This window comes from Actinotignum sanguinis, assembly GCF_030230305.1.
In the GTDB taxonomy this organism is placed as follows: domain Bacteria; phylum Actinomycetota; class Actinomycetes; order Actinomycetales; family Actinomycetaceae; genus Actinotignum; species Actinotignum sanguinis.
Map to the genome: position 1 here is coordinate 1 of NZ_JASPCQ010000009.1, position 57,671 is coordinate 57,671.

Sequence of the window (57,671 nt, forward strand, 5' to 3'; positions counted from 1 at the left end):
GAGCATCCGTCATAGTCATAGTTAATCCTCAATTTCTTAGTCAAATCAAGCATTTACACAAACCATTTGACACCCTCACTTCGACATATATATCAATAAACCTACGCTTATGTTTCTCACCCATTTTGTCCCGAAGCTTTACAAAATACTGTCTTGCAACCTGGATTTCTTCGTCCGACTTAGTCGACCTGTTCCAGAAAGGATTGAGAAGCCATGGATTATCAAAAAGACAGTCTTCAAAGGCCTTTTCAACCTCCATATCTTTATCTACCAGTCGTTGCAAGTGCTGTATTGCATTGAAGCGTTTCGCCGCAGCTTCCGCCATCTGAACAGTATCCCACCGTGCAACATTGCCCATATAGCGGGCTACAAGCTGGTACAAACTGTCAGTATCACCACTTTCCACCACTTTAATAACATTGTCTATCTCAAGCAGTTCCAAGCTTTCAACGAGTGTGGTCGCACTATTGATAAACGCAACCTTTTCTCGATCAGACATCCACTGATCACCATCATTTTTAAAATCATCAAATGAATCCACAATTCGCAAAAGCTTGGTATTAAACGTCTTTTGCAAAGGCGAAAGTTTACGCTCCCACTCTCTGTACTTCTCGTTATTTTTAATTCGATCAGGCAGTCGCTCGGGCGCAACCTTGTCTTTATAGGCGTCCCACTGGGCTATCGCTTTACCTTCCATAGCTTTAGCGAGTTTCATAATTAATTCTACTTCCTCATCGGACTCGTCTAGCCCTTGACGCGAGGAAGTTATGGGGTCTTCTGGACGGTCGTTGAGGTAATCCGCGTAGATCTCGCCTGTGACGTACTGTCCACCCATCTGTGCAGACTGATTCGACGCTAGGAGGTTTTCGTCGGCGATTTTGTTATTGATGTATACAAGAACACCCCCCCAGCCCAATCTCTTTGAGTCGTTTCGGTTTATCGACTATCCCAAACCACGCCTTGAGCTTCTTCTCGGAAACAAGATGGGAAATTTCTTCCACGGTGATGCCACTACCGGATGAAGGCACATAACTCGTTACTTCGTTGGCTTCGGGGAACCATTCCTTCATTTCTTCGTCCGTAAAGCCAACATAGTTCACTGCCCTTATGTGCTGATACAGATCCTCAAATGGAGAAAGGTCCAGCTTTTTCCCGTTCAAGTGAATTTTAATCTCGCTATCACGCAGTGAGAATCGGCGCTTTAACTGGGTTTCCATACCACCAATCGTTCCAGCCGTAATCTTGCGCCTAAGGTCCGAGATCTTGACGATAAGCCCGGTCTCATTACCGAAGTGGCTGACATCGACTGGAAGCTCATCAAGATAGGCTACAGGCGCAGCGTAAGAGGTTGCGTTTTCTTTCTTGACCATATCGGAATAGCACAAGGTAAAGGACAACCATTTTGGAGATTCCGAGTCTTTGGTGTAAACCGTGTAGGAGTCACCGAGGCTGAAAGAGGCGAGCTTGCCTATACCCTTCTTCCCCATTGCGGGACGCTGAGTTTTACCTTCGGGAGTTTCGGTGGGTTCTTTCGGGTTGCCTATCGTTGCATACTGACGGGATACGACGTCCCGGGACATGCCGACCCCGTCGTCGGCTACGATGATTGAGTCCCCACCACTCTCAAGCTGCAACCATACATTGTCCGCGTATGCATCGTAGGAATTTGCTACCAATTCTGCTAGCGCCGATGGGGAACTCTTATAAAGTTTCCTCCCTAAATGCGTAGCGGCCGTATTGGCAGTGTGGAATTCGATTGTGTCTGCAGCTTCCATAGCGTTATCTTACGGGAAGTAACGACTCAACGGTTGCGATATCGACGTTTCGTTCACGTTTATTATCGTGCCTTTCCCCAGTCGAGTCGCCACACAGATACTGTCACTCGCTGGCATGATTTGAGTGGGCGGTAATTGATGTTCCGATGATCTCGCCGAGACGAGGTGGCACCGCGTTTCCGATCTGGACTGCTATCGGCTGGACATGGTAGGCCGAGCCAACTTCGGGCGGAACGAACATGTATGTCTGCGGGAAAGTTTGAAGCATGGCTCCTTCACGCAAGCTTAATGCCCGGTCCTGGTCGGGGTGACCAAACCGTCCTGACCCGTATCCGATGAACTGGGTAGTGATTGTTGAGGAGAGCTTATCCCAGGACAAGCGTCCGTAGACCGAGGTGAAAGTACTACCCGAAGCTTTGCGGTAAGCGTTCGGGAGAAGTTCTGTTGGCCATTCTTTCCATGTCCCCCCGGGCCGTGAAGCACGTATCCGGCGCAGGTTTATCTCGCTTAAGCCTCGTGCTCGATGCAGATTGTCTCTCGGATCTGTTTCCCCTGCTCCTAGCTTCGGAAGACTCCCAATTCTCTGGCGCAGTGTGACATACGTGGTCTCATCATGAGTCGGGGGACGTAGCGAAATAGGCCCCAGCCGGGAGGCAAGTAAAAGGAGCCGGCGGCGGGACTGCGGGACGCCGTAATCTGCTGTGTTTACGATGCGCCAGTCGATGTGGTAGTTCAGTTCCTCGAGGAGACTGGTGAATGCAGCGAAGATTGATTCGTGTGCGAGGTTCGGGACATTCTCCATAGATACGACGTCGGGGAGAACGTCTTTCACCTGAACGCCGAAGTAGTGTAGCAGCTCCATTTTTGAGCTTTTTGATGGGGCGCTGGCCGGCTGGCGATTATATGAAGAAAATGGCTGGCACGGTGCGCAGCCCATGAGCACGCGAATGTCAGTGTCGTCTGGGTAGAGAGCGCTAATCTCTCCCTTCTGAATAGTTTTCACATCTTTGTGGAAGAATTGCGTTCCCGGGTTGTTAGTTTCGTATGCGAATCTACTCCGTTCTTCAATATCGTATCCTGCGAGCACGTCAATACCGGCGGCTCTCACTCCGTAAGTTAGGCCACCAACCCCGCAAAATAGATCCACGCTTCTAATTTTCATTGCATGCCAGTCTATAGGAGTAGTTGGACGGTAGTGGCCCCCGAGGGGCGTCACCTATCATCATAGTTCCTCGCGGAAACGGAATCATCAGTTACTCACTTTCCTACACGGCACCATCCACTGTCACTTTAATAGCGCATTCTCGGCAGTCTTCCTAGCGTATTGCCGGGAAGTAGATTGACGGGGTGGGTGCCGCTGGTGCGGGTGCGTTTTCGCGCCTCGCAGCTACTTCTTCTCCGGTTTCTTGGGTGAAAGAAACGAACGGCAAGGAAAGGTCGCTACCAGAGCGTGCGTAGTGCGTCGTCGCCGTGCATCCTTTGAACACGTTGGTGGGGTCTAGTAAGACTCTCATCATTGGGTCGGCGACGTCAGTGAACCAGGCCGCCAGCCCTCCGACAGGTTTTTCGAAGCGGTATATTTCCCAGGCTTCCCACATGGCTCGCATCCGCACGCGTGCTTCGGGGTGGTCCCACCAGAGAGGACACCACGTGCAGCCCGTGTTTATGGAGCGGCGGTAGTTCGGTGCGAGCCATTTCTCGAAAAACTCGAATTCATCGGCATACATGGGCTTGAATTTTCGCTCTTGTCCTGCCATCACGTTCCCTCTCTTTTTTGCGTGCTACTTGGCTTGAGCCTGCTGCCGGCGTCAGAGGCCATACCCGGTACTCGGAGTGCTGCCCTGCTCGGGTTTATCGCGCTTGAGGCCTCGCTCGTTACCGAGCTGACTGTCTGTGCGCGCGCTGCCGTTGTATTGGCTCCAGTCCACCGGACTGTATTCCACTCCTGGAAGCCGACCGCCGGCATCGGTGCGCGGTTCAGGCGCGGCGAGTGTTGCGAGGGCGGTCTTGGTTTCTTTCAAGGTGCGGCGGGCGAGGGTTAGTTCTCCGTGTGCGGCTTGGAGACGGTTAATACCCACGGCGATACGCTCCATTGAGTCCATGACCTGACTACTCACCCATGCGGCGCGGCTACGCGGCCGCCCCAGGCTACTGAGTGCCCGCAACCCGCTCGTGAAAACAGGCGAGTAACGCCGCGGTGTGGGTGCATGTTTGGTTTGGGCGCGCCGACCGAGGACTTGGGATGCACGAGCGAAGGCCCGGCCGTGTTCTGGCCCATAGGCGTTTGCCAGGCCGGCGAAGATCGCGGATGCACGCCCACATGTATCAGCAATTGCTGCGCAGTCACTGGTGTCTGCGTGCTTGATGTCGGCGATAGTCGCCGTGAGTGCTTTCCCGAATTCACTCCACACCCGCACCTCATCGCTGTCGCTCGCGCGGGAGGCGGGTTTCCAGATCGCTACCGCGCTCGATCGCGTAAGCATGTTGTCCCACCAGGATTCGCGCAACACCGACAAACTGACGTCGGCCGACATACGGTTCATGGAATACCACGTGGGCTTGTACCCGGGTTCGGGTTTAGTGGCCACCGAATACGAAACCGCCTCACTTGCTTCGTCGTCGAGGCGTACCGATACGAGCAGGCCCGACGCACGCAGATGCTGCGCGAAGTCGCTCTCATTAGCAACACTTGCGGCGATGTCTCGGATTTTTTCTTCAAGATTGCGTGCTTGCGCGGGCGTATGCGGTGCCGAGTCTTTGAGTGGGTTCCATACGTCGGCTGCCTTGCGACGCTCCACTGGATTGTCGTCCCACCGAGCACGTAGGCGGGTGAGGGTGAGGTCGCGGGCAACCCTGCCCGCACCAATCCAAATAGCACGCTTACCGGGTTCTTGTTTGGTGACGGTGTAGGCGACAACACCTTGACCCTTGGCATACCTGGGCCGGAATGAAATACCGTGGCGGTTCAGTTCTTCGAGGTATTCACTTTCGGTAGAAGCTGCCCCGGCGGCTAATCGCATTGCTGTTTCCAGATCGAGCCGTAGCTCTTTGTTGTCTTCGTTCTTGTAGCCCCGGGAAGCGTAGTTGTGTTTGCGTGATTCGAGAACCGCTAGCCCGTATTTTTCTTCCAAAGCCGTGCACAGTTTTTGGGAGCGCTTGTAGTCGAGCCACGTGTTTGCTTTGGTGCCGTCTTCGCGCACGAGCACGAGTGCGATGTGGATGTGGTCGCCACCGTTTTTCGTGTAGCCGTGGCGCACGGCTATCCACTGGCAGGGCGACTTCGAGGTTGTTGCTCGGTTGTCGAATTCCATCCCCTCAACAAAATCACGCGCAATGGCGCCCCATGTTTCGTCGCTCAAAGGTTCCTCATCGGGATGCAAAGACAAGCTGCAATGCCAGACATGCGCGGGTGTTTTTTCTTTAGAAACAGGGATAGCACGCTCAGCTTCGTAGTCCCAGCGGGTGACTTCCCCGAGAATCTCGGTGCCGTGCTCAAGGCGGTTTTGGTCGAGGAGTTTCGCGACGATGCGTTTCTCGTCTTGCTCGAGGACGCGCCCGCCATAAGCCCACGGCGCGGCGATGTCTTCACTGCCCACAATGATGTGTTGGTTTATGTGTTCGTTGGCGCGCCCGGGACCAAAAAGATACCGGACGAGTCCGCTAATGTCTCCGCCGCGCATGATGTTCGGGATCATAAAAGCTCCACCAGCTTAATGCGCAGCAGGTTGATTTGGTTGACTTGGGAGCGTAGCTGCGCAGCGACTTCACGTGCCTCCACCGGGAAGCTTTGTTCGCTGTTTGCCCAGTGTGCGATCTGGTTAATGTTGGTGGCTTCGCCTTGGATTTGCCGACGCAGTTTGCGTAGTTCGGCGAGCACTTCGCGTATCTCACCGGCGCTGACTTGCTCAACCTTCCGGCCCAATCCGAAGCGCACAAGGTAGTCCGACATGGAGACGCGCTCGCCAGCGGCTTTCATTTTCAGTTCTTCATATTGAGAGTGCTTGAGTTTGAGGTGGAAGGAGCGGCGCGGGTCGTCTTTCGGCGCGGTCGAGGCGTACGTGATCGGCGCGCGCACCGACTCCGTGTTGCTCGCCACCGCTCCACCTCCCTCGCTCACAATGAGGCCCGGCCCGCGCGCAAAGCGCGCGGAACTCTGCTTGGGCCTTGTGGCTAGTATAGCCCCTCAAGCTGATTCGTGCACACGAATCTTTAGCTTGCTCCACGACACGCGTGTCGTGGAGGTTACGCGCAGCGCTGAGCGGGTCGGCCGGGGCGGGTGGCCGCGTAGCGGCCGGGCGCTCCGATTTGCGCGCGCCTTGGGCGCGCGCCTGCGGGGCCGCTGGGGTGTGGTTGGGGTGTGGTTGGGTGGGTGGTGTATTGCGTGTGCAAGGGTGCCGGGTGGCGTGGGCAGTGCGAATTGTTGCCAAGTTTCTTGTCGGGGTCGTGTGCGTGCAAAGCCCCCTAGTTAGTAGCACCGCAAAAAAGAGCGGCGCAGTGATGTAAGGAGAATTTTCGTGGACGAAAACATGGACACTAACGCGACGACTGGCAGCGCTGGATGCGCGAGTAAAGAGGTGGAGGCGTTGCGCGCGGCCGAACAAGAACGCTTCACCAAACGACTCGAAGCCGGTGTGCACTTGCAAGAAATAGCGGCGCGCTTGCGCGCGCTTGAGGGTGAGTATCGGGGTGCGTGGACGGTGGCGCTTAAGGCTGGGTGGAGTGAGCGCGAACTGAAAAATTACGGACTAACTGCGCCGACTCAAGCGCGTAAAAAGCCGCGCACCAAACGTACACCTAGCCCGAGCGTAGATGCACACAACGTGGAGCAAACGAGCAACGAACAAGACGGCGCAATGTAGTTCGTGACGCATGCAAGGCGGGCGAGACCTGATCATGTGGAGGTCTCGCCCGCCGCGTGTTTCGGCATCGCAGTTTGTTACATGAGTGCGTCACTGTGCTCGCGTGGATCGCTCGCTCCACGTACGCCAGCTGTGCGTGCTGCGTTTACCGCTCGGCTCACCGCAGTGAAGATCGGCGCGGCCGCTTGGCGTTCGTAGTTCGCTGCACAATACGCTCTGTATTGTGCACGTACCTCGCTCGCGTCGTCGTTCCACGTCGGGTCAACTTGGTGGCAGTAACGTGCGTCTTCCCTACTGCCAAGGAAGAGCGCGCGCACCAGTTGCGCTGCCCCGCGTAGGTGTGCTTCGCGTGGTCGGTCTTCGCGGTAAGCCGCGCTTGTTTCGGATCCGGGATACGCAAACAAGGACGCGCGATAACGGCTGGGCAGGAGCGCATCAACCTCGGGATCAAGGAACACTATCGTTCCCGCGCTCTCATAGGTTGCGGTTTCAATACCCGGGGCAAGCACCTCCACGCGCTCGGGTGTTTCTCCTTTGTAGATAGGTGGAACATACCGCACGTTCACGCTCTCCTCGCTACTGACGTCATCGGTGTCTGCGGTATCAAGATCGCGCACATCAGGTACATCTGGCTCGTCGACGTCAGCGCGCCACCCGGGCGCATACTCGTCGAGATAGGCGGCGTCTTGGCGTGAGTCGAGGAGTAACGCGCGGGCGACTTGCCCGCTCCCTGCAAGGTTGCCAGTCTGCGCAATATCCAGGTCTGGGTAGGCATACAAGGCGGGTTCGCCAGGTTCGGGGAAGAGTCTTTGATACGGGACACCAACTTGCTGATTGCGGGCTTCGTCGAGGAATGTGACGACCTGCTCTCCATACTTGGCGATGAACACGCCGGGTGCGGCCTCGGTGAGAGCCGTGCGCTCGATGCCGTCGTAGAGAGTAGGGATGCTCGGACGCATAACATCCACGGATTGTTCTTCGCCTGTATGCGTAGCGACGTCAGCAGTGCCGGTTCCTACTGCCGGTGTAGTGCTCTCTCCAGATACCGCAGCGTCATCGCCGGTATCGCGTTCCTCGTTCTCGGCGCGTTCATCTACCGCACTGTGCTCGCCGCGCTCTGCGTCTTCTGGTGGCGTGAGTGGGGTGCGGTGGACGAGTGGCTGCGCCACCGTGCCCGGTGCGTGGGTGAGGGGGTCGGCCATGGCTTCCAGCTCAAGCAGGTCTGCTACAAACAGGTGTGTTTGCGCGTTGCTTGTTAGGCGTGTGAGGGCTTGGCCGTTTTGGTTGCCGGCAACAATTCCGAGCACCTCCCAGGTGTATTCGCGTGACTCGTAGCGTGCGACCGTGGGGAGCGCCTCCCAGTTGTCGATGGCATCTATCGGGGTTGGTTTAGGTGGGAGGGGAATACGCGGCCAGGTAGCTAGCCCCTCGAAGAATCCCTCGTGCTCCTCATATTTAATGCCTTCCCTGAACCGTGCTTCTTGCTCGCGGTGGGCTTTGGCATCTCCTTGGTCTTCGAGGGCGAGAGTGATTTCTTTCGACCGGGTACGCACGGCCGCATACTCTGCCTCGTGTGGGAATTCTTTGGTAGAGAGTTCTCGTGCGCTTTGGGCTTCTTCACGCAAGAACGCGAGGTTTTCTTTTTCTTCATCAAGACGCTGCGGCAAAGACGCCACAAGATTCTCGAGGCGTTGGATAAGACCCGATTGGCCGCGCTGCAAAATAGAGAGCGGAATACCGGCCCTTGGCCCATACCGCACATCTTTCAGGTCCACAGGTGTGAAGATGATAGAGACATCGGAGACGACGCCCATCCGGCTGTCGGCCTCAACGCGGGCGACATCAAGCTCGATCCCACCGAGTTCGATTCTCACGCCCTGAGGCACCGAGTAGGTGCCGCCGGTGCGGCGTACGTTCTCGATGATGTAGGGGGAGATGCGAGCGGATACGGCTCGGGAGAGGGCTTGGGCTGCCGCGGCCCGCTCCGTAAACACACCCCGCTCAATCCTGACCGAGAATTTATCGCCGCTCGTATCACGGATGTAGCTTTGGAGGTCCTCCAGGGTGGCGATGGTTTTCTCGCTCGCCCGAATGCGCAGGTCGAGGGTGCGGGTGTCGTCGATGGCCCGGTTACGAGTCCTCTGCCAAGACGAATGCAAGGCTCGATATTTTTGCAGGGTTGCGTCGACTTCGCATTTCTCGAGAAGCAAAGGGTTGCCGGTGGCGATGGCTTTCGCACGCCCGGCCTCCATTTCTTCCGGCGAGACATCCTCGACAGAGCGCGTGCCCGTCTTGTTGGTCATGATCTGTGCGATCGACCTAGCTTTACGTTCGTTTGTCTGCCACATATAAGCGGAGAAGGAACCCGTCACCACGTATCGGTAGTTGTAGACTTCTGGGTTTTCGTTGCCTTGCCTGACCATGCGGCCGTCTCTTTGGGTGATGTCGGTGGGCCGCCATGGCACGTCAAGATGGTGGGTTGCGATGCAGCGTTTTTGGACGTTTGTTCCGGTCCCCATTTTCTGGGTGGAGCCGATCAAAACCGCAACCCGGCCCTCGCGGCAGTCCCGGAACAGTTCTTCTTTTTCGGGATTGTTTTTCGCTTCGTGGATGAACCGGACTGAGCCTTCCGGCAGGCCCAGCTCATAGAGTTCTTGGCGCAGCGCGTCGTAAGTATTCCAGGTGTCTTTGGGTGTGTCGTAGTCGCAGAAGACCAGCTGGAGAGCACCCGGGATAGCGGATTCGGCGCCGTCGATGCCGCTGTAGCGGTTGTCTTTGTTTTCTTCCCAGATCCGGTAGATGTTACGTGCGGCGACTTCACTGACGGGGTGGTCGATGGGCGTGCGGCCGCGCAGCCTCAGGTCGAGCGCGCCAAGCCGCCCATCAGTACTCAAGGCGAGCATGTTGTCGTTGCCGCTACTGCCGGCGGCGATCCCCCACAAGCTCAAGAATTCGGGCAAATTGTGGAAGCGGGAGATGCGAGTACGCATGCGGAATCCCCCCGAGGGCGAAATCTCGGCTTTGCGTTCCGAGCGGGTGAAAGTGGCGGCGAAAGCATCGAACGGCTCAATACCGGCCTCTTTGAGCACGCTGGGCGCTAGGTATCGCATCATCGTATGGGCCTCCGCGAGGCTGTTAGAGATGGGGGTGGCGGTGGCGAGCGTGCAAATCCTCCCACCCGGATTCTTCGAGCGTAAATAGTGGAGTTTCATGTCCAAGTCGGCCGTATATTCATTGCCTTTGCCCGCGCCAACACCCTCCAGTTTCGTGATGATCTGGAGGTTTTTATAGCGGTGGGCCTCATCAGCGATAATGTAGTCGATGCCGGTTTCCTCAAACGAGATACCGGGGTCGGTGGGGTGATCAAGCGCCTTTTTCAAGGCACCTTCCAGCGATCTCATTTGGTTGGTCATATCTTGAATCGTGGAGGAAGAATCACTAGCCTTAATCGCGTCTTCCAGCTCCCCTATACGCGCCTCAATGTATTCTGCTTGGGTTTTATTTGAGCACCCCAGGGCCTTGAATTGCTCATGAGTCATCACGACCGCGTCCCAGTCGTTGGTGGCGACTTTCGCAACAAACTCACGCCGCCCCGCTTTCGTTAGATCATCCGGGGTAGCGGTCAGCACACGCGCCGCGGGATAGGTTTGCTGAAACTCCGAGGCAAACTGGAACAAGACGTTCGCCGGCACGGTAATCACAGGCTTATGGATGAGACCGAGGCGTTTGAGTTCCATCGCCCCCATAATCATGGTTTTTGTCTTGCCTGCCCCGACCTGATGGAACAGACCGACCGCTTCCTGGTAGATCATGCGTGCCACGCCCGAGCGCTGATGCGAATACGGGACGATGTCTTTCGCGAGGCCCGGAAGAGTGAGCTTCTCGCCAGCTCCTGTGTAGTCACGGGGAACGAATCCGTTAAACATTTCGTTGTAGCGGGCCTCGAGCCGTGCGGCGCGTTCGCCGTCTGCCCAGACCCATTCGGTGAACGCGGTGGCCATTTCTTCCATTTTCTGGGCGACGGCCGCGGTCTCTGCCCTGTCAATGTATTCTTCACCGTCAATGGTTTTTGACTTGACCGTGATAGGGCTGTGATTGAGGAGGGCCGCAAAAATTTCCGTGCCGCTACGGCGTTCCGTGTTCCATGTGCGGCGGGCTTTTGCGGAAGGCTGGTAGCCATCCTGGACAGCTTTCCAAGCACCGGTAATCGGGTTATAGCCAACTTGCCCGACGCGTTGTTGATGCCAGCCCATCACCACTTGAGAGTAAAAATCGTGATGGTCGCCTACGCTGATCCACGGCGCACCCGGGCTAATCTCAATATCGGAGAGCGAGAGCGGTTCAGGCATAACGGCTTTGAGAGCCGCGACATTCTCGCTCATGCGGGAATCTGTTTCGAGCGCGTCTTGGGCGGCCACCAACTTGGCGTGGATATTCCCCGACAGATAAGCACTGCGCTCGACAAACTCGTTGGTTTCTGGGTCGAAGAAGGTATGCTCGCGCAAGCCCGCCGCGACTTCCTCGCTAGTTTGGCCGGTGAGGTAGCTAATGTATTCGGTATCGACGCGGCCTTTCTCAACCATACAGATCGCCAGCGCATCCTCAATAGTGTCGGCACCTAGAGGTTTGAAGGTGATGCCGATTTGGCGCCGCTCAAGGATCCCAGCCGGCCGAGCCGTGCGGGTGTCTTTATCGAAAATCTCGATAGCCATCGTCAAGGCGGCATCGGGGTCGGAACGGAAGACACGCACCGCCGGGAGATCCACCCAGGAAAGTTTTTCCTCCCCGGTTTTCCTATCCGTATACCAACGCTCTTTCTGTGAGTTGAGTGGACCATACTTGGCCACATAATCCTCATAAGTGGCTTTGAGGCGGGTGCGGGCCGCGTTGAGCGTGGGCGGGTTTTCCTGGGTTTGGGACTCAAACTCCACCAACGCCCGCACTTGGTCACGCAAATCAAGCAACGCAGTGAGCTGTTCGGCCGCGTTTTTCGCAATCTTCACCGGCGTATTGCCATTCGCGGTGTAGCGCTCGAACCCGGCCTCGGTCTTGGTAATGCGTCCGAGTTTTTCCTGATCGACTGGACGCAGCGCTACTTCACCCTCATAGCTTTCTTGGCGTGGGGTGAAGATGAGACCGGCCTCCCTCGCTTGGGAGGTGATCGCGGCGAGGGTGGTGGCAAGCTGGCCCTCCAGCGTATCTAGATTGCTGGCCACGCTCAGAGCTGCGCCGTATTGGTTGGTGGTTTCTTCCCACTCCCCGAGCACGCGCCCCGGGTGGGTGTGGAAGTATTCATTCACCGGGAACTCGCCCTCGCCGGTCTTGAGTGGGTGGGTGTATTCCCAGTCAAACGGCCGCGGTTCGTCGTTTTTCTCGCGACGCCGGAAAATCAGGATGTCGGAGATGACATCGGTCCCGGCCATCGCCTCATGTGTGCCGGCCGGCAAACGAATAGCACCCACGAGGTCGGCTCTAGCGTAGAGTTCGCGCCGGATCCCCGGATTCTTCGCATCCATCGTGTAGCGCGAGGTAAGCACCGCGACAATGCCGCCAGGCCGCACCTGCGCTAGCGCTTTACTGATGAAGTAGTTGTGGATGGTGTGATTGCCCGGGTTATAGACCGGGTCATACGGGCGGTAATTACCAAACGGCACGTTCCCGATAGCCGCGTCAAAATAGCCGTCTTCGTCGAGGTCCGTATCTGTATAAGACTGCGCTCGTATGTCGGCGTTGGGGTAGAGCCTGGCGGCGATAGCGGCAGGGGTCGGGTCGATCTCAACACCCACCATCCGCACCGCTGCTGGTGCGGTGCCGATGAACATACCGACGCCACAGCCGGGTTCCACCACCCGCGCGCCTTCCGCCAACCCTAACGACTGGAGGGACTGCCAAAGGAGGCGGGCGATAGTGGGCTGGGTGTAGTGGGCATTCGCCGTGGACTGTAACGCCTGCTTATAAGCTGCCTCATCCACGAGAGACTGCAAAGTCTCGCGTTCGTGTTTGTAGGTGTCGGTGCGAGTGTCGAAAAGCGCGGAAAGGCCTCCCCACCCAGAAAACCGCGCCAACACCTCCTGCTCGGAGCTACTCGGGGTGCGGTCACCTAGCTGGGTGAGGAGGCGCAGTGCGGCGAGGTTCGCCTCGATACGGGCTTTCTCGCCACGAGGGCTGACTTGGGTGGTTAGCCCATAAGCCGGCCGGCTTCTTTCAGCTCGATCGCCCAGCGTGCGTTGTCCCCCCGTTTCGGGTCCAGGCTCGCTGGCGCTAGCCCGATCATCGCTTCCTCCACTTTCTCCCACGTAAGGACGTACGGGTCGATATCCAGCATCGAATCCTGGCTCTTGAAAGCTTCCTTGAAGTCGGCCACCGTCAGGCTCGGTGATTTGTCCCCGCCCGTCTCGGAGATGAATCGCATCACCCAATCCCAAGACATTTCTTCCACCCGGTTCTCGGCCTGCTCGATCATCTCGGCCCTCATCTCGGCTATCGCTTCCGGGTCCTCCAGCTGATCCCCGCGCAGCACCCAGTCCGACATGTCCCACCACTCGGTCATCCACTCCGAGGCGAGGATTGTCGGAAGCGGTTCGGGAAGGTCCTGATTCTTCCAAATCTCCAAGGATTCCTCGGCTTCGTACTCGTCCATGATCGCGGCTGCTTCGTATGCTGCTTCCATCCGCGCCGTCGCCGCTGCGGTCTGACGTGCCGCTACCTGATCGGTCCAGTTCTCGCTGGCTGGTGGGTAGGCCGCTAGGAGTGCTTGCTCGAGCGCGTTCTGTGTCTCCAGCGTCGCTTCGTTGATGTTCGCTTCCAGTTGTTGGCGGGTTTCCTTGCTCATCGTTGTTTTCTCCTTGAGGAGTAGTGGTTGTGTTGAGGTAGAAGGTGAGGTCGAAGAGGGCTTCTTGCCCGCTCGAGATTTTTGTGCGTCGCACCATTGCTAGTGTCTCCATCCTCCCGGGCATGGACCGGGAATTGTTTTTTGGGGTCACTAGTTAGTGCGTGTGCAAAGCACACCGGCTTTTTTCGTTTTAGGGGTTGCGGGCCGCGGCCGCGATGAGTGGCGTAAACATCAAGATGATCAATATCGGAAACAGGATGGTCCACATAATCCCCTTCAAAATCCCGAAGAAGATGCCGTGCACGTAAATCTGGTAGCCGAATACAAGGAAGAAGAACACGAAGTACCATCCCCAGCTCGACCCGTACTTGTCAGGCATGGAGAACGGGGCCATGATTGCAAACACTATTCCGGTAATAAGGAAAAAGGTGCGGTAGTGGCGACGAATCCACGAAAACACCCGGACAAGCCGGCTTTTCGGGCGGGCCGGCTCTGGCATGTAGACACCGGCGTCGTAGGTTGGGTACCCGTATGTCAGGTCTGGCGGTAGTGGCGGGTAGGTGTTGGTTGGTTGGCTCATTTTTCTTTTTCCCTTCTCCCCAAGGCTGGTTGTGATACTATACTACAATGGACTTGCGCGGTTGTCCCTAACCTGCTACTTGGCGGTCGCAATGTTGCTTACTCGCCAAGTTCCATCTTCTTTCGTGAGAGTGAAGTTGTAGAAAGCTGTCTCCGGTGTTCCCGTCCAGCCATTCTCGCTAGTCGGGGTAATGGTTACTTGACGGTCGGCATAAGCGACATCAGCGGCGGTGGCTGGTGGGGCTTGCCCCCACAGTGGCTCGACGGCAACGCTTGTGTATGCGTCGTTGGTTTTGAGGGTTTCCCAGGCTGCTCCCCCACGCACCTGCGCCTCCTCGCCAGGCTGGAGAGACTCGACAAGGTAGCGGCTTGCTCGCTTATAAGCATCAAGCGGGCTGGCATCCGTGCGCGAGTCTTGGCATGAAAGTAAGAGCGCGACGGTGTCGGCGACGCTTTCCACATCCGACTCATTGGTTCGCGGGGCGTTTGTGAGGCAGCGTGGCACCTCTAGTACCGGCGACGCCGGAACAGGCATGGTCGGCTTTGTTTCGGGTTCAGGGGCTTGGCAGCCAGCGGCCACTACAAGCACGAGCGCAGTTATTGCGCCGATGGTTCTGTTTTGTGTTGTCATTATGGGATCCTTAGTGCTTGCGGGAACATCTTGTCAGCGCTGTCTCCCCACCCGAGCGGGTAGGTGTTCACACCATATCCGGGGGCTGCGTCAATATATTCGCCATTACCGATGTAGAGCGCGACGTGGGTGATGTAGTCGACGTTCGGGTCGACGCTTGTTGACTGGAACGCGAGAATATCGCCGGGCTGGAGGTGTGCGGCGTCGGCTGGCACATAAGTGCCACCGAATTGAGTTGCGCTATAGAGTGCGTTTTCGCATTTACGCCGGGCCGGCGTCTCACCAGGAATAGACATGGGCAAATCAATACCGCGCCCGTTCTTAAACGCTGACCAGACAAGGCCGCAGCAGTCGAAACAGTCGGGTCCCATGCTCCCGCACGCCCCGCGACCCTCACCCCTATAGGGTTTGCCGCGTTGGGAGATAGCCCAAGCAACAACCGCATTATTCGAGCCACCCGCAGCGGTGGGTGCGTAGCGGGTCGCCGCTAGATTCTTGATTTTCTCCACATAGGCCATGGTTTCCGGGTAGGGCGGGATACCCCCAAAAGATTGGACGGCGCCGATTCCGGCGTTGTATGCGGCTAAGGCGAGGTCAACGGGATCACCTTTCACCTGCCCGCCTTCGACAAAGTTCTTCGTGCTGGCGAGGAGATCACACATGTAATGGCCTTGGCTCCAGATGGCATCTTGTGGGTTGTTGACATCAGCGACTCCGTCTCCGTCGCCGTCTTTACCAGCAGTGGCCCAGGTGGTTGGCATGAATTGTGCGATACCAAGCGCACCCGCGCTCGATACTGCGGTGGGGTTCCAGTTTGATTCAGCCTCAATCTGCGCCGCAAGCAAAGCCGGGGTGATGCCTTCGCAAATCCCGCCGGCCCGCGCAATGATGCCTGCGTATTCGGGTGGGATATTACTCGCAGCGCCAGTAAGGCTCGCGCTGCCTTTGTTGTCGCCGCCGAGGAGGATGATCATGAGCGGGGCAAGCAACGCGAGCAGTGCGGCTGCGCCTATATAGATAGTACTTTTCACGGAGAAGTCCCCTTTAGTAGACGGTGATTGTCCCGGAATTCACCAAGCCATCCGCGCTCACAGACCACGAATAGGTGCCCGGCTCCATAGTGATGCTGGCTTCGAAGAAGCCACTACCCGCAACTGTTTGGGATCCGAGTGATAGGGAGCGTCCGCCAACGCTTGCGTAGACGGAGACCGGGACCGCGCCGCTGGTGCTTACGCTTGCGCTGATCGTGACCGAACGGCCACTCGAGCTGGCGTTGGCGGAGAGGTCGGTGACGTAGGCCGGCTCCGGGACCGGTGCCGGTTCAGGTGCGGGTGCTGGCGCCTCTACTGGCTCGGGTGGCTGCCAGTCTGGTTGCGGTGCTGGCTGGTCGTCGGTGCCTTGAGGCGCGCTCCCGCCCTCGCCCACCGGGGGCGCTGGGGGTGCTGTATCTGCTGGCGTTGCTGGCAAGGCGGGCGAAGGTGTTGAGGACGGAGTGCTCCGCGTCGTCGGTGACACGGTAACGGTAGGTACTCCTGGGGTAGGAGTAGCCGTATCCTCACCTGCGCTTGCGAGGAGGAGGTGTGCGAGGTATCCAGCCGCTAAAGCCAAGACAAAGGCCAGGATTCCGGCGAAGGCTTTTAGGAGACCGCGGCGTCTATCTCCCTCCTTGTCATCACCAGAAGTAGGGTTTTCCTCCGCGGGTGCTGGCGGGATAGTGGGAGGGCGCTGAACCACCGGCAAACTGACGGTATCTACGGGCCGGCCGGCGCGTAACTGGGCACTGAGCCGTTTGTTTTCCGCCTCCAGCTCGCCAAGTTTGCGAGATTGTTCCGCGTTTTTTGCCTGTACTTTTTCAAGGGCAAGACTGGCGGCTGCTAGCTCGGTGTGTAGCTCTCGGACCTGACCTGCAACCGTGTTGCGTTCGCGCTTGAGCCGGTCTTTATCCGCCTCAAGCGTCTGCATATATTCGCCGCGTTCGCCTAGCACCTGACTGAGTCGAGCTTGCTCTTCGCGGGCTTGAGCAAGCTCAAGACGCATAGCCTCAGCCTGTTCACTCTCTTGCGTACCTTCCTCTATCTCACGCCGGAGTGCTTCGAATTCTTGGCGCTCGGCTGCGTGCGCGTCTCGCTCTGTGGCCAGGGATTGCTCGGCCTGTTGGAGGGCCGTGGTTTTCTCAACCAGCGCGGCCTGGGCTTGCTCAAGCTGACGGAGAGCCTCGGCGAGCTTCTCACGATCTTCAGCATTCTGAGCTTCCAGCGCGGTTATCTTTGCGGTTCTTTCTTCAAGCTGGGCAGTGAGCGCGGATACCTGGACACGTGCCTGCTCAAGCTGCCCAACAAGACCACTGTTGGCGGTCTTGAGTTTCTCGTTGTCTTCCCGCATCCGGACTAAATCTTGCTGGCAGGCAGTAAGGGCTTCACGGGTTGCCTCGGCATCACTGAGTGCTTGCTGCGATGATTCAGCTTGTTCTTCTAAATCACGCGCGTGCTTGCGTGCTTCGCTGAGTTCGTTGCGTGCTGCGCCTAGTTCGGTTTCTAGTGCCGAGCTAGATGCCTGGGCCTGCTGTAAAGCAAGCGTTTGTGCGGCTACTTGTTCTTCGGCTTGTGTTGCTGCACGCTGAGCACTTTCGAGGCTGGCTTGCAGGCGATCAAGTTGAGCAACTAAATACTCGCTCTCATGCTCGTCAATGGCGTGAGCGTTTCTGAGGTTTTCACACTCTGCCTCGAGACTTCGTTTTTCCAGGAGCAGGCTGGCGTATTCACGCTCAAGGAGACGCAAACGCCCATCTTCTAACGTGCCCACAGGGGCGGGCGGAGCGGCGTCAGTAGTTTCTGTTTTTACTGGGACTTCTGACGACGACGCGCCCTCCCCCGCGGCCGTATCCGCCGGCGGTTCCGGCGGTGCTGGCACGGCTGGCACGGCTGGCACGGCTGGCACGGCTGGCACGGCTGGCACGGCTGGCACGGCTGGCACGGCTGGCACGGACGATACTTCCGGACTCCACTCCTGGCCGTCAATCCGTATATGCCCACCCGGGGAGACAACGGCGACTGCACCGTTGTCGAGGTTGATTGTAATAGGGGCATAGAGTGCCATGCTCGCGGCGGCTTCCAACCGCGCGGTATCAGCCTTAGATAACTGCATCCTCATCCCCCTCCGTTTCAGGTTCGTTTTCGCCTGGCCTGTAGCTGCGCCAGGTTCCATCTTTTTCGTGCTGCTTCTGGCGGGCCATGAAGCTAGCAAGTAACTTCCATCCGGCATCGCGGTCCATGCCAGCATGGCTGGCGCTGCTGGCATTGCCAGCAGATACGGCAGATGTCTCATTGCCGGCATTGCTGGCGGGTGTCTCCTCGCTGGCGTTGCTGGCCTGGTTTTCTTCTGGCTGCATTACTTGCTCACCCCCACCGTGGGAGCTTCGGCCGGCCGTGCATCTGAGAGGCCAATTTCGGCAAGGGAAGGTACTTCGTCGAGGAATTCTCGGATGTAGATGCGGTGTTTTTCGCAAGCGAGGTCCATGCCCCTTGCGTGCTGGTAGGTTGCGTAAGATTCGCGTGAGTTCTGCCAGGCTTCCCACGCCCGCTCACTATCGTCGTGTTCGTAAGCAAACTCTTGCTCTTGTCGGGCTTCTTCGTATGCTTCGTAAGCATCGTGTGCTTCTCTGTCGTATTCCCGGCCCTTCCGGAAAAGTAAATCGAGCATTTGGGTGGCGAAGTGCTCACGCGCCGCCGCAATAATCGCTTGAGGTGTGGGTTCCATTTATTCCCCCTCCTCCACCGTGGCGGCGTTGCTTGGTTGGTCGTCTGGAATGGTCAGGTCGGCCAGGGAGGGGACTTTGGCGAGGATTTCGCGGATGTAGGTCTGGTGTTTCTCGCACGCAAGATCCATGCCTTGCAAATACATGTATTCCGCGTAAGCATCCCACGCCGCACTGTATTCATCGTGCTTGTAAGCCTCGCCTGCTTCGTCTCGGGCTTCCTCATACGCTTTATGGGCAGCGCCAGCCCCACGGTCATAGTCTTCGCCTTTACGGGAAAGACGAGAGAGCATTTCGCTTGCTAGGTGTTCGCGTGCGGCGGTAATAATGCGAGCGGTCCACGCCTCGAAAACGGTATCCGCGTCGCTGGTGAGCTTCCCAACTACTTCGTCCATGTCGTAGTCGGCCTCGGAGAGTCCTTGTTTTTCCAGGCTTTCTAGCCCGGCGTTGATCACAGCTTGACGGACCGTATAGCGGATGTCGTGGGTGGTTAGTTTCGAGGATGCATCAAGGTAGTACATGAGAGGTTCCTTTCGGTCTTGAGGTTTTAGATGTTGCCTTTGGGTGCCGCTCCCGCAACAACCGGCACGACATTCGTGTAAGTGTCCACGCGAGCGTTGAGAATCGCGGTTATCCACTCGGAGAGCGAGATGCGGTTTCCAGTGGCGCAATCGGCGAGCCACGCACCCCTGATCCGGTCGGCGTCTTCGCGGGGGAGTCGAATGGTGATTTTCGTGGCCTGCTGGCTGCCAGCGGTGCCAGCGGTGCCAGCGGTGCCAGCGGTGCCAGCGGTGCCAGCGGTGCCAGCGGTGCCAGCGAGGATGTTATCCTCTCCGCCCGCGACGATGGGGTTCGTAATGGGTGCTTTCTTGAGCGTCTGTAACGCGCTTGTATCAGGCTTTTTCATTACTGTTCTTCCGTTTCTGTTTTGTGCGTGTCTTTGACCTTGTCGAGGAGTTTGATCGCCCGTTCGAGTTGGGCGTAGGTTTCATTGAGCGTGAAGTACAGGTCAACGAGCTGCTGGTCGCTGCCGTGTTTGATGATGTCGTTGCCCGGCATTCTCCAAGGGTCGGAGTCCAGGCGCATTTCGAGCAGGGTTGCGTTTGATGCGGCTGCGTGCCAGAGCGTCACGACATCGTTTGCGATCATGTTCCGGAAGTTGATGTCGTGGGGGTTGGCAAGCAGGCGGAGCAAGGTTTTCTTCGTCATTTTCATCGCTGGCCTCCTTACAGAGCGGTGCTGCCATTGTTGGCAGTGCTGGCAGTGCCAGCAGATACGGCCACGCCAGCAGGTGCGGCAGCGCCAGCGGATACGGCGTTGCCGGCGAGTGTGGCTTGTAGGGTCCTGAATGCTTCTTCGATCAAGGCGTCGGCGTCGCCGATGGGGATGTGGTTGGTTGCGGTGTGGGGGAATGCCTCACGCGCTGGCATATACCGAGCGAGTAGATAGTCACCGTAGGTGGCTTCCAACTCCGTTAGCCACCGCCGGGTATCCAAGCGTCCTTGCTGATAGGAGTTCACGAGGATGCCCGCAAGCTCAAGAGCCGGGTTGTATAGAGATTTAATGGTGGCGATGGTCGTGATCATCTCGGCCACCCCATCGCAAGCGGTTTCACGTGCCGTGGTCACGATTAGCGCGGTGTCTGCGGCGACGAGCGCCCCGGTCGTCAACATCCCCAGCGATGGCGGGCAGTCCACCACGATAGCGTCATAGGCATCGCGTAGCGGTGTGAGGATGGTCTTGAGCCTATATTCCCGGCCCAAAGTCGTGTCGTTTTCCCGATCCCAGAGCGCCCGGTCGGCGGGGAGTAGATCAATACCCCAACCCGGCACTGGCAGGATTGCTTGACGTGCAGTTTCGGGTGGTGCTCCAGCAGCCACCGCGGCGAGCACGTCGTTGAGCGTGAGCGTCTCCGCGCCGACGTCCACGCCGAGCGTCGTCGTCGCGCTTCCTTGCGGGTCAGCATCCACTAGCAACACACGTTTGCCGGAGCTGTGGGTAATACGGTGTGCAAGGTTCGTGGCGATGGTCGTTTTACCGACACCGCCTTTTTGGTTGCAGATAGCGATGATCATGGGGTTCTTCTTTCTATAGTCCTGGGATGTGGGTTGGTGCTGGCATGGCCAGCGGGGCTGTGTTTGCTGGCACGGCTGGCATTGCCGTACCTGCTGGCAGTGCTGGCGCTGCCGCATTGGCTGGCATTGCCGTATCCGCTGGCAATGGGGCGCAGTATTTGTAGCGGTCTTGTCGCGCGCCGAGCATCGCAGCCCGGATTACGGCGGCATTGGATTGGATGTATCTCTGCGTTGTATCGACACTCTCGTGTCCGAGTAGTTCTTTCACTGCTAAGACGTCTTGCGATGCAGCGTATGTTTTGGTTGCGAAGCGGTGCCGGAGAGTGTGGAGAGTCCATCCATCGCGGAGTTCCCGGCGGGCAAGCTTGCCAACCCAGGATCCGGCGAGATGTCCTTCCTTTTGCCCGGGGAATAGCCATATGCCCGTGAGGTTGAACTGCTCCCGCATCTCGACGTAGATGTCATGCGGGATTGGCACTATTCGGATTTTTCCTCCTTTCCCGCATATTGAGAGGGAGTAGCCCAGTAGGTCTTTCATAAGATGTCCCTTTTGGATTTGGGCGATTTCGCTAGCTCGTAGCCCGACCTCGCCTGCTAATCGCAAAATGAGTCTTGTCCGTGGAGGTGCTCCATCAAGTGCGTCCTCATAGACTTCTTCGGGCGTTGGTCGTGCCGGAGGTGTTTTCCTGTGCACCATCGGCAGGACCGCCGCTGGGTCATCAACGTGATGGGCTGCGGCGTACCAAGAGAAGAAAGCTTTGATGGATTGGTAGTAGGAATGTCGCGTTTCCGTGGCAATTTTCTTTTTGCCCGCCCATTCGATAATCATGGCGGCGGTTACTTGGCCTGGAGGGCATTTCAAGGCCCGTGCGAGGGTTCGGACGAGGCCTATTCGGGTTTCTATAGTTGCTTGCCGGCTTCCGCTAGCAGAGAGTAGATGTTCCCATTTCTCCAGTTCAAGATCCCAACCTTCGGGAACTGGCCATTTTCCAAAGTTATTTGACATGCTTAACTAATAGCGATTTACACGCAGTTTTCACCTTTGAAACTGCTACGCTGTAAGCGTGTAAGTCACCTCCCCGCCACTGCGGAGGGAGCGAATTTTTCGGCACAGCTTGCGAATAGCGAGCTTCAACCCGGAGGTCAGAGGTTCAAATCCTCTCCCCGCCACGAAATAGAGTGCCTGACCAGGTGAAATACCGGTCAGGCACTCTTGCCATATCCGCGTCGGGCCTACGCCAGCCCCGGAATTCCCACTCAAACCATGTGAGAACCAATACCTGCTAGCCAACCCCGCTGCGCTACAGCACCAGCGAAGCAATCCAACCCGCGATGAGCAACGGGATATTGAAATGGATGAAGGTGGGGATGACCGAGTCGCGGATATGGTCATGTTGGCCATCGGCGTTGAGCCCCGCCGTCGGCCCTAAAGTAGAGTCCGAAGCGGGTGAACCGGCATCGCCCAGCGCGCCCGCCGTGCCAATAATCGATACGGTGGCCAGCGGGGAGAATCCTAGCGTGACGCACAGGGGCACGTATATCGCCGCGATAATCGGCAGCGTGGAGAAAGACGATCCGATCCCCATCGTCACCAGCAGCCCCACAAGCAGCATGGCGAGCGAGGCCATCGCCTTATTACTCCCGAACATCGCCGCGGTGGCGTTCACAAGTGGTTCAATCTGCCCGCTCTCACTCATCACATTCGCGAAGCCCTGGGCGCTGATCATGATGAAGCCAATGAGGGCCATCATTTTCATGCCGCCGGTGAAGACGTCGTCGGCCTCGTGGAGCTTGATGGCGCGCGAGAAAATGAAAACGCACAGCCCTACCAGCGCGCCAACCAGCAGCGCATCAGCGTCCGAATCCACCGCGTTGAGGAGCAGCTGGATCCCGAAGCACACCAGAATTGCCACGAGTGAGACCGCGATGCGGTAGCGGGAAACCGCCGGAGCCCCGCCCGCCGCGCCCGCCGCATCCGCCGCATCCGCCGCGCCCGCCGCGCCCGCCGCACCGGCCACGCCGCCCGTGTTCGTGCCCCCGGCCGCGCCGGTATCCACCGCCACATCCCGATACTCACGCGGCTTGCGGTAGGTAACAAAGACGGCGAGCAGCAGCCCAACCACCATCCCCGCCGCCGGAATCGCCATGGCGCTCATCACGTTGATGCCACTCACATCCATGCCGGCCTTCGCGATATTCCCCAGCAGGATATCGGTGAGGAAGATCTTTCCGAAGCCGATGGGGAGGAACATGTACGTGGTCACCAATCCGAAGGTGAGCGCGCAGGCCACCGCGCGCCGATCCAGGCGCAGGTTATTCATGACCACTAGGAGCGGCGGGATAAGCAGCGGAATAAAAGCAATATGCACCGGGATGAGGTTCTGGCTCATCACCGCCATCGCGCAAATCCCCGCCAGCATGGCCCAGCGGGTGAAAGCACGCTTACGAGCACCCGTCCCGTCAGAGCTGCGCAGATGGCCGAGCATCCACTGTGCCAGCAGATTCGGCAGCCCCGAATGGGCCACCGCCATCGCGAAAGCACCGAGCAGCGCATAGGAGAGCGCGATTTTCGCCCCGGCACCCAGGCCTTCCTGGAAGGCCACCATGGTCCCCTCCAGGCCCATCCCGCTGAGTAAACCACCGGCGAGCGCGCCGATAAACAGAGCCAGTACCACGTGAACACGAAGTACCGCGAGGAGGAGCATCAAACAAACAGCCACCACAACAGCATTCATAAAACTGAATATACCGAGACTGGGGCACCAGCCGAATAAGTATCCATAAATACGTAGCTTTTCTACTACTTCTTGCACTAGCGGTCGCGCGAAACCACGGTTACGCCGTATCTTTATCGACGACGCCGCGCAGCATTCGCCCAGCTCAACCTATGAATAAACGCTCAGGCACTAGCCCTGCCACCCGCCTCCCGCTCCCGGCGCTAGAGAGCCGGTAGAGAGGGTAGAGAGGCTAAAGACACCAGAAACGCCAAGTGGCGGCCACCCGCGAACGGGTGGCCGCCACTAAGTCGGCTGCTAGCCAGGTTGCTACCGCGGCTTACCGAGCGCCTTCTAGCTCCTTCTGGGCTGCGATGGCCTGGTCGAGCGCTGTCTGCAGGTTCTTCTGAGCCTGACCGTAGGCCGCCCAGTCACCGCTCTTCATCGCGCTATCGGCCTGGCCCACCGCCTGCTTCATGCTCTGCAGCGCGGCATCCAAACGCTCCTGCGGGGTGCCACCCGCGGCCGGGGCCGGGGCGGGCGCCGGCGCTCCCGGCGCAGCGCTGGGCTGCTGGGGCGCGGGCTGGGTAGGCGTCGTCGTACCGGGAGTGGGTGTGGCACCGGGCGTGCCACCCGCCGCGGGTGCCTTGCCCTCGCCGGCGGAAATATCTTCCTTGACGTTCTGCAATCCGGCGTCACCCGCCTGGGCACCCGAATCACCCCCGAAGGTCTGGTTGAGAGCCTCTTCCAGGGTGGGCGCGAAGCCGATATTCCCATCACCGAAAGCCGTGAGCACGTACTGCATGAGCGGGTAGGTAGTACCCTGCGAAGCCTGCACGTAGACCGGCTGCACATAGAGCATGCCGCCACCCACCGGGAGCGTAAGCAGGTTACCCATCCGCACCGTGGTACCGCCCGAACGCAGCAGGTTGAGCGCGCGGGAAACATTCTGGTCGGAAAGGAAGTTATTCTGCGCCTGGCCCGGGCCGGGAACCGTGAGGTCGCGCGGCAGCTCGAGGAGCCGCAGCTTGCCGTAGCCCTCGCGCTTCTCCCCCGGCGTGGATCCCGCGTTGGAATCCACCGCGAAGAAACCGGTCATGATATTACGGTCTGTCTGCCCGCCCGGGATATAGCCCGTGGATAGGGAGAATTCCGCTGAATCCTGGCCCGGCATTTGCAGCGTCAGGTAGTAGGGCGGCTGCTTGCTATCGGTTTGGGCCGCCGCAATACCGCCCGTACTCGCGGTATCCACCGCCGGTTCGTTCGGAACATTCCAGAAGTCACCACCGGAGTAGAAGGAGGCCGGGTCCTTCACGTGGTAGCGGGTGAGCAGCGAACGCTGCGTCTTGAACAGATCCTCCGGGTAGCGCACATGCGCCATGAGATCCCCGGACATCTTGTCCATCGGCTGCACCATGCCCGGGAAGATGGATTCCCAAGCCCGCAGGATCGGGTCCTTCTCATCCCACTTGTACAGCGATACTGAACCGTCGTAGGCATCCACAACCGTCTTGACGGAATTGCGGATGTAATTGACATCTTGGCCGGAGGCCGCCCCGTACATGCCGCGCGAGTTGAGAGCGTCCGTGGTGGCCGCCGCCAGGGATTCGCGTGCCGAATACGGGTAGTTATTCGAGGTGGTGTACCCGTCGATAATCCATACGAGGCGCTTGGGGGTGGCCGGATCCCCGTCCATATCCACCACGGCCGGGTAGGCCTTGGAATCAAGCGTGAGGTAGGGAGCCACCAGGCGCACCCGCTCGTGCGGGTCGCGATTGAAGAGGATCTGCGATTCGGAAGTCACGCGATCGGAGAAGAAAATATCCGTGGAGCGGAACTTGATGGCAAACATGAGCTTGTCAAAGAAGTTCCCCACCGAAGGTCCGCCGTCGCCCGTATAGGTATTGAGGACCTGCGATCCTTCCGCAGCATCGGAGGGATAGTCAATTTCCCAGGGCGCGGTGCCTTCCGGCGCACCCACAATGGAGTATTCGGGGCTGTTTTGCCCGAAGTACACGCGCGGTTCGTATTCGCCCAGCTCACCCTGGGAGGGGATGCCGTACTGGAGGAATTGCGGGGCGCCGGAGGCAGAGGTGGTATTGCCGTAGGCAGCCACCACGCCGTAACCGTGGGTGTAAACCGTGTGGTCATTCACCCAATTGCGCTGGTCCGGGCCCAGGCCGTCCAGGTTGAGTTCACGCACCGCGATAACGGTATCCCGATCAGTCTTATTGAGGTTGTAACGATCCACCGCCAGCTGCGAGGCAAAGCCGTAGTACTGGCGATTCTGCTGCATCTGGTTGAAGGTGGGCGACACGATATTCGGGTCGAGGAGGCGGATCTGCGCCGTCGATTCCGCGTCGTTACGCAGCTGCCCGGCTTCCGCATCGGTGCGGGCGTTATAGGGAATGGTCTCCACGTTATCCAGGCCGTAAGCCTTGAGAGTGGCCGAAATATTGCGGTCAATATACGGCGTTTCCATCTCGATGGCGTTCGGGGTAACGCGGAAGCGTTCCACCAGTGCCGGCCAGGCCCACCCGACCGTGGCCCCGGTGACCAGGGCCACCACCAGCCCGGCGGTAATAATCCGCCAGGAACCGCGCAGCGCCGAAATGACGAAAAGCACCGCGATGGCCAGGAAGGTGATGGCGAGGATCGTGAGCCCGGGCAGCTTGGCGTTAATATCCGTGTAGGAAGCCCCGGAGAAACGATCATTATTGGACAGCAGCAGGGTGTAGCGGCTCAGCCAGAAGTAGGCGGCCACCAGGATGAAGGCGAGCAGCCCCAGCACGGAGAAATGCACCCGGGCCCGGTTGCGCACCCGCACCTTGCCCGAATCCACCGTGACCCCTCCGTAGAGGTAGTGGCCCAGCACCGCGCCGATCGCCCCGATCACCAGCAGGGTGATGGCGAAGCTGAGCACCGATTGCAGCACCGGGAGCGTGAAGACGTAGAAAGCCACATCGCGCCCGAATTGCGGATCCGTATCCCCGAAGGGCGTGCGGAAAATCCACATGAGGTAGGTGCGCCATTCACCCGCCAGCGGTGCGCCGAAAATCAGACCGGCGAGCAGCGGGAGGCCCAGGTTGGTGGCCCAGCGGTACTTTTCTGCCGCTTTCCGGTAGTTGGCGACGCTGGGGGCCTGGATCCCTTCATCTTTCGTGCGCGCGAGGCGGAAATTCAGCCACAGCACGAAGGCAACCAGGAGGGTGCCGATGGTGCCCAGCGCGATGGTCCAGCCCCACTGGGTCCAGAACACGCGGGCCGCGCCGATTTGTTCGTACCATTTAACGTCGGTGTAAACGCCCGATCCGACGACGAGCGCCACGAGGAGAATGGCTAGAACACCCAGTGTCCACCAAAAAGCTCCCGGCGTCTCCCGCCGCAAACGGGGATGTGCGGTTGTACTCAAACGAAATCCTCAACTTCTTCCGCGGCGCACGGGCGCCCGGCCATCACTATTCCCTATCAAACATAGCGGAAAAAGCTGAGAATCGCGCGTGCGGGAACGGTTTTTTGGTACGACGACGCCGCCCGCGAACACGCCCCTACCGGCCCGCAGCCAGATCCTGGCAGGTGGGGAGTGCCGGGGTGCGCCCCGCGCCGATGGCCCGGACGGCAGCTGCGGCGTCGTCAAAATTCCGCACCGCCCAGATACGTAAGCCTTCCGGTTCGTACCCGATTGTTTCCCCGCAATTCGCGGCCGGGGCAAGGAAATCGGTGGCGCCGCGGTCGCGCGCCCCCACGATTTTGTGCTGGATCCCGCCGATGGGGCCCACCTCCCCGTTGAAGGCGAGGGTGCCGGTGCCGGCAATAACGGCGCTGCCACCCAGGGAGCCGGGGGTGAGTTCGTCGTACATGCCCAAAGCGAACATGAGGCCAGCCGAGGGCCCGCCGATGCCTTCCACCGCGTAGGTCACGGTGGCCGGGAGCTGCACATCTTCCACCGCGAGGGAAACCCCCAGGAGGGAGCCGGGGTGGACCCAGCCCGTTTCATCCGCGGGGAAAGGCGCGGTAATAATCGTGGTGGTGCCGGATTCACCGCCGCGCTGGTAGGAAACCGTCACCGTGCTCCCCGGTTCGGTGGCGTGCAGGACTTTCGAGAGTTCCCCGAAGGTGGAGACGGTGGTGGGTGCGGTGCCCGGGGCGGCAATGCCGGTAATAATATCGTCTGTTTCGAGCTGACCGGCCGCCGGAGAGCCTTCCGGAATCTCCACCACCCGCAGTTTCATGGTGACGTGGTGGCCGGCCTTTTCCAGGGCAACTCCGGCCGCGACGGTTTGGGAATTATTCATCAGTTCGGCGTTGCGGGCATCGTCTTCCGCGCTGGAAAGCGTGGGCGGATAAAGCAGGCGCACCGGCAGTAGCTGAGATTCCTGGTCAACCAACGCCCAGAGTGCGTGTGCACCCAGGGTTCCCACCTCGGGGTTGCCCGCCGCGGACACCGTGGTCATATAGAGCTGGGTATCGGTGGGATAGGTGGGCACGCCCTCCACGTTCACCAGCCGAGTACCGGCCACTTCTCCGGTCACGTCAAGGGCCGGGCCGGCCATTTCCACCGTGTAGGCACCCGGGAGCAGAAGGGCGAGGACCGCCAGGCTCGCAAAAATAAAGCCGCTGCGGCGCGCGGCCCGAGAATTGCGGCGCGCGGAACGGGGACTACCTGCCTGACCACGTTTTTTCATCACCTCTCCATCATGCCTGATCGCGCGGCTCAGTCCTACCGCTGCTCACGTGTCCCGCTGCTCACGTGTCCCGCCGCTCGCCTATCCCACCGCTCGCCTATCCCGCCGTTCGCCTATCCCGCCGTTCACGACAGCGTGCCGGTACCGCGCGGGCCCCGGCTCCTGCGCCAGGGGCGGAGGCGCCTACCCGCGCGGGCCCGCGGTGTTTTAGGCTTAGTGGTGGACCTCGAGGAGAAGAATGACTGAGAATTCACAGCCGCGTGACGAATGGGAAAAGATGCTGCGGGCAGTCCTCGGCGATGAGGCGGCCGAGGAAATCCTGCGGTCCCTCGCCCCCGGCGGCGATGCAACATCCGGGAACGGCACTGGCACCGGCACGGGCAGCGGAGCGTTCCCCGGGCTTCCCGGGATGGGCGGCGCGGCCGGCGCGGGCCTGCCGGCTGATATCGGGCTGGTGATGAATCAGATCCGCGCCATGCTCGGTTCCTCGGGTGAGGGGCCGGTCAATTGGAAAATCGGGGAGCAGGTCGCCCGGGATACCGTGAATAAATCCGGGCCGGGGCTTCCCACCGCCGCCGCGGGTGATCAGGCCCGCTCCGCGATGGACGTGGCAAGTTTGTGGCTTGACCCGGTCACGGTTTTCGATCCGCCGCGCGGCCCGAACCAGGTGTGGTCGCGCCTGGACTGGATCGCTCATTCCCTCCCGACCTTCCGGAAACTCACCGCTCCGGTAGGTGCGAACCTCGCGCGGGCTTTCGGTGAAGCTCTCAGCGCGCAGCTCGAACGCGCCCCGGAGGAGATGCGCCAGATGCTATCGGGCGGGATGCTCGGGGGGATTCCCGGCGGGCTGGAGGGGATGCTCTCCGGAATGACGGCGTCGTTACTGGGAATGCAATACGGCCAAGGGCTCGCGGAACTCGCCCACATTTCCTTCGGCACCGCGGACGCCGGTTTCCCGCTGGTGGAGGGCGAAACGGCCGCGCTGGTGCCGGCTAATATTTCGGAATTCGCCGCGGGCTTGGATGTGGATGCGCGTGAAATTGAGCTCTACGTGGCGGTGCGCGAACAGGCCGCAGCCCGGCTCTTCTCCCAGGTACCGTGGTTGCGCAGCACGATTCTTGACGCCGTGGCCGCCTACGCCGCCGATATCGCCATCGATACCGACGCCATCGAGGAGAAGGTCCGCGAGCTCCAGCTCGATCCCGAACAGCTCATGTCCGGGCAGATGCCGGACCTGGACATGAATGAGGTTTTCGCTTTCACCCGCACCCCCACCCAGCAGGCTACGCTGGAGCGCCTCGAGCATATTGTTTCGCTGGTGGCGGGCTGGGTCAGCGCTGTCACGAGCACCGCGGTGGCGGCCCAGCTTCCCCATAGTATGAAGCTGTCGGAGGCTCTCACGCGCCGCGAGGTAACCGAAGCGCCGTCGAACCGCGTTTTCGGCCCTCTTGTTGGTTTCGATATCGCGCCGCGGCGTTTGCGTGAAGCGGCAGCCTTCTGGGCACGCGCCGCCCGGGAACGTGGCATGGAGGGGCGCGACGCGCTCTGGAAGCACCCCGATTTACTGCCGCTCCCCGAACACCTCGACGATCCGGACCGTTTCTTCTCCCCCGCGGAACAACCCTCCGCGCTGGATGAGGAGCTGGATGCTTTCCTCGCGGAGCTTCTGAGCAATAGTGATGGGGGCACGCCTTTCGGCAACGCGCCGCACGAACCGGGTTTCGGTACGACGACGCCGCACCAGGCCACCGGGGACTCGAGCACGACCGACACGTCCGGACCTGAAGGACCCGAGCAACCCGAGTGACCTGAAGGACCCACGCGCCCCGAGTGACCCGCGGGACCCGAAAGACCCGAGTGACCTGAAGAACCCGCTGTGGATAACTAAGGCAGCTCTGGGGATAATACCCGTGCCTGTGGATGGGCTTTCGCGCTGGTGCGATGCGCTTTTTATGCTGAGGCCATGGTGTTTATCAAGGTGGTCTCATGATGATTCGCTCGCCGCTGGGAGTGTACTGGTCAGATACGCATGAAGTGCAGATCGGTCTTGATCCGCGCGTCGCACTGCGGCTAACGGGGCTTTCTGTGGCGGAACAGCAGGTAGTTTCCTCCTTAGCTTCCGTCGGTACGGAAAGCGAATTCTTCGATGCGTGTAAGCGGCGCGCGGTGAGCAAGGAGCGGGCACGCTCGCTTCTGGGCACGCTTCGGGATTCCGACTTGCTAGAAACTTCCCCGCCGGGTTCCCCCGACCTGGCCTGGCGCACAGTTTTCGTTGAGCGTTTGGATGCCCTGGCGGTAGAGATCTGCACAGTTCTTGCTGCCGGTGGCCTGGGCTATATTCTCACCTCGGATACCAGCAGACCCCACGGCACTGACCACCCAATTTTCCGGCGGCCAAGCTGGCGTACATTCGCGCGGCACCAGGCACTGCAAAGTTACTTTCGCGAGCGCGGCTGGGGAACTACGGTCATCGAGGTTGCTGCGGAGGCCCATCGGGTTACGCCGCTGGGAATAGAACGGGCCGCGAAGCAAGCGAAGCACGCGAACCAAGCGGCGGCCACCGGGCGCGGAAATCGCGTGGCCGCCCAACCGGCCGGGCCTGCTTGGGAATGGGGCCGTCCCGATCTCGCGCTGGTGACCTCTTTGCAGCTACCTGATCCGCTGCGGTGTTCCCCGTGGGAAACGCAGCGCATTCCTTATCTGCTGGCCTATATCGAGGATATTGATATTCGGGTGGGCCCGGTGGTGGTTCCGGGGAGTGGGCCGTGTGCTCGGTGTTTGCTTTTCGCAGCGATGGACGCGGATCCTGCCTGGCGCTATCTGGCTCCCCAGGTATTTAGCACCCGCGGAAATGCTCCCTTCACTCCCGGGGTACCCCTCGCGGCAGCGCTCGCGGTGCACAGCGCGCTTGTAGCCCTGGGTGGGCAAGCGGACTATGCTCGGGGAACCCAGTGGGTAGTGCCGCCGCTGCCCGGTTACCCCTACCGGGTTGCGCTTTCCTCGCATGAGCGTTGCCCCTGCGAAGCAGGCCCCGCAGCGGCCTAAGAATAACCGGCCAGGAGCGCTTGCGCTCAGTGTTCGGCCAGCAGGGCGAGGATTTCCTCCCCGTAGATAGCGAGTTTTGTAGCTCCCACCCCCTTGATTTGGGCGAGTGCGTGGATGCTGCGCGGTTTTGCTATCGCGAGCGCCCGCAGCGTGGTGTCATGGAAAATTGTGTAGGCGGGTTTGCCGGTGGCCTGGGCGCGTTGGGCCCGCCAGGCTACGAGTTGCTCAAAGAGTGCCACATCTTCGGGGTAGTCAGCGGCGAATTCTTCCGCAGCGGCCCGCGAGCGCCACCGATAGCGGGTGGCCCGCGAGGTTTCTTCCTCTTCTGATTGTGGCCACAGCCCGGTAAGGAAGCGGGAGACTTTCCGGCCCGAACGGTGCCCGGAGGAGGCGGCATAGGAAAGCTGTAAAAATTCTTGAGCCCGGGTGATTCCCACGTAGAGGAGGCGGCGTTCTTCTTCAATAGCCGCAGGTTTCTTCGCGAGGGAAATGGGCATGAGTCCTTCGCTCATCCCCACCAAGAAAACCGCTTCCCATTCCAAACCTTTAGCGGCGTGCAGGGAGGAAAGCGTAACGCCTTCCAATTCGGGAACATTCTGGGTGGCGGCGCGTTCTTCCAGTTCCACCACGAAATCAGCCATGGAGGCAGCCCGGTTATCCTCCATATCCTCCGCGAGAGTGATGAGGGCGTGGAGGGCTTCCCATTTTTCCCGCGCGGAGCCGGCAGTGGCCGGCGCTTCATCCCGCCACCCCATCTGGCGCAGCACGGTGCGCACGTTATCCGCCAGCGGGCCATGCACCCCGGAGCGTGCCGCGGCGCGCATGGCCACCATGGCTTCGCGGACATCACGGCGCGAGAAGAACTTTTCCGCCCCGCGCACCTGGTAGGACACCCCCGCTTTGGACAGTGCTGCCTCAAATTCCGCCGATTGGGCATTGGTGCGATACAGAATGGCTATCTCCGAGAGCGCGGTGCCTTCCGCGGCGAGCGCTTGGATCGCGCTCACAACTGCGGCGGCTTCCGCCCCCTCTGATTCGTATTCCCGGAAGGTAACAGGGCGCCCGGAGCGGCGCTGGGAGACCAGCTGCACCGCGCCTTCCGAAACATCATCGGCAATAACGGTATTCGCAGCCGCCACAATTTGCGGGGTGGAACGGTAATCACGGGTGAGTTCGATAATGCGAGCCCGCGGGTATTCCTGTTGGAAGCGGGCGAGGTAGGAGGAGGATGCGCCAGCGAAGGAGTAAATGGTCTGGGAAACATCCCCGACGACGCACAGATCCTTCCGGTCCCCCAGCCATAGCTGCAGCAGGCGGTGTTGGAGGGGGGAAACATCCTGGTATTCATCGACCACGAAGTGGCGGTATTGCTCGCGTATCTGGCGAGCGATATCCGCCCGATCCAGCAGGATCCCGACGAGGAGGAGGAGAACATCATCGAAATCGAGAACGCGGCGTTCGGTTTTCACTTCTTCATAGGTTTTCGCCAGCCGCGCTATATCGCTACTGAGCTGGCCGGCGACTTCCCCGCGCCCGGCCGCCAGGGCGGCTTCCGGGTAGTTATCCGGGCTGATCATCGAGACTTTAGCCCATTCGATTTCCGCGGTGAGATCGCGGATGCTCACTTTATCGGTAGGTAGACCGATCTGGCCGGCAGCCTGGGAGACCAGCCCGAATTTCGATTCGGTGATCCGCGGGATGGTGCCCCCCACCGCGGTACCCCAGAAGTAGGAGAGTTGGCGCAGCGCGGCGGCGTGGAATGTTTGGGCGGGTACAGCGCCCACCCCGAGATCCCGCAGGCGCGAACGTAATTCCCCGGCCGCGCGGGAGGTGAAGGTAACCGCCATAACGTTGTGTGGGGCATAAACCCCGCTGCGCACCCCGTAGGCGATCCGGTAGGTAATAGCCCGAGTTTTCCCGGTGCCCGCCCCGGCACGCACGCACACCGGACCGCGTAAAGCGGTAGCGACCGCGCGCTGATCCGGATCCAGAAATTCCAGCAATTCCTCGGGTGAGTCCATCGTGTTCCTCCTTGCTCTCTCAGGATGCCACACGCCCCCGACAGAAATTTTCCCCTCATCGAAACCCGTGGCGCGCCGAACATCTCGCACCTTAAGATCACTCCATGGCTGATTTCACAATGTATACAACGCCCTGGTGCGGCTACTGCCGCAACCTTTCCGCCCAGCTCAAGCGGGCCGGCATCACCTGGAACGCGGTGAATATTGAAGAAGATGAGGCCGCGGCCACCAAGGTTGCGGCTCTCAACGGCGGCAATAAAGTGGTGCCCACCCTTGAGTTTGCCGACGGCGCCACCCTGACAAATCCGAGCCTGAAAGAAGTGCAAGCGAAACTCGCTGAACTCGCCTCCCCCGGGAACTAGAGCGGCACTCGGGCTAATTATTACCAGCCCAGATAGGGCCGAATTTCGGGTCCGTACCACTCGGTGATGAGAGCCGCGGCCACCGAGGAAGGTCCGGGCAGGGTGAGGCTACCCTCGCGCAGGGCCGCATCTAATTGTGCGGCGCTGTAGAAGGCGGCATGGTCGATTTCTTCCCCGTCCACGCGCACCAGGGCATCCGCCCCACCCGCCCGGACTTCCGCCTCCGGCTCCACCCGCGCCACGTAGGCGATCATGAGGGAACGCGGGAAGGGCCAGGGCTGGCTGGCGAAGTAGCTTATCTCGCCCAGCGGAACACCTACTTCTTCGCGCACCTCGCGGCGCACCGCCGCTTCCAGTGACTCCCCCGCCTCGGCAAAACCCGCGAGTACGGAGTGCCGCCCAGCGGGCCAGCGCGCGTTATGCGCCAGCAAAATACGATCATTCGAATCAAGCACCGCCATAATGACGGCCGGGTCGGTGCGCGGAAAGACCACGTGGCCTTCCGGGCACTGCCCGCTCCAGCCGCTGCTATCCACGGTGATGCGCTGGCCGCATACCGCACACCAGCGGGTAGCACGCCAGGTATTGAGGATCGCTACCGCCGCGGTCACCAGTGCCGACATATCCGCGCTCCAGGACGGTGCGTAATTTTGCAGCGAGCCAATCCGGTAGCCCGGAGCATCCACTTCCGGGTTATCACGAGTGGGCCCACCGCCGATAACGGTGGTGAGATCGCACGCAAAATAGGGGCGCCCCGCAACTTTCCCCAGGTAAACAGTTGGTGAATCCGCGGTGGCGCGCGGGAGCTCACCGCGGCTCAAGAGGAGGGGTGCACCGTCATTATCCAGGACAGCACCCCACCCCGAAATAAGCAGATATCCCGCATTTTCCGCCAATTCCGCCAGGCGCTGCGGGTCGTTTCGGGAAAGTTCATCCCGGTCCAGATTCCCGCGTGCCAGGATTAAATCGCCGTCGTACCCCACCATCGTGCCCCTTCCGGAACCGGCCGCGTGCCGGTCGCCCTTCCACCAAAATTCTAATATCACTCTTCTGGATTCTTGCCGAACGCCGATATTTTGCGACAATACGAAGGTGACTTCATTACCGGCTACTTCCCCGACCGCATCCCGGTACGTGGCGCGCGCCTCCGAGCGTGCTCTGCCCGTCCGATTGCGGCCCGTGCGTCTGGGGGCGCACCTCACCGATACCGGGGCGGATTTCGCTGTCCTGGCTCCGCACGCGACCGCTGTTGACCTGTGCCTTATTGATCGCAGTGCCTCGGGTATCACCGAGCGTCGCTATTCCCTGCATCGGGACGCGAGTTTCACCACCTGGGTGGGGCACGTGTCCGGGGTGCGTGCCGGTCAAGAATACGGCTACCGGGTACACGGCCCGTGGAATCCCGATACCGGGATGCGTTTTAACCCCGCGCAATTCCTTCTTGATCCCTACGCGCGGGCCATAACCGGCACCCCGCGCTTGGGACCCGAATTGTACGGGCACAAGGTGAATGACGCTCTGGATCCCGTCCCGGTTCCGCCGCAACGTGACGATACCGATTCCCTGGAGGCCATGTGCCGCGGCGTCGTGACCGCACCCACGGAAACGCATATCCGCCACCCGTATACGCCCTGGTCCCACACGGTTATCTACGAAACGCACGTGCGCGGACTCACCCAGCAGCTAGCCGCCCTCCCCGAAGAATTACGCGGGACCTACGCCGGCCTAGCGCACCCGATCGTCACCGATTATTTGCGTTCCCTGGGCGTGACAGCCGTGGAGCTACTGCCCATCCACGCGAAAATGTCAGAACCGTTCCTCACCGAACGCGATCTCACCAACTATTGGGGGTATTCCACCCTCTCCTATTTCGCTCCCGAGCCGAGCCTGGCCACCGCCACCGCGCGCGCCGCTGGACCCCTGGCCGTGCTGCAAGAAGTACGCGATATGGTGGCACGTCTCCACGATGCCGGCCTGGAAGTCATCCTTGACGTGGTTTATAACCACACCTGTGAAGGCGGGGTCAACGGACCCACCGTCTCGCTACGCGGCTTCGGGCAAACCACCTATTACATGCAGGTACCCAACCAGCCCGGCCAGTTTTATGACACCACGGGCACCGGGAATTCTCTGGATTTCCGGCGCACGCCCGTCCTCCAGCTCACCCTCGATTCGCTGCGCTACTGGGTGAGCGAGATCGGCGTGGACGGATTCCGTTTCGACCTGGCCGCCACCCTGGCACGCCGGGGCGATCATTTCGATACCAACCACCCCCTCTACCTGGCGATGGCCACCGATCCCATTCTTTCCAACGTCAAGCTCATTAACGAGCCCTGGGATCTGGGGCCGAACGGCTGGCAAACCGGTAATTTCTTGCCGCCCACCGCGGACTGGAATGACCGCTACCGCGATTCCATCCGGCAGTTCTGGGTGGCCGATCAGCGCGCGGTTGCCGGCGGCGGCCTGGGCGGGGACCTGCGCGACGTGGCGACCCGCCTGGCCGGCAGCGCCGATCTTTTCGGGCACGGGCGTTCCCCCTCCGGGCGCGGGCCGCTTGCCTCCGTCAATTTCATTACCGCGCACGATGGTTTCAGCCTCTACGACCTGGTCTCCTACGATTCCAAGCACAACGAAGCCAACGGAGAAAACGGGCGGGACGGCACCGATAACAACCGCTCGTGGAACCACGGGGTAGAAGGGGAAGGCACCGATACCTCCCCGCTTCCCGAGGGCGTGCTCAAGGCACGCACCCGCACCATGCGCAACCTCATCGGCACGCTAGTTTTCAGCGCCGGGGTACCCATGCTCTACGGCGGCGACGAATTTGCCGATACGAAATTCGGGAACAACAACGCCTACTGCCAGGATAATCACGTGTCCTGGCTGGATTGGGACCGCGAGGAATGGCAGCGCGAGCTGCAGGCAACCGTGGCGTACCTCTTCCGGCTGCGTTCCGAACACCGGGTCTTGCGCCCGAGCATGTTCTACACCGAATCGCCCTCCGGGCGCGATCACATTCCCGATCTGCAGTGGTTTGCTGATACCGGCGAACCGATGCCCGAGCACCGGTGGTTCGATCCTTCGAATCGGTTGTTGCAAATGCTGCGTTCCGGTTCTGAGCGCGACGCCGATGCGCTCGTGGTCATCAACGGCTCAAATCACCACGTTCCTATCCGGTTCCCGCAGGGGCGCGGTAATCCCTTCGCGCTGGCCTGGGATTCTTCCTGGCCCACCCCGCGGTCCTCGGAGCGTATCTACCAGCCCGGGGCCTCCACCCGGGTGGAGCCGCTGACGATGCAGCTGTACTTCGCCAATCCGGAGCGGTAGCGGGCGAGCGGCGCCTACAATAGACAAGCAGAGCGTGCTCCCGGGGAATTCGGGGGTATGACCTGGGTGTATGACTGAAGGAGCAAGGTATGAGTGTCGAGGAATCCCTCGAACGGTCCACGTCCGCCGCGTCCCTGGCGCATGCGCAGCGCCTGAGTGAGAAAATCAAGGAGAAGATCAACACTTCTCCGGAGGAATTCCGGGTTCTCACCGGGGATCGCCCCACCGGGAATCTCCACCTGGGGCACTACTTCGGTTCGCTGCGCAACCGGGTGGAATTGCAGCGCAAAGGCGTGGAAACCTGGCTGGTTATCGCCGATTTTCAGGTCATTACGGATCGGGATGGCACCGGGCCTATCCGGGAACGGGTGCGTTCCCTGGCCACCGATTACCTCGCGGTGGGTATCGACCCGGATGCCGCGGTTATTTTCCCGCATTCGGCTATTCCGGGCCTCAACGAACTCATGCTCCCCTTCCTTTCTTTGGTGACCGACGCCGAGCTGCGCCGCAATCCCACCGTCAAGGCGGAACACGAGGCAACGGGCGGGCGGCCCCTTTCCGGGCTGCTGCTCACCTACCCGGTTCACCAGGCCGCGGATATCCTTTTCTGCAAAGCTAATTTGGTGCCGGTGGGCAAGGATCAGCTCCCCCACCTCGAACAAGCACGCGTGATCGCTGATCGTTTCGAGGCGCGCTACGGCCGCCCGGCCGGGCGTGAAACCCCGGTGTTCCCGCGCCCGCAGGCCCTGCTTTCTGAGGGCACCTCTATTTTGGGCTTGGATGGCGCCAAGATGAGCAAATCGCGCGGTAACACCATCGAAATCGGTATGAGCGCGGATGAAACCGCCAAGCGCATCAAGAAAGCGGTCACGGATTCGGATCGGCATATTACCTACGATCCGGACAACCGCCCCGAAGTGGCAAATTTGCTGCTGTTGGCTTCGCTGGCGCAGGGGCGGCCCGCGGTGGAGATCGCGGAAGAAATTGGCGACGGCGGGGCCGGTACGCTCAAGAAGATCGTCACCGAAGCGATTAATGAGATGTTTGCGCCTATCCGGGCCAAGCGCGCCGAGCTGGCCAAGGATCCCGGTTACGTGGATGGGATTGTGCGCCGAGGTATTGAGATTGCCAACGAGCGCGCCAATAAGACGCTCGCGGAGGTGCGTGAAGCACTCCAGATGGTGTATTAGCGCGCCGGCCAGCCTGGTCGCGGAACGCTTCCCAGCACTCGGCGGCTACCGCCTAACACAAAAAGCAACACCAACTACATTAAGAAACCAATTTCGTGAGCTGTGGTTGCATTTTGTGCGCGTAGTCGCCAGGACGTTGCTTTTTGCAGGCACGTCATGGCGGGAGGTTACATTTTGTAGACCTCCACGTCAGGACGTTACTTTCTGCGAACCCAATGACGGAACTGACCGACCAGTATTCCACCGGCTCGCAAAGTGGTACTGGAGCTACAGCCAGCACCCGGTTTTCTGCCGTGCAGTACCACTCTGTTAGGCCCGGTGTTCTCCAGTACCATTACACCGGACACAAGAGGCGTGCACTACGCGATCCCGTTCAGGAGTTGTGCTTTGGTCGCTCCGTAAACAAGGTCAAGAACAAGGGCAAGAACAAGGGCAAGGACGGGGGCACTTTTCCCGAGGTGTACTTCGCATGTACAACAAATGCAGTACAGCTCGACAAACACATAGTGCCTCCCGTGGCGCCGGACCGAAGCTCACGCATACGACGACGCAGCCAACCTGCCATGCGTCCACCCCCGCGGGCCGGTGTGCCAGAAGCCCGGAAACCTAATAGGATTGGGCTTGTGAGCATCCTTACACAGACGCATCATCGGCTCGTGCGTCGCCGCTCGAGCCGTGGGGTTGCTGCCGCTTGCACGCACTCCCGCCATATGTCGCCCGAGGATACGAGGAGATAAGCCATGTCCATTGAACCGACGACGCCCGCGAAGAATTCGGCATCCACGCCCGAAAAGAAGCCGGCAACCACGCCCGCGGCCCCGAAGCCAGCCGCCGCGGAGTCCGCCACCGCGAAGAAGCCAGCAACGGCAAAGGCAGCGTCCCCGAAGAAACCCGCGGCCACCCGGCGCTCAACGAAGAGCACCACCGCGGCAAAGTCCACAAAGGCCTCCGGATCGGCAAAAAGCACGAAGACCTCCGCAAAAGCCCCCGCGAAGACCTCCGCGAAAACCCCCGCGGCACAAACCACCGCTACGTCCCCAGCCTCCCCTACCACGCACGGCCGTGCAAACGCCGAAGGGTACCCGCCGGCTTTCCCGCAGGCACCTGTGGCCCCGGCCCCCGCCCCGCGGGCCAATATCGCCCGCATCCCGATTATGGATGTGACACCCTGCGTGCAAAACGGCTCGCTGGCCGCTAAGGGAACCGTGAATGAAGCTTTCCCGGTGCAGGCCACCGTCTGGCGCGAAGGGCACGATCTTTTCGGCTGTGAAGCCGTCCTCGTTGATCCGCAGGGTCGCGAAGTTCAGAACGCTCCCATGGTCCTGGTACGCCCGGGCCTGGGCCGTTACGAAGGCTGGCTCACCCCCACCGAGCCGGGCGATTGGGCCTTCTTTGTGCGCTCGTGGTCGGATCCGCTGGCCACCTGGCGGCATACCGCCGAAGCGAAGCTCCCGGTCGGCCAGGATATTGACCTGGTGTTCCTCGAAGCCGAGCAGCTGCTCAAGAGGGTGGCGAAATTGCTGCCGCGCGGTTCAAAGGACCGGCCGGCGATTAATGACGCTATCGACGTCGTTCGAAAAAAGTCCATCCCGGCTTCGGTACGTTTCGCGGCCGTGACGTCCGACGTCGTCGAAGATATTATCCACAGGTATCCGGTGCGCGATTTCGTGAGCGAATCGGCGCGTTTCCCCCTCGCCGTGGACCGCGAACTGGCCTTGCACGGCGCCTGGTACGAAATGTTCCCGCGCTCGGTGGGAGCCTGGCGCGACGACGAAGGCACCTGGCATTCCGGGACCCTGCGCACCGCGGCGGAAGATCTGCCCCGCATCGCCTCCATGGGCTTCGACGTGGTGTACCTGACTCCGATTAGCCCGATTGGCCTGACTGATCGCAAGGGGAAGAATAATTCGCTGATTGCCCAGCCCGGTGAACCCGGCTCGCCCTACGCGATTGGCAGCGAAGCGGGCGGGCATGATGCCATCCACCCGGATCTGGGCACGTTCGAGGATTTCGATGCCTTCGTAGCCACCGCCCGGGATCTGGGCATGGAGGTCGCCCTCGATATTGCACTGCAATGCTCCCCAGATCACCCGTGGCTGCACGAACACCCCGAATGGTTCCTGCACCGCCCGGACGGCACCATCGCTTTCGCGGAAAATCCCCCGAAGAAGTACCAGGATATCTACCCGCTCAATTTCGATGACGATCCGGAAGGTATCTACCAGGCGGTCAAGGGCGTGCTGGAAACCTGGGTTTCGCACGGGGTCACGCTTTTCCGCGTGGATAACCCGCATACCAAGCCGGTGAGTTTCTGGCAGCGGCTGCTGGCCGAATTCCGCCGCACCCACCCGGAGGTTATTTTCCTGGCCGAGGCGTTCACCGCCCCGCCGATGATGCGGGGTCTGGGCGCGGTGGGCTTCCACCAGTCCTACTGCTACTTCGCGTGGCGTAACGAAAAGAAGGAAATTGAGGACTACCTGTGGGAGGTCGGCCGGGAATCGGATGCGATGTTGCGCCCCACTTTCTGGCCGACGACGCACGATATCCTCACCCCCTATCTCCAACAATCCGGCCCGAACGGCTGGAAGATCCGCGCGATTTTGGCGGCGATGGGAGCGCCCTCCTACGGGATTTACTCCGGTTATGAATTCGTGGAATCGGAGCCGCGCGGCAGCTTCGAAGAAATGAATAACAACGAGAAATACGAATACCGCCCGCGGGATTACACCCGCGATCCCTACGGTATCCAAGGGCTTCTCACCCGCCTCAACGAGATCCGCAAGGAGCACGTGGCTCTCCAGCGCCTGCGCGGGATCACCATTAACCCCACGTCGAATCCGAATATTCTGTGCTTCACGAAGGTGGCGCGCCCGGAGGAAACTCCGTCGGGAACCGCGGACCGCGTGATTGTGGTGCTCAACCTCGATCCGCATACCACCCAGGAGGCGGAGATCTCTCTGGATATGTCCGCTTTCGGTGCTTTCGATGCCAGCGGTCTGCCGCGCGGCGAGGCACCCGAGCATATCGAGGTGGTGGATGAGCTGGGCGGCGGGCATTTCCAGTGGAATAACCGGCCCTTCGTGCGGCTCAACCCCTTCACCACCCCAGCGCATATTCTCTCCGTGAAGGCCCTCTGATCCTATGTCCCTTCCTTCCCTCAACGCTGCCACTTCCGGGCCCCGCATCACCCAGTCCGAACACCCCGGGCTAATCGATGATCCGGAGTGGTATCGCCACGCGGTGTTCTACGAGGTGCTGCTCAAGGCTTTTGGAGATACCGATGCCGACGGCGTTGGTGATCTCCGCGGCCTGATCGCGCATCTCGATTACATCCAGTGGCTGGGGATCGACTGCATCTGGATCCCGCCGTTCTACCCTTCCCCGGGGCGGGACGGCGGGTACGACGTCGCCGATTACACCGCCGTGGATCCTCGCTACGGCACGATGGATGATTTTCGGGAGCTAGTTGATCAGGCCCACCGGCGCGGTATCCGCGTCATCATCGATATCGTTATCAACCACACCTCCGCGGATCACCCGTGGTTCCAATCCTCCCGCGCGAATCCGGAAGGGCCCTACGGGGATTTCTACGTGTGGTCGGACACCGATAAAAAATACGAAGATGCCCGCATTATTTTCGTGGACACCGAGGTCTCCAATTGGACTTTCGATCCGGTGCGCAAACAGTATTTCTGGCATCGTTTCTTCTCCCACCAGCCGGATTTGAATTTCGATAATCCCAAGGTGCACGAAGCGGTCCTCAATATTTTCCGCTTCTGGTGCGGGCTAGGGGTGGACGGACTGCGCCTAGATGCCATCCCCTACCTCTATGAGCGGGAAGGCACGAATTGCGAAAACCTCCCGGAAACACACGCGTTTATCGCGAAGGTGCGCCGGGTCCTCGATGAGGAATTTCCCGGCACGCTTTTGCTGGCCGAAGCGAATCAGTGGCCGGAGGACGTCGTCGAATATTTCGGAACAGCGCAGGCGCCCGAATGCCATATGTGCTTCCACTTCCCCGTGATGCCGCGTATTTATTACGCTTTGCGCGACCAGCGTGCCACCGCGATCCGGGAGATTCTGGAGCGCACCCCCGCGATTCCGGCCGGGGCCCAGTGGGGTACCTTCCTGCGCAATCACGATGAACTCACCCTGGAAATGGTGAGCACGGAAGAACGCGCCCTCATGTACGGCTGGTATGCCGACGATCCGCGCATGCGAGCTAATGTGGGGATCCGCCGCCGCCTCGCCCCGCTACTGGGGAATTCCCGGGCGGAGATCGAGCTGGCGCACGCGCTGCTGCTTTCCCTGCCCGGTTCGCCCTACCTCTACTACGGCGACGAAATCGGGATGGGCGACAATATTTGGTTGCCGGATCGCGACGGCGTGCGCACCCCGATGCAGTGGAGTCCAGATCGCAATGCCGGTTTTTCCACCGCGGATCCGGGTCAGCTCTACCTGCCGGCTATTACCTCGCTGTCCTATAACTACCAGGCGGTCAACGTGGAATCGCAGCTCGCGCAGCCGGCGTCGCTGCTCCACTGGATTCACGGGATTCTGGAGGTGCGGCGCGGGCACCCGGCCATGGGCTCGGGTGATTTTGTGCTGCGCGAATCGAATAACGACGCGATCCTCGCTTTCACTCGCTCCTGCCCGGAGGAGACCCTCCTCTGCATCATGAACCTGGCCAATACCCCGCGCGCCGGGCGCATCGAGCTGCCCGACTATGCCGGGTGGCTGGCCACGGATGTGTTTGGCGGGGCAGGTTTCCCGGCCGTCGGTGCCGCTGGCGGTTATGACGTCACGCTGGGCAGCCGCAATTTCTTCTGGCTCAAACTAGATGCGCCCGGGCAAGCGGAACCGGGCCCGGTGGAAGGTGCCCGCGCCGCAGAAAGCGGAGAACAGGTGGACTTCGCTGCGCTCTCCCGCCCGGCGCCGCCGGCGGCCGCGGCACCCGCGCAAAAGCCCACCGCGGCGAACACCGCAGATCATGAAGAAGGGAACGCAGCGTGAGTTGGGACATCGGTGAGCGGATTCCGGAACTCGAGGCGTGGATGCACGCCCGGCGCTGGTACCGGGGCGAAGCCCATCCGCTCTACCTGCGGGCCCGCGCTGACTTCACGTGCGGCGCAGAGCCTTTCACCCTCACCTGGCTCATTATTGACGCCGGCTCTACGCTCTACAACGTCCCGCTGCTCCTCGCCCCCGCTACCGGGTCCGCGCTGCACGACGACGCCGCGCCGAGCGCGCCAACCGCGCCGGCCGCGCCAACCGCGCCGGCTGAGCCACCCGCCCCGGTTGCCCGCGCCCGCGGCCACCTTATTTTCGACGCGACCACGCATCCTGCCGGCCAGCGTTTCCTCTTCGAGGCCGCCACCGGCCAGCCGGGCAGCGAACCCCTCCTACATTCCCCGGCGCTCAGCAAGGCACCGAGCCAGCCCACCAACAGCACCCTTGACCTGGTCACGCGCCCGGCCGACTTCCCGGGGAGCTACCGCGCTGCCCGGCCGCTGAGCGGCGAACAATCCAATAGCTCAATCATCTACCAGACCAGCACCGTGCCCCTCATTATCAAGCTCTTTCGGGTGCTGAGCCCGGGCGCGAACCCGGACGTGGAGCTGCAGGCCGCGCTTTCGGATACCGGCACAGTCCCCGCGCAGTGGGGCTCGGCAGCGCTCGTGGGCGGTCCGGCCGCAGCGGGCAGCGATGTGCTGGTGGCGCAGGAGTTCCTCACCGGCGCCCACGACGCCTGGCGCGTCGTCACGAGCTCTTTCCCCGCCCCGAACAGCCCCGTTCTGAATACTCCCCGCGCGCTGCTGGGCGATTTTTCCGAACGCATCCGCGAACTCGGCTCCCTCACCCGCGCTTTCCACACCGCATTCGCCACCCGCCTGGGTACCACCGCGGCGACGCCGCAGCTGCGCGAAGCGCAGCTGGCCAGCTGGCATGCACGAGCTCGCGCCGCCCTTGCTGCGGCCCCCGAGCTAGCGGCCAGCCGTGCGCGCATCAACGAGGTTTTTGCCGCCGCCGCGGCCACTGCCTGGCCGGCGCTCCAGCGCATCCACGGGGACTACCACCTCGGGCAGGTTGTGGATGTGCCGGGGCGTGGCTGGGTGGCCCTCGATTTTGAAGGTGAGCCCCTGCGCCCGCTCCCCGAGCGCGTGGCCCCCGACCTCGCCCTGCGCGATGTGGCCGGCATGCTGCGTTCCTTCGATTACGCCGGTGGCCAGGGCGAACGCGATGGCCAGCCCGCCTCCCGCATGCGCGCGTGGACCCGCGCCGCGGAAGTTGCTTTCCTATCCGGCTACGGCGCGATTCCCGCCGCGCACCGGCCCCTGCTGCGCGCCCTCCTCCTGGACAAGGCACTTTACGAAGTTGTGTACGAGGTCAATCAGCGCCCGGACTGGATCGATCTCCCCCTGGGCGGAGTCCACCGCCTGCTCGAGAACTAGCAGATCCGCAGGTCAGCCCGCCGCCCCGCGGCGGGCTGCGGCGTCGTCGCCCTTCGCACACCACCACCCACGCCCGCCACCTCCTCCGCACCCGGCCCGCGCACTGTCCACGGCAGGCAGCCGCGGCCCGGGATCGCGCATCTTTCAGGTATCCTGGGATATGTAGATAGTCGCGCGGTACTTCCCGGAAATTCCGCGATGCCGCTTGGCAGGACACAGCACATCACCGGCGCGCGCGGGTGGTTTCCCGCTCTGACCGCCTACGCTCCATCGTGCAGAGAGGCACACATGTCTGATTACGTAGAAGTTGATGAAGGCACGCTCGAGGCTGTTTCCAAGGGTTGGTACTACGCACCCCACGATGTCCTCGGGCCCCATTCCAACGGCAGCACCGTCACCATTCGCACCATTCGGCGGCTCGCGGATGCGGTATTTATTGAAACGCTGGACGGGCGGGTGCCTGCCGTACACGAATACAACGGAATTTGGCGCGCGGTGCTCGACACCCCCAACGTGCCCGATTACCGGGTGGTGGCCTCGTACGGGGGCGTGGAAAGCCGCGGGGATGACCCCTACCGTTTCCTGCCCACCCTGGGCGAAACCGATATTTACCTCATTTCGGAGGGGCGCCACGAAGAACTGTGGAACGCACTGGGCGCGCATGTGCGCCACTTCCCCTCCGTTCTCGGGGATGTCACGGGCGTGGCCTTCTCGGTGTGGGCGCCCAATGCGCTCGCCGTACGGGTGGTCGGTGATTTCAACGGCTGGGATGGTTCCCTGCACGCCATGCGCTCCCTGGGCAGCTCCGGGCTGTGGGAAATCTTCGTGCCGGGCGCCGGCGCGGGGGCGCGCTACAAGTTTGAGATCCAGTACAAGGACCTGAGCTGGCACCAGAAGGCCGATCCCATGGCCCGCTACAGCGAAACCGCGCCGTCCACCGCCTCTATCGTCACCGAATCCAACTACGAATGGAACGACGACGCCTGGATGGCCCAGCGTACCGATCCGGCTTCGGGGCCGGTCTCCATTTACGAAGTCCACCTGGGTTCGTGGCGCAAGGGGCTTTCCTACCGGGAGCTCGCTGACCAGCTCATCGGGCACGTCAAGTACTGCGGCTTCACCCACGTGGAATTCATGCCGGTGGCCGAGCATCCTTTCACGCCGTCGTGGGGCTACCAGGTGACCGGGTATTACGCCCCCACTTCGCGCTACGGCACCCCCGATGACCTGCGCTACCTCATTGACCGGCTGCACCAGGCTGGGATCGGGGTCATCACCGACTGGGTCCCCGCGCATTTCGCCACCGACGAGTGGGCGCTCGCGCGTTTCGACGGCCAGGCCCTGTACGAAGATCCGAATCCGCAACGCGGCTCGCATCCGGATTGGGGCACCCTGGTCTTCGATTTCGGACGCCGGGAAGTGCGGAATTTCTTGGTGGCCAATGCGCTGTACTGGCTGGAAGAATTCCATTTCGATGGAATCCGCGCGGATGCCGTGGCTTCGCTGCTCTACCTGGATTACTCGCGGGAAGCCGGGCAGTGGCAACCCAATATTTACGGCGGGAGGGAAAACCTCGAGGCTATTTCCTTCCTCCAGGAAGTCACCGCCACCGCCTACCGGCGCAACCCCGGCGTCATGATGATCGCGGAAGAATCCACCTCCTGGCCGGGCGTCACCGCGATGACGGATAGCGGCGGGCTCGGCTTTGGCCTCAAGTGGAATATGGGCTGGATGAATGACACCATCCGCTACTTCGAGGAGGAGCCGGTCAATCGGCGCTGGCACCACGGGGAAATCACCTTCTCCATGGTGTACGCCTATTCGGAAAACTATCTGCTGCCGCTCAGCCACGATGAAGTGGTGCACGGCAAGGGCTCGCTCTACCAAAAGATGCCCGGCGACGACTGGCAAAAACGCGCCGGCGTGCGTGAATTGCTCGCCTACCAGTGGGCGCATCCGGGTAAGCAGCTGCTGTTCATGGGCCAGGAATTCGGGCAGATCCGCGAATGGAACGACGACGCCTCTCTGGACTGGTGGCTGACCGACCAGCCCGAACACGATGGCATCTTGTCCCTTGTCAAACGGCTCAACGAGCTCTACGTGGAGCATCCGGCTTTGTGGAGTGATGATTTCACCCCGCACGGATTCGAGTGGATCGACGGCTCGGATGCCGATAATAACGTCATTACTTTCCTGCGCCGCTCCGCGGATGGCAAGGATGTTGTTGTGGTGGCCTGCAATTTCGCGGGTATCCCCCACCACGATTACCGCATCGGTTTGCCGGACGGCGGGACCTGGACGGAAGTGCTCAATACCGACGCGGTGGAATACGGCGGTTCCGGGGTGGGTAATCTCGGGGAGGTCCACGCGGAGGAGATCGGCTGGAACGGCCGGCCCTACTCGGCTCCGGTCCAGCTTCCCCCGCTCGGGGTGGTTTATCTCCACCACGCGGCTGAGAAACTCGCGGGCGTTGAGGCAGGCGAAGCCCTCGATGCAGAAGCTGAAGCAACAGCAGGAACTGAAGCTGAAGCTGAAGGTGGTGCGGCCGGGGCGGCTGGCGGGGATGCCACGGCTGGCGGGGATGCCACGGCCGGCGGGGGCGATGAGGGCACGGAGGAATCCGCAGCAGCTGCGGCCGCCTAAAGCAGCAGGCTACGGCAGCCGCCTAAGATAGCCGCCTCCGCGCGCCGCGTACTAGCTCCTTCGCGGCGGCGCCTGGCAGCGGCGCAATAGTGGGCCCGGTGGTCACGTGACCACCGGGCCCACGCCTTTGCCTACACACAAAGCAAAGTGCAAATCTACGCACCATTTTGGCCCGATTTCTGTCCCTGGGCTTGCACTACGCGACCCCAACGGTTCAGGATTTGCACTTTGGTCGATCCACGGCAGCGGTGCGGCGAGGCAGGGGTGTTTTTTCCGAGGTGTACTTCGCACGTATAACAAATGAAGTACAGCTCGAAAAACACATAGTGCCCCATTGCCGAACCAATAACCCGGACTTTCCTCGGCAAATCACCGACGGAAAGTCCGGGTTATGAGTAAATATGTCAGGGGTGGCCGGTCAGCTCCGGCGGAGCATTACCAGGTGACCGGCCGCCCGAACCGGAGGAATCAGCCACCGGGCTTACCCCTTGACGGATCCGCCCGTCAGTCCCGACACGATGTAACGCTGCAGGAAGAGGAAGAGGAGCAGAATCGGGAGCGCGGAGATGACCGCGCCGGCTGTGAACCAGCCCCATTGCTTCTCATTGCCACCCACCCAAATATTCATGCCGATAGCCAGGGTCCAATTCTCTTCTTTGGAGAGAATTGTGGAGGCCAGGATGAAATCGTTGAAGGCTCCGATGAAGGCCAGCAGTCCCACCACCGCGAGGATCGGGGTGACCAGCGGGAGCACGATGGTCCAGTAGACCTGCGAATGGCTAGCACCATCGATCTTCGCCGCTTCGTCCAGCTCCATCGGAATGGAGTTGAAGGTGCCGTACATGAGGAAGGTATTGGCGCCCAAGGCCCCGCCCAGGTACACGCAGATCAACGAGAGCTTGGAGTCCAGCCCGAGCACCGGCACTACCTCGCCGAGCTGGCTGAGCAGCAAGAAAATTGCTACGAATGCCAGCAGCTGCGGGAACATCTGAATGACCATGAGGGCCAGCAGCCCGCCTTTGCGCCCCTGGAAGCGGAAGCGCGAAAATGCGTAGGCCGCGGCCGCTCCCATAAGAACCGCCCCGAGCGCGGAGAAAATCCCGATCTCCAGAGTATTAGCGAACCAACGCCAGAACATCGTCGAGGTTCCCAATTGGGTGAAGTTCTGAGTCGAGATCTCCGAGAAAAGGGAATTCGCAGACGTCAGCGTCGTTTTGGTATTCGGGTTCAGGGCTGCGGAGAGCACATAAATAATCGGGAAGGCCGAATAGACGACGGCGAAAAGCCCGACCAGGTGCCGGAAGCCCACCTGGGAAAACCAGCGCCCGAAACTCACCTTATTGTGATGGCGTTCCTTATGGCTGATCTTCTCCTCGATCACGGGAACTGCGCCGCGCGCGGTTACACCCACGCCGCCAGCAGCACCGCCGGGAACCGTCATGATGGAATCGTTTGCCATTACTGTGCCCCCTCAATTGAACGCGAACGCCGGAAGCTGATGAGGGAAATCGTGCCGACAATAACGAAGATGAGGATGGACATGGCCGAAGCCAGGCCGTAATTCTTCGTTGCCGCGCCCGAAAGCCCGGAAATTTGGTACACCATCGAAATGAGGATGTCCGTGGAGCCCACCGGTACCGAGGCGTCCGCGAATTGCGGGCCGCCGCGCGTGAGCATGTAGATGAGGTTGAAGTTATTGAAGTTAAAGGCGAAGGAGGAGATGAGGAGCGGAGTCACCTGGATCATGAGCTGCGGCAAGGTAATATACCGCCACCGCTTAAGCCCGCCCGCGCCGTCGATCTCCGCCGCCTCATTGAGTTCGGACGGAATGGATTGCAGCGCCCCCGTGCAGATGAGGAACATATAGGGGAAGCCCATCCACAGATTCACCAGGATCACGGAAAGCTTGGCCAGCCACGGATCGGTCAGCCACCCGATCTCCGCACCCCCGAAAAGCACCTGGTTGAAGAACCCGTACTTCGGGTTGAGCATACCGGCGAAGAGGAATGCCGTCATGAAGGAGGGGAAGGCGTAGGGAAGCAGCATAATCGTGCGGTAGATTTTGCGCCCGCGCATCCGCTCATCATTCATGACCAGCGCAAAGAACATGCCCAGTAGGAAAGTGGTCGCCACCGAGAGGAAGGCGAAAGCGAAAGTCCACACCAGCACCTTGAGGAAGGGGCTCGCGTAGCGAGCATCACCGAAGGCATCAGCGAAATTCTTGAAGCCCACTGTCACTCGCCAGCCGGTATTGAGAGTTTCACCGTCGTCAGCGCGATAGAAGCCCTCGCTGGAATCAGCGTGATAGACCTTGCCCGTGGTGATATCGGTGAGGGTATCGGCCACGGCGTCGTGCTTGAGGGTCGATTGGAAAACAAAACCGGTTGTGGCAGTTTGGGTTCCAATAAATCCATCCCCCGGGTCCTCACTCATGGGGACGCGCAGCGCGGTGATCTCCGCCTGCCGCGCCCCGATCTGGGCGGGCGTGAGGATCTCATAGCCGGGCACCTCGGTGATGCGCTTGCCGCTGACCTGGGCATTTTTCACAGCGACGAAAGGTGCATCCTCGGTGCCCACGAGCACCGCGCCGTCGTCGTTCACAATAGCGAAGCCGAGTTCCCCGCCCGCGTCCACGACCGCGAGGGGGTACTGCGCGCTGCCCTCAACCCGCTGGGTGGAGGTGAGCAGCAGTGCTTCGGTGGCGCGCTCTTTGGTGAGCATATGGCGGTCGCCGTAGTTGGTGAACGCGATGTAACCGGTGTAGAGGATAACGAACACCTGGAAAATCGCGAGGAATACCAGCCCCGGCGTGAGGTACTTGGCAGCCAGATGTTTCCGCGAGAAATACACGTAATCCACGATGCCCAGCACCGCCGCAGCTACAGCAACCAGGATCCACGATCCCTCGTTAAAAGCCGCCGCGATAATGTAGATCCCCAGCGCGTTGACCAGCGCCATGAGGACCAGCTTGATAACAAAACCCACCGACCAGGTGCGCGCGTGCGAGGTTCCCACCACCGGGATCTTCTTTTCCGCGCGGGCGCTGCCACGCTCGGTCGCGCGGCGCCCGGCCCGGTTCTCCGTTTCCGTACTCATGACTTACCTCTTCGCTGACGCGAGGGTGACCCGGACACCTCCGAGTCACCCTCGCGTTCGCAGCTTACTTGGCTAGTTCTGCCTGCAGATTCTGGATGAGGCTCTGCCATGCGGCCACCGGTTCGGCGCCGTCAATGATCTGAGCTTCGGTGACGCCCCAGGGCACCCACACCGCACCCATTTCCGGGATGGTGGGCATCGGCTGAGCGCCTTCGGCCGCCCGCGCGAAACCGGCGGTCACCTCGTCTTTCTGGGCTTCCTGAGCCGCGGCCGTCAGCGCCGGGAGACGGTTGCCGGCCTTGTAAATATCCAGCTGCACCTCCGGGGTGGCCATGTAATCAACGAGGAACTGGTTGGCCACAATCTGGTTCTTCGACTGCGCGGAAACATAGAAGCCCTGCACGCCTACGAGCGGGGTCGCGGCCTTGGGGCCCGGCGCCGGAATCGGCTCCACCGCTACCTTGAGGCCAGCGCTGCGGAAGTCCTCAATCATCCACGGGCCGCCCAGAATATAGGGCGACTCGCCCTTCTTGAAGGCATCGACCCCAATATCGTAGGTCATCGCCGTTTCGAAAACGCCGGCCTTGCCCTGCTCGTGCAACCAGGTGGCGAAAGCCTCGCCGTTCGCCCCGCCCATACCGAGGTTCGTGGAGGTGGAACCGTCCGCATTCGTCTCAAAAACGGGCGCTCCGAAGGATTGCTGGAAGGGGTAGTAGGTGTAGGGATCGCCCTTGTCGGTGGTCTGGATGAGGAAGGGGTACTTCACGCCCGCTTCCTTGCCCTTGGCGATCATTTCGTCAAACGTGGCCGGAGTGGAATCCGCCAGCGCGGTATTGCGGATGAGGGCGAGATTCTCCAGCGCGTAGGGCAGGCCGTACAGATTACCGCCGGTGGAGAAGGCCGTGGTGGCCACGTCATTGAAGTCCTTCGCCTTATCACCTAATTCGATGGGGGCGACGACGCCGTTCGCCACGAATTCACCGAGCCAATCATTGGCACCCACGGTGATATCCGGGCCCTGACCGTTCGAGACCTGGGTGAGGAATTCCGCGCGCACATCCCCGAATTCCTTGACCACGAGCTCCACGTGGTTGCCGGTTTCCGATTCGAATTTCTTGGCTGCGCTTTCCAGGGCGGGCTGGCGGTTGGAATCCGTCCACACCGTAATGGTGGCCCCGCCCCCGGCAGCCGGTGCCGCCGAGCTGGCTCCGGCAGGGGCTTCGCTCTTATCCGCCGCACCGCCATTACCACCGCAGGCGCCTAAAACAAACGCCAGCGCGGATACCGCGGCCATCGCGCTTATGCTCCGTCGCATTTTTACTCCTTGCGTTGATTCTTCGCTACGCGGGATCGCACCATCACGTTCCCCGTTATCTCCGAGGGTAGCGCATCATTCGGTAATTTTCACCCCTTTTTGCAGTCTTTTTTACGCCGTTACATTCCCCTAGGTGAATCACGCCGACTTTTCCGCAGTTTTGCGGGCTTATGGCGCTATTCTCTTTTCAGAAACACTTTCAGAGTGGGAGTGGTGATCGGTGGGTAGCTGCGCCGTCGTTCCGCACCGTAACAGCGCATAGACACGACACCGGCGGGCACGTTCCCGCTCTCCACACCCCGCCGCACCCACTTTCGCGCTGGAGTTTTCAGAAAAGCCTCAGTACGATGTTTCACGACGGCGCGCACCGCGCCGACCAGCACAAGGACGTCTCGGTACCCATGAGTAAAATTCGCATGCAAGATGTTGCCACCCACGCGGGGGTGTCCGTCGCGACCGTATCGCGCGTGATTAACCAGAAAGGCAACGTCAGCGAGGAAACGCGTACCGCGGTGCTCGCGGCCCTCGATATGCTCGGATATGAGCGCCCCCCTCGCCTGAGCGAGGCAAGCGGAACCGTGGGACTGCTCCTTCCCGAACTGACCAACCCAATTTTCCCGGTGTTCTATCAGGAGCTCGAACGGGAATTTAACGCCGCCGGGTACACCACCACCCTGGCAACCCAGGCTCCCGGCGCCCTTACCGAGGACGAAGCGGTCGCATCACTAACCGCTCGCGAGGTATGCGGATTGGTTTTCGTCTCGGGTATGCACGCCGATTCCAAAGCTTCTCCGGAACGGTACGTGCACCTGGCCGAACGTCTCCCCTTCGTGACGATCAACGGGGCGAATCCGCGGGTTCCGGCACCGGATTTTTCTACCGACGACGCCGAATCCATGCACCAGGCCGTGCGGCTACTGGCTGGACTCGGGCACACCAGGATCGGCCTGGGCATCGGGCAACGCCGCTATATCCCCGGCCAGCGTAAAGAAATCGGTTTTAGCGAGGCCATCACCCAGGTTCTCCCCGGCGCTGCTGTGATTGTTGCAGAAACTTTTTTCACTGCCCACGGCGGGGCGCGCGCGGCCGAAGCCCTGCTCGCACGCGGGTGCACCGCCATGGTTTTCGGCTCCGATATTATGGCGCTCGGCGCGCTGGATGCCCTGGAGCGGCGCGGGGTGCGGGTGCCCGCGGATGTGTCGATTGTTGGTTTTGACGATTCGCCGCTTATTCGCTTCATGCGCCCGGCCTTGACCACGCTGCGCCAGCCGGTGGCGGCTATCGCGCACGCCGCCTGCGCCACGCTGCGGGCAGCCATGGAAGATCTTGCCCCGACCCAGCGCACCAAGGCGGGAGCCTCCATGACTTTCCCGGCAGAATTACTGGTACGTTCCACCACCGCTGCCGCGCCCTCCCCCACTAACTGAAAGGACAGCCCATGCTCCTCCACCCTGCTTCCGAACGTGAAAACTGGTGGCGTGACGCCGTTATTTACCAGATTTACCCGCGTTCTTTTGCTTCCTCGGGCGGGCCGCTCGGGGACCTGCGCGGCATCGAGGGCCGGCTCCCTTACCTAGCAGATCTGGGAATTGACGCGGTCTGGCTTTCTCCTTTCTACCGCTCCCCGCAATTCGATGCCGGCTACGATGTATCCGACTACCGCGATGTTGATCCGCGTTTCGGGACCCTCGCGGATGCCGAGCACCTCATCGAAGCCGCGCACGAGGCCGGCCTGAGAATCATCGTTGATATCGTCCCGAACCACACCTCCTGGGATCACGAGCTCTTCCGCCGCGCGGTGACGGCCGGCCCCGGCTCACCCGAACGCGAGCTGTTCTGGTTCCGCGAGGGGAAAAACGGAGGTAGCGAGCCTCCCACCAATTGGCGTTCCGTTTTCGGCGGGCCGGCCTGGTCCCGGGTACGCGATCTGCCCTTCGTTGCCGGTACCCCGGCCGCGGAGGAGGACCTCTACTACCTCCACCTTTTTGATCGCTCACAACCCGATCTCAACTGGCGCAACCCCGCGGTGCGCACCGAATTCTTGGAGACGCTGCGCTTCTGGCTGGATCGGGGTGCGGATGGCTTCCGGGTGGATGTGGCCCACGGGCTTATGAAAGATCCGGAGCTACCCGATTGGTCCGGGGCGGTGGAAATGGCCGGGGTAACGGAGAAACCCGAACCGGCACCGTTCTTTGACCGCGATGAGGTCCATGAGATTTACCGAGAGTGGCGCGCGGTCTTGGATGAGTACTCTCCCGAACGCATCCTGGTGGCGGAGGCCTGGGCCGATACCGAAGAGCGCCTGGCCCGCTATATCCGCCCCGATGAAATGAACCAGGCTTTCAACTTCATTTATTTGGCCGCGCCTTTCGAGCGCGACGCCCTGCGTGACATTATTGTGCAGTCCCTGCGCCAGTCGGATCGGGTGGGGGCGCCTACCACCTGGGTACTCTCGAATCACGACGGCGTGCGGGTGTGCTCGCGCCTGGGTTACCGGGATACCTCCCGCGGAGCGAATGGCATCGGGGCTCACGATCCGCAACCGGATCGTGAGCTGGGTGCTCGCCGCGCCCTGGCCTGGCACCAGCTCACCGCCGGGCTGCCGGGGGTCTACTACATCTATCAGGGCGAGGAACGCAACCTGCCCGAACATACCTCGCTGCCGGATGAGGTGCGCGAGGACCCCACTTTCGCCCGCACGCACGGCGCGGAGCTGGGTCGCGACGGCTGCCGGGTTCCGCTCCCCTGGGAATCGGATCGCCCCGGCTTCGGTTTCTCCCCGGACGGCGCCACCTGGCTCCCCCAGGGCACGGACTGGGCACGTTACACGGTGGATGTGCAGGAGGCTGATCCGCACTCCCCGCTCCACTTCTTCCGCACCATGCTGCGCCTGCGCGACGAGCTGGAGCTCGGGGTCGGTTCCCTCGAGGATGTGTGCGATGAGTACGGCGCCGGCGTGCTCGCCTATGTCAATCGCGCCGTGACCACCAACCGGGCTGTGAACGCGCAGCGTCCACCGGTTCTCATGCTCACGGTATTCGACGACGCCGCTCCGCTTCCGGCCGGTTGGCGGGTCCTGCTGGCCTCGGATCCGGCGGCCAGTTCCTTGGGCGAAGGGGAGATGATCCCGGCGGATACCACCGTCTGGTTGGTACCGGTGGAGTAGGAGCCCCTCTCCTTAGAAAAGTGCGGAGGCAAGGTCACGGCGGGCCTTGCGCACAACTTCGGTATCCGCTCCCACCGCGGTGAAGAGTTCCAGCAGGTGGGTGCGCAATTCTTCGCGCACCTCAGCGCTGGTGACCTTGATGGCGGTGATAAGCCGGGCGAATCCCAGATCGGGACGGCCGGCAGCTACCTCGATATCGGCAGCGGCGATCTGCGCCGCCGCATCGCCCGGCCCACCGGCATCCGCCGCGGCCATAACGGCTTGCGGGTCCTGCCCGCGGGTGGAACGCAGCAAACGCACCTGAGCGCGGCCCACCTGCGCCACGTCGCTATCCGGATCTTCCGCCGCGAGCGCGTCAAATTCGGATTCCGCGGCGTCCAGATCTCCCCTATCCAGGGCTTCGAGCGCTGCTAGATGGTGGGGATTGACGGGTGTTTCACCCGCTTCATCGGCTTTCCCACTCACGCGGCCGGCCACGCCGGCCCGGTTGGCCGCAGCCAGAAGTTGGTTAACGAGTTCCGTGAGCTGCGCCGTGGTGGGTGCCCCCTGGAAAAGCGGAACGGGTTGGCCGCCGACGAGCGCGATACCCATGGGAATGGTCCGTACTCCGAAAGCCTGGACGAGTTCCGCTTCGGTGCTGGCGTTGACCACCGCGATGCGGATCTGGCCATGACGCCGGCGCGCTTCGCTTTCCAGGGTGGTGCCCAGCTCACCGGCCTCGCCGTCGGCCACGAAAAGCACGATAACCGGAACCTGCGCGGATAGCTGCACTTCGGCGTTGAGACCGGCCGCGGTGAGGGTGGTGAGGTATGCGCCGGGCACCGGCGCCGCGTTTTCCTGCTTCTTCGCCGCTGCCAGGGCCGCTAAATCGACCGGGCCGCGCATGGACATATCTGCCATATTAGCCTCCATTCTGCACCGAGGTGAGCACCGGTTTCGATGCCGCTACCGTGGTGATCGTTGTGTTCTGGGCGCCTGCCGCCGGGATTTTCAGGGCCACCGTGAAGGAATAGTTGAGGCGCATGGTCCCCTGGACCGTTACCTCGGTATTGGCCTGGCCGGTGGCCAGCCCGGCAATTTTCGCATCCGTGACCTTAATGGAACCGCCCTGGGCGGTGTGGCGGATTTCGAGGGCCTGGTTGACCTGGAAAACGGTGAGGATGCCGCCATCGCTGGCGCGGAAACTTTCCGGGGTGGTTTGGGCCGGGCCGAAGGCCTGGCTCACCGCGCCCACGCCCTGCACCGCGCCGGCCAAAGAATCATAGGTTTGCGACAGCTGGGTGCGCACCGCGTCCGCGGCGGCCGGATCGGCATCCGAGCCGTAACTGAGAGCGCTTCCCTTGGCGTTGAGGGTACCGAGGTAGCCGTCATGGGCGGCTTGCGGGGAGGCCACCGCTCCTTCGCCGTTATCCGCGGCCACGCGCTGCGCACCTGCCGGGCCGGCGGGAATTTCCGGGATCACACTGCCGGGAAGAATATCCATGGCGGCCCACAGCGCCCAATTTTCCCGGGCCGCGCCCTGGGTGAATACGTTGAGGCCCTGGGAGGTGGTATTCGCCGGCCATTTCACGACCGCGAGCGCGCTGCGCGGGAAACCTTCCGCCCCGGAAATCGCCACCGAATCGATGGTGGTGGATAGCTCGGGCATGTCGTAACTATCGGCCAGAATGCGTTTGAGTGCGTAGTGGGCGCTGCGCTCCACGCTAAAGGGGCCGGAACCGCGCCCGCTGAATTCTTCGGGGCTGGCGGCGGCGTCGGCCTTGGTGAGCTGCTCGAAAATCGCGGGGGCGACCCGCTCGGTGAAGTGTTTATCGGAGAGCGCGGCACGCGGGCTTGCCGGAGCCGGGGTGGGTTCCAGGACGACGGCGTTTGCCGAGCATCCGCCCAGTAATGCCAGTGCCGCGAGGGTGGCCAGGGCCTTACGCATGGGTCGTTCCTTCCTCGTCGTCGTTCTGTTTGGGCCGCTTTTGCCCCCAGATATTCCACCAGCTTTGCGGATCGGATTCCGCGGCGATATCGCTATCGCTACTGTTGGCACCGGAGTTTTCCGGGCGGTCCGCATCGCCAAGTTCGGCAGGTTTGACCGGTACCCCGTCCTTCATGTGGATAACGGGGAGGATTCCAGAATCTGCCGCGGCTTGCCATTCGGCGCGCGAGCCGCGGTAGCCGGGTTCCTCATCCGGGCCCGGGAGCGCGGCTTGCGGTTCCGCTGCCGCGGGTTCGGCTACCGCCGGTTCCTCGGTTGCTGGTTCGTCGGTTGCGGGTTCGTCTACCGCAGGTTCCTCGGTTACGGGTTCCTCTGCCGCCGGTTCCTCGCCCGCGGGTTCGTCGGCGGGTGTTTCTTCCGAAACACTTTCTTCCGAAACGCCTTCTTCCGGAGCGATCAACTCGATGCGATCGGCCGGATCGAGGGGGCGTTCGCGCAGCTCCTGCGCGCGCGGGCTTTCCATCAGGATGCCCGCGCCCAGTGCGCCTCCGGTTACCGCGACCCGGTCACCCGCGGCGCAGTCACTTACAGGCTGAGCCGCCCCACCCGTGCCGCCCGCGCCACCGGCTTCGCCAACCGCCGCCGGTACGGCCGGCATAATGGTCGTTTCATCCGCGGCCCGCTTGGCACGCGATACGCGCTCATCCTGCCCGGCCCGCACCTTCGCCGCGAAGCTGCGCTGGTCCTTGGTGGCGGTCATGAGTAGGGCCACCCCGCTGAGCCCCACAATCAGCCCGAGCAGACTCACGGGCAGAGACCAATTCCGCCCACCGGGCAACGCCCAGGTGAGTTCCACCTGCGGGAGTGCCCCGGAGGACGTCTGCATAATGAGGGATTCCGCTCCCGGGGAGGTCACCGTGTAGGTGAATTCCACCTTCCCCTTGCCTTCTTCCTTGGAGAACCACATATCCGAGGCGAGGACCTGGCCCGGGTCCGCCTCCCCCTGGGAGGGGGTCAGCGTCAGTGCGGCGTCGTCGTTCATACCGGTAATGGTGGCGCCGGGTACGCCTTCCGCGTACGCGAGCACGTCACCGGAAAATCCGGCGCCCACGGAAATGGTGTCCTGCGCCGGGCCGGAGACAGCTACCTCCACATCGGTCCCGCCCATATCCAGGACGCCGGGGGCCGTGACGAGTACGCCTTTCCCGTCCGGCGCCACGGTG

At 61.1% G+C, this 57,671-nt stretch carries 42 protein-coding genes (1 of these 42 running past the window's edge); 12 read left to right on the forward strand and 30 right to left on the reverse strand.

The genetic code is table 11. From position 1 onward, the window contains the following. Window positions 1–40: 40 nt before the first annotated feature. The 6 genes from QP828_RS05905 to QP828_RS05930 all read right to left on the reverse strand — a co-directional run bounded on the left by QP828_RS05905 (window position 41) and on the right by QP828_RS05930 (window position 5,871). Window positions 41–835: a hypothetical protein gene (locus QP828_RS05905; RefSeq protein ID WP_284891331.1), complete on the reverse strand. Its 795-nt coding sequence runs from the start codon at window positions 833–835 to the stop codon at window positions 41–43. Window positions 836–881: 46 nt separating this feature from the next. Beyond that, window positions 882–1,775, reverse strand: a complete 894-nt coding sequence (locus QP828_RS05910; RefSeq protein WP_284891333.1) for an ATP-binding protein — start codon at window positions 1,773–1,775, stop codon at window positions 882–884. Between the two features lie 103 nt (window positions 1,776–1,878). After that, window positions 1,879–2,937, reverse strand: a complete 1,059-nt coding sequence (locus tag QP828_RS05915) for a DNA cytosine methyltransferase (protein ID WP_274733736.1) — start codon at window positions 2,935–2,937, stop codon at window positions 1,879–1,881. Between the two features lie 154 nt (window positions 2,938–3,091). After that, window positions 3,092–3,532 carry a DUF4913 domain-containing protein gene (locus QP828_RS05920; protein WP_274733738.1) on the reverse strand — a complete coding sequence of 147 codons (441 nt, stop codon included), beginning with the start codon at window positions 3,530–3,532 and terminating at the stop codon, window positions 3,092–3,094. Window positions 3,533–3,583: 51 nt separating this feature from the next. After that, on the reverse strand, window positions 3,584–5,470 hold the full coding sequence (locus QP828_RS05925) for a relaxase/mobilization nuclease domain-containing protein (protein WP_274733740.1): 1,887 nt from the start codon (window positions 5,468–5,470) through the stop codon (window positions 3,584–3,586). After that, complete coding sequence (locus tag QP828_RS05930) at window positions 5,467–5,871, reverse strand: MobC family plasmid mobilization relaxosome protein (RefSeq protein WP_274733742.1); 405 nt, start codon at window positions 5,869–5,871, stop codon at window positions 5,467–5,469. Before QP828_RS05930 ends, QP828_RS05925 begins: the two co-directional genes overlap by 4 nt. 418 nt (window positions 5,872–6,289) lie before the next feature. Between QP828_RS05930 and QP828_RS05935 the strand changes: the two genes are divergently transcribed. Further along, window positions 6,290–6,634 (forward strand): hypothetical protein, encoded by a 345-nt coding sequence (locus tag QP828_RS05935; RefSeq protein WP_284890233.1) that lies wholly within the window; start codon window positions 6,290–6,292, stop codon window positions 6,632–6,634. Window positions 6,635–6,711: 77 nt separating this feature from the next. On the opposite strand, the gene QP828_RS05940 is transcribed toward QP828_RS05935, so the two are convergent. The 16 genes from QP828_RS05940 to QP828_RS06015 all read right to left on the reverse strand — a co-directional run bounded on the left by QP828_RS05940 (window position 6,712) and on the right by QP828_RS06015 (window position 27,904). Next, entirely contained in the window at window positions 6,712–12,456 is a 5,745-nt protein-coding gene (locus tag QP828_RS05940) for a helicase-like domain-containing protein (RefSeq protein ID WP_284891337.1), read from the reverse strand. A gap of 356 nt (window positions 12,457–12,812) precedes the next feature. Continuing rightward, complete coding sequence (locus QP828_RS05945; protein WP_284890235.1) at window positions 12,813–13,466, reverse strand: hypothetical protein; 654 nt, start codon at window positions 13,464–13,466, stop codon at window positions 12,813–12,815. Between the two features lie 190 nt (window positions 13,467–13,656). Continuing rightward, window positions 13,657–14,046, reverse strand: coding sequence for a hypothetical protein (locus tag QP828_RS05950; protein ID WP_284890236.1), 390 nt, complete (start codon window positions 14,044–14,046; stop codon window positions 13,657–13,659). Window positions 14,047–14,121: 75 nt separating this feature from the next. Next, the gene (locus QP828_RS05955; RefSeq protein ID WP_284890237.1) at window positions 14,122–14,676 is read right to left on the reverse strand and encodes a hypothetical protein; all 555 of its coding nucleotides are present in this window, start codon (window positions 14,674–14,676) and stop codon (window positions 14,122–14,124) included. Further along, a complete protein-coding gene (locus QP828_RS05960; RefSeq protein WP_284890238.1) occupies window positions 14,676–15,707 on the reverse strand; it encodes a C40 family peptidase in 1,032 nt (343 codons plus the stop codon). The genes QP828_RS05955 and QP828_RS05960 overlap by 1 nt, the downstream gene beginning before the upstream one ends. Window positions 15,708–15,720: 13 nt before the next feature. Next, window positions 15,721–17,820, reverse strand: coding sequence for a coiled-coil domain-containing protein (locus tag QP828_RS05965; protein ID WP_284890239.1), 2,100 nt, complete (start codon window positions 17,818–17,820; stop codon window positions 15,721–15,723). Further along, complete coding sequence (locus tag QP828_RS05970; protein ID WP_284890240.1) at window positions 17,807–18,064, reverse strand: hypothetical protein; 258 nt, start codon at window positions 18,062–18,064, stop codon at window positions 17,807–17,809. Before QP828_RS05970 ends, QP828_RS05965 begins: the two co-directional genes overlap by 14 nt. Beyond that, window positions 18,064–18,432, reverse strand: coding sequence for a hypothetical protein (locus QP828_RS05975; RefSeq protein WP_284890241.1), 369 nt, complete (start codon window positions 18,430–18,432; stop codon window positions 18,064–18,066). Before QP828_RS05975 ends, QP828_RS05970 begins: the two co-directional genes overlap by 1 nt. Continuing rightward, the gene (locus QP828_RS05980; RefSeq protein WP_284890242.1) at window positions 18,433–18,951 is read right to left on the reverse strand and encodes a hypothetical protein; all 519 of its coding nucleotides are present in this window, start codon (window positions 18,949–18,951) and stop codon (window positions 18,433–18,435) included. Window positions 18,952–18,977: 26 nt separating this feature from the next. After that, window positions 18,978–19,337, reverse strand: a complete 360-nt coding sequence (locus QP828_RS05985) for a hypothetical protein (protein WP_284890243.1) — start codon at window positions 19,335–19,337, stop codon at window positions 18,978–18,980. Continuing rightward, a complete protein-coding gene (locus QP828_RS05990; RefSeq protein WP_279058347.1) occupies window positions 19,337–19,645 on the reverse strand; it encodes a hypothetical protein in 309 nt (102 codons plus the stop codon). Before QP828_RS05990 ends, QP828_RS05985 begins: the two co-directional genes overlap by 1 nt. Before the next feature lie 11 nt (window positions 19,646–19,656). Next, window positions 19,657–20,505, reverse strand: coding sequence for a ParA family protein (locus QP828_RS05995; protein WP_279058345.1), 849 nt, complete (start codon window positions 20,503–20,505; stop codon window positions 19,657–19,659). A gap of 13 nt (window positions 20,506–20,518) precedes the next feature. Continuing rightward, window positions 20,519–21,334 carry a tyrosine-type recombinase/integrase gene (locus tag QP828_RS06000; RefSeq protein ID WP_279058343.1) on the reverse strand — a complete coding sequence of 272 codons (816 nt, stop codon included), beginning with the start codon at window positions 21,332–21,334 and terminating at the stop codon, window positions 20,519–20,521. 472 nt (window positions 21,335–21,806) lie between these two features. Further along, window positions 21,807–23,240, reverse strand: a complete 1,434-nt coding sequence (locus tag QP828_RS06005; RefSeq protein ID WP_274732459.1) for a Na+/H+ antiporter family protein — start codon at window positions 23,238–23,240, stop codon at window positions 21,807–21,809. Window positions 23,241–23,559: 319 nt separating this feature from the next. Further along, window positions 23,560–26,631, reverse strand: a complete 3,072-nt coding sequence (locus QP828_RS06010; RefSeq protein ID WP_274732458.1) for a UPF0182 family membrane protein — start codon at window positions 26,629–26,631, stop codon at window positions 23,560–23,562. Window positions 26,632–26,767: 136 nt separating this feature from the next. Then, window positions 26,768–27,904: a YlbL family protein gene (locus QP828_RS06015; protein WP_274736158.1), complete on the reverse strand. Its 1,137-nt coding sequence runs from the start codon at window positions 27,902–27,904 to the stop codon at window positions 26,768–26,770. 238 nt (window positions 27,905–28,142) lie between these two features. On the opposite strand from QP828_RS06015, the gene QP828_RS06020 reads away from it, so the two are divergent. Together QP828_RS06020 and QP828_RS06025 are read left to right on the forward strand one after the other, a co-directional pair. After that, window positions 28,143–29,711, forward strand: coding sequence for a zinc-dependent metalloprotease (locus QP828_RS06020; RefSeq protein ID WP_284891339.1), 1,569 nt, complete (start codon window positions 28,143–28,145; stop codon window positions 29,709–29,711). 179 nt (window positions 29,712–29,890) lie between these two features. After that, a complete protein-coding gene (locus tag QP828_RS06025; protein ID WP_016441698.1) occupies window positions 29,891–30,949 on the forward strand; it encodes a hypothetical protein in 1,059 nt (352 codons plus the stop codon). 26 nt (window positions 30,950–30,975) lie between these two features. Here QP828_RS06025 and QP828_RS06030 read toward each other — a convergent pair whose 3' ends face one another. Next, the gene (locus QP828_RS06030; protein ID WP_284891342.1) at window positions 30,976–32,970 is read right to left on the reverse strand and encodes an ATP-dependent helicase; all 1,995 of its coding nucleotides are present in this window, start codon (window positions 32,968–32,970) and stop codon (window positions 30,976–30,978) included. 104 nt (window positions 32,971–33,074) lie between these two features. Here QP828_RS06030 and QP828_RS06035 point away from each other — a divergent pair, with 104 nt between their 5' ends. Continuing rightward, complete coding sequence (locus QP828_RS06035; RefSeq protein ID WP_016441700.1) at window positions 33,075–33,332, forward strand: mycoredoxin; 258 nt, start codon at window positions 33,075–33,077, stop codon at window positions 33,330–33,332. Window positions 33,333–33,352: 20 nt separating this feature from the next. Here QP828_RS06035 and nudC read toward each other — a convergent pair whose 3' ends face one another. Continuing rightward, window positions 33,353–34,378, reverse strand: coding sequence for an NAD(+) diphosphatase (gene nudC / locus QP828_RS06040; protein WP_231366634.1), 1,026 nt, complete (start codon window positions 34,376–34,378; stop codon window positions 33,353–33,355). A gap of 46 nt (window positions 34,379–34,424) precedes the next feature. Here nudC and glgX point away from each other — a divergent pair, with 46 nt between their 5' ends. The 6 genes from glgX (at window position 34,425) to glgB (ending at window position 46,944) form a co-directional block, all read left to right on the forward strand. After that, the gene (gene glgX, locus QP828_RS06045) at window positions 34,425–36,659 is read left to right on the forward strand and encodes a glycogen debranching protein GlgX (protein WP_274778656.1); all 2,235 of its coding nucleotides are present in this window, start codon (window positions 34,425–34,427) and stop codon (window positions 36,657–36,659) included. A gap of 89 nt (window positions 36,660–36,748) precedes the next feature. Beyond that, window positions 36,749–37,849, forward strand: a complete 1,101-nt coding sequence (gene trpS, locus QP828_RS06050) for a tryptophan--tRNA ligase (protein WP_126134888.1) — start codon at window positions 36,749–36,751, stop codon at window positions 37,847–37,849. Window positions 37,850–38,589: 740 nt separating this feature from the next. Beyond that, on the forward strand, window positions 38,590–40,986 hold the full coding sequence (locus QP828_RS06055; protein WP_284891345.1) for an alpha-1,4-glucan--maltose-1-phosphate maltosyltransferase: 2,397 nt from the start codon (window positions 38,590–38,592) through the stop codon (window positions 40,984–40,986). A 4-nt stretch (window positions 40,987–40,990) separates the two neighbouring features. Next, a complete protein-coding gene (treS, locus tag QP828_RS06060) occupies window positions 40,991–42,862 on the forward strand; it encodes a maltose alpha-D-glucosyltransferase (protein ID WP_274778654.1) in 1,872 nt (623 codons plus the stop codon). Next, window positions 42,859–44,301, forward strand: a complete 1,443-nt coding sequence (locus tag QP828_RS06065) for a hypothetical protein (RefSeq protein WP_284891347.1) — start codon at window positions 42,859–42,861, stop codon at window positions 44,299–44,301. Before treS ends, QP828_RS06065 begins: the two co-directional genes overlap by 4 nt. Before the next feature lie 288 nt (window positions 44,302–44,589). Next, window positions 44,590–46,944 (forward strand): 1,4-alpha-glucan branching protein GlgB, encoded by a 2,355-nt coding sequence (glgB, locus tag QP828_RS06070; protein WP_274732447.1) that lies wholly within the window; start codon window positions 44,590–44,592, stop codon window positions 46,942–46,944. A gap of 481 nt (window positions 46,945–47,425) precedes the next feature. Here the strand turns inward: glgB and QP828_RS06075 are convergent, their stop codons facing one another. The 3 genes from QP828_RS06075 to QP828_RS06085 all read right to left on the reverse strand — a co-directional run bounded on the left by QP828_RS06075 (window position 47,426) and on the right by QP828_RS06085 (window position 51,355). After that, window positions 47,426–48,403 (reverse strand): sugar ABC transporter permease, encoded by a 978-nt coding sequence (locus QP828_RS06075; RefSeq protein ID WP_126134885.1) that lies wholly within the window; start codon window positions 48,401–48,403, stop codon window positions 47,426–47,428. Then, on the reverse strand, window positions 48,403–50,040 hold the full coding sequence (locus QP828_RS06080) for an ABC transporter permease subunit (protein ID WP_274732446.1): 1,638 nt from the start codon (window positions 50,038–50,040) through the stop codon (window positions 48,403–48,405). Before QP828_RS06080 ends, QP828_RS06075 begins: the two co-directional genes overlap by 1 nt. Before the next feature lie 64 nt (window positions 50,041–50,104). Next, window positions 50,105–51,355 (reverse strand): sugar ABC transporter substrate-binding protein, encoded by a 1,251-nt coding sequence (locus tag QP828_RS06085; protein ID WP_274732445.1) that lies wholly within the window; start codon window positions 51,353–51,355, stop codon window positions 50,105–50,107. Between the two features lie 401 nt (window positions 51,356–51,756). Here QP828_RS06085 and QP828_RS06090 point away from each other — a divergent pair, with 401 nt between their 5' ends. Together QP828_RS06090 and QP828_RS06095 are read left to right on the forward strand one after the other, a co-directional pair. After that, window positions 51,757–52,782, forward strand: coding sequence for a LacI family DNA-binding transcriptional regulator (locus QP828_RS06090; protein WP_274732444.1), 1,026 nt, complete (start codon window positions 51,757–51,759; stop codon window positions 52,780–52,782). Between the two features lie 11 nt (window positions 52,783–52,793). After that, window positions 52,794–54,521 carry a glycoside hydrolase family 13 protein gene (locus tag QP828_RS06095; protein WP_274732443.1) on the forward strand — a complete coding sequence of 576 codons (1,728 nt, stop codon included), beginning with the start codon at window positions 52,794–52,796 and terminating at the stop codon, window positions 54,519–54,521. Window positions 54,522–54,533: 12 nt separating this feature from the next. Here QP828_RS06095 and QP828_RS06100 read toward each other — a convergent pair whose 3' ends face one another. The 3 genes in view from QP828_RS06100 to QP828_RS06110 are tightly spaced (at most 1 nt apart) and all read right to left on the reverse strand, a layout consistent with a single transcriptional unit that may run on beyond the window. Next, a complete protein-coding gene (locus tag QP828_RS06100) occupies window positions 54,534–55,421 on the reverse strand; it encodes a tetratricopeptide repeat protein (protein WP_274732442.1) in 888 nt (295 codons plus the stop codon). Between the two features lies 1 nt (window position 55,422). Continuing rightward, a complete protein-coding gene (locus QP828_RS06105) occupies window positions 55,423–56,448 on the reverse strand; it encodes a DUF8094 domain-containing protein (RefSeq protein WP_126134879.1) in 1,026 nt (341 codons plus the stop codon). Next, window positions 56,441–57,671 carry the 3' portion of a hypothetical protein gene (locus QP828_RS06110; protein WP_274732441.1) on the reverse strand. It continues 107 nt past the right edge of the window, so the window shows 1,231 of its 1,338 coding nt (coding positions 108–1,338); its start codon lies beyond the right edge, outside the window; it ends in the stop codon at window positions 56,441–56,443. The genes QP828_RS06105 and QP828_RS06110 overlap by 8 nt, the downstream gene beginning before the upstream one ends.

Coding starts and splice junctions, on each gene's coding strand:
- QP828_RS05905 (WP_284891331.1), bottom strand. CDS start 835: ATGGGTGGACAGTACGTCACAGGCGAGATCTACGCGGATTACCTCAAC.
- QP828_RS05910 (WP_284891333.1), bottom strand. CDS start 1,775: ATGGAAGCTGCAGACACAATCGAATTCCACACTGCCAATACGGCCGCT.
- QP828_RS05915 (WP_274733736.1), bottom strand. CDS start 2,937: ATGAAAATTAGAAGCGTGGATCTATTTTGCGGGGTTGGTGGCCTAACT.
- QP828_RS05920 (WP_274733738.1), bottom strand. CDS start 3,532: ATGGCAGGACAAGAGCGAAAATTCAAGCCCATGTATGCCGATGAATTC.
- QP828_RS05925 (WP_274733740.1), bottom strand. CDS start 5,470: ATGATCCCGAACATCATGCGCGGCGGAGACATTAGCGGACTCGTCCGG.
- QP828_RS05940 (WP_284891337.1), bottom strand. CDS start 12,456: ATGTTCATCGGCACCGCACCAGCAGCGGTGCGGATGGTGGGTGTTGAG.
- QP828_RS05945 (WP_284890235.1), bottom strand. CDS start 13,466: ATGAGCAAGGAAACCCGCCAACAACTGGAAGCGAACATCAACGAAGCG.
- QP828_RS05950 (WP_284890236.1), bottom strand. CDS start 14,046: ATGAGCCAACCAACCAACACCTACCCGCCACTACCGCCAGACCTGACA.
- QP828_RS05955 (WP_284890237.1), bottom strand. CDS start 14,676: ATGACAACACAAAACAGAACCATCGGCGCAATAACTGCGCTCGTGCTT.
- QP828_RS05965 (WP_284890239.1), bottom strand. CDS start 17,820: ATGCAGTTATCTAAGGCTGATACCGCGCGGTTGGAAGCCGCCGCGAGC.
- QP828_RS05970 (WP_284890240.1), bottom strand. CDS start 18,064: ATGCAGCCAGAAGAAAACCAGGCCAGCAACGCCAGCGAGGAGACACCC.
- QP828_RS05975 (WP_284890241.1), bottom strand. CDS start 18,432: ATGGAACCCACACCTCAAGCGATTATTGCGGCGGCGCGTGAGCACTTC.
- QP828_RS05980 (WP_284890242.1), bottom strand. CDS start 18,951: ATGTACTACCTTGATGCATCCTCGAAACTAACCACCCACGACATCCGC.
- QP828_RS05985 (WP_284890243.1), bottom strand. CDS start 19,337: ATGAAAAAGCCTGATACAAGCGCGTTACAGACGCTCAAGAAAGCACCC.
- QP828_RS05990 (WP_279058347.1), bottom strand. CDS start 19,645: ATGAAAATGACGAAGAAAACCTTGCTCCGCCTGCTTGCCAACCCCCAC.
- QP828_RS05995 (WP_279058345.1), bottom strand. CDS start 20,505: ATGATCATCGCTATCTGCAACCAAAAAGGCGGTGTCGGTAAAACGACC.
- QP828_RS06000 (WP_279058343.1), bottom strand. CDS start 21,334: ATGATTATCGAATGGGCGGGCAAAAAGAAAATTGCCACGGAAACGCGA.
- QP828_RS06005 (WP_274732459.1), bottom strand. CDS start 23,240: ATGAATGCTGTTGTGGTGGCTGTTTGTTTGATGCTCCTCCTCGCGGTA.
- QP828_RS06015 (WP_274736158.1), bottom strand. CDS start 27,904: ATGAAAAAACGTGGTCAGGCAGGTAGTCCCCGTTCCGCGCGCCGCAAT.
- QP828_RS06020 (WP_284891339.1), top strand. CDS start 28,143: ATGACTGAGAATTCACAGCCGCGTGACGAATGGGAAAAGATGCTGCGG.
- QP828_RS06025 (WP_016441698.1), top strand. CDS start 29,891: ATGATGATTCGCTCGCCGCTGGGAGTGTACTGGTCAGATACGCATGAA.
- QP828_RS06030 (WP_284891342.1), bottom strand. CDS start 32,970: ATGGACTCACCCGAGGAATTGCTGGAATTTCTGGATCCGGATCAGCGC.
- QP828_RS06035 (WP_016441700.1), top strand. CDS start 33,075: ATGGCTGATTTCACAATGTATACAACGCCCTGGTGCGGCTACTGCCGC.
- trpS (WP_126134888.1), top strand. CDS start 36,749: ATGAGTGTCGAGGAATCCCTCGAACGGTCCACGTCCGCCGCGTCCCTG.
- QP828_RS06055 (WP_284891345.1), top strand. CDS start 38,590: ATGTCCATTGAACCGACGACGCCCGCGAAGAATTCGGCATCCACGCCC.
- treS (WP_274778654.1), top strand. CDS start 40,991: ATGTCCCTTCCTTCCCTCAACGCTGCCACTTCCGGGCCCCGCATCACC.
- glgB (WP_274732447.1), top strand. CDS start 44,590: ATGTCTGATTACGTAGAAGTTGATGAAGGCACGCTCGAGGCTGTTTCC.
- QP828_RS06075 (WP_126134885.1), bottom strand. CDS start 48,403: ATGGCAAACGATTCCATCATGACGGTTCCCGGCGGTGCTGCTGGCGGC.
- QP828_RS06080 (WP_274732446.1), bottom strand. CDS start 50,040: ATGAGTACGGAAACGGAGAACCGGGCCGGGCGCCGCGCGACCGAGCGT.
- QP828_RS06085 (WP_274732445.1), bottom strand. CDS start 51,355: ATGCGACGGAGCATAAGCGCGATGGCCGCGGTATCCGCGCTGGCGTTT.
- QP828_RS06090 (WP_274732444.1), top strand. CDS start 51,757: ATGAGTAAAATTCGCATGCAAGATGTTGCCACCCACGCGGGGGTGTCC.
- QP828_RS06095 (WP_274732443.1), top strand. CDS start 52,794: ATGCTCCTCCACCCTGCTTCCGAACGTGAAAACTGGTGGCGTGACGCC.
- QP828_RS06100 (WP_274732442.1), bottom strand. CDS start 55,421: ATGGCAGATATGTCCATGCGCGGCCCGGTCGATTTAGCGGCCCTGGCA.
- QP828_RS06105 (WP_126134879.1), bottom strand. CDS start 56,448: ATGCGTAAGGCCCTGGCCACCCTCGCGGCACTGGCATTACTGGGCGGA.